Raw genomic sequence first — 48,093 nt, 5'->3', positions numbered from 1 at the left:
CTCATTAGGAGTTAATATCACATCTTGGAAGATAATATTTCCCAGTTGATCTTTTACTTGGAAAGTAACTTGATCGTCGATGTCTTCAAGAAAACGAACTTCAATAGAGTTTTCGTCTTGGGTAGCTTCTATTGGGATAGAATTTGGTGTTTTTTGGCATTTATGCCATCTTATAATTTTAGTTCTTTGTGTTGATAGATTATTGGCTTCTATTATCATGAATGGAATGCCAATTAATAATAGTAAAATGCTTAGTTTTCTCATATCTTTGATTGTTTTTTGCAAATTTATGGAGATATGAGGGGGAATGCAAATAAAAGAAGTTTTTCAGCGTGGACAAACAGTGCTTGATAATCAGTCGCTTATGATGTTTTGCGTGGACATCCTTTTATGTTGCTGATTATTTCTTCCTGAGAAGAGGTATTAGTGCATGTTTTCAATTAAATACTCATACAATGTAGCATTATTATCTGGTAATATTATATTCAGTTTTTGTCTAAGTCTGAGTCTTTTTTTTCTTACTGAGTCGACTGTAATGTTTAGTAACTTTGCTTCTGTGTTAGTGTCAAACCCTGATATATATAAACAGCAATACCAAAAGTCTTGCTCTGGTAAATCTGGGCATCGACTATATATGTATTTACGTAAATTCGGATAAATATATGTTATTTCATCTGCAATGAGTTTCCATTGCTTGTCTGTTATTAATGGCTTGTTATTTCTGGGCTTATTTTGGTTGGCTAGGTGTATTAGTTCTTTATGTAAAGGTGAATTCTCTAGAATTTTATTTTGCAATTGTTTATAGTTGGTGGTTAGGAGACTTATTTCTTCCTGCATTTCCTCATAGCTCTCATTTTTCTCCTTAAATGTATCTAACAATCTTTTTTTCTTTTCCAGTTCTAAAGAAACATAAAGCAAATCTGTCTTTATTCGGTTCAACTCTTCTTGTTGTCTTTGGATTTTCTCTTTTGCTTTCTTTCGATATAGTAGATATCCTATTATTATTAACAATAGTATTCCAATGCATATAACTAAAACTATAATGTAGCTTTGCTGTTTAATTTTTAATCTATCTACTTCTTTGCTGATCTTTAAATGATTATATTTAGACTCTATGTTCAATATCTTAGATTGGTTATCAGCATATATGATTGAATCAGTTATTTCGACGTATTCTTTCAGATTAGTAAGAGCTTCTTTATAATTCTTTTCTTCATTATAGATTTGGTAGTATAAATATTTAATGCTGTATGTATACTTTGGATTATCTTGTAGTATTTTGGATAGTAGCTCTTGTGCTTTGTTAATAGCCCCCGATGCAATATATAAGTCTATCAGTGCCATATAATCGGGCATTGTTTCTCTTCCTACCAATGCTTTGAGAAAGTATTCTTCAGCTTTATCATATTTATTTTGCATTGCATAAATATTCCCTAAGGCATTGTCTATTGATGCAGTGACTTCGATATTTTTAGTATTACGTGCTACAGAATCAGCTATAGTTAGAATTTTTAAAGCGCGTGATAACGAGTCTATGCATGCATATTCGCGTCCTACATCTCTTAATGCGCAAGCATAGCTATCTGTATTATTTTCTTTTTTGAAGCATTCGGCAGCAGCCTTATATCTTTTGATAGCTTCTGTCCGCATGAATTTCTCTCCATATAAATCGCCTATATAGCTATATGTATATCCGGTGAGGTTATTAAGCTTATTCTTTTCTGCAATGTCCAGTGCATTGGTATAAATAGACATTGCTTTATCATAATCTCCATCAGCAAAATAGGATCGACCTAAATAAATCAAGATTTGCACTTGTTCGTCAGGGCTACCATGTGAGGAATACCAGTCATAGGCTCTTTCTAATTGGTAAGTTGGTAGGATGCTATTAAAAATTTCGTCTGTAATCTTTCCTGATAACATACACCAGCGTGCAAAGGTTTTGTTGTCTAGTTTTTCAGGAGATGATATACCTTTTAGTAGGTTGGATGCACTGTCAGGATTTATGGCAATGGCTTTTTCTACTTCATTTAGCAGTCTGTCAGATACGGATTGTTGTTTGTTGCATCCTGATAGCACTAATATAGATGTTATAATTATAGCAATACTCTTTCTCATTTGTCTGTCGTGGTTTAGTTTCGTTGTAAAAGTAATCTTTATTTTCTATATTATGCTCTTTTATAGGGAGATTATTTTAGTTCGGGGGAAATAATAATTAGTACTGTCTATATCATACATTAAATTAATTTCAAATCTGCTTTTACTTTATTAAGTTCATGTGATCTAATTTGATTATTTCCCAGCTATTAATAGACTCTTTCTTATTTATAGTGAGAAAAGTTCCTTTCTATTAATACCTAAATTACTTTACTATAATTCTAAACTTGTTTTTCATTAATCGCAATCTATAATTGCAAGTTGCAATTATATAAATGAAGCTTTTGATTTTATAAATGAAAGCTTTGTTTATAAAAACAAAAGCTTCATTTAGAGATTGCCTTTAATGTTAGTAATCTTTTCTATTAGTGAAAAGGAAGTTTGGCATCAATAGAGAATAAGTTTATATCTAATAGATTGGAATCAGTCTATTAATCAAAATTCGGCAGAAAGGTATAGTGAATCGGGTGAAACCTATGTGAAAGGCAGACCTTCACCCGAAATCCCTTTATTCATCGATGTTTCAGAGTGGTGAAGGAGGTGAATGTCATGTTTAAAGAAAAGTTGCAGATGTGTGTAAGATAAAACATCTTGCACGCATCTGCAACGGTATCTTGCACAGGTTTATACTGCTATTAATCAAATAGATAAACTCTGGTTAGTGTAAGGTGCAAGATAAAATCGAACACTAAAAGGTTCTGTGGAAGTTCCGGAAGTTATCCCAAAAGCTCTTTTACTTTTGCGGAAATGGCACGTCCTTCTGCAAGTCCTGCCAGCTTCTTGGAGGCAACTCCCATGACCTTACCCATGTCTTTACCGCTCGTAGCACCTGTCTCTGCGATAATTTCCTTCAAAGCAGCTTCCAGTTCTTCGGCACTCATCTGTTTCGGCAGGTATTTTTCCATAACGGCTACCTGACCCAATTCTACGTCAGCCAAGTCCTGACGACCCTGTCCGATATAGATTTCAGCAGAATCTTTTCCTTGTTTTACAAGTTTCTGGATAATCTTCAGAGCTGCGTCATCTGTCAATATATCGTTAGCTCCCGGAGCTGTCTTAGCTTCGAGGAAGAACTTCTTTATATTTCTCAAAGTTTCGAGGGCTACTTTATCTTTCGCCTTCATTGCGTTTTTAATGTCTTCGCTGACTTGTTCGAATAAATCCATACTATTATAATTAAAAATTAAAGATTGAAAATTAGATCTGAAGCTTGATGCTGTGGGACTATAATTTTCGTTCTTAAGCTCTTTCTTTAGAATGTAATTACGCCGTTATCATCCGTAGCTTCTTCTGTTGCCACTTCTTCTTCCAATGCAGCTTTTGTCCGGATTTTAGTAAGAGTCGTCTTATCACGCATGTACGTGGGAGAATCTTCTACCATGGCGATGATATCGTCGTTGTCCAAATCTTCCGTGTTGAAAAGATAGATGTGACGGCGTTTGCGGAGGCTCTTGCTTCCGATATTGCTGGCACTTTCTCCGTATGCCTTGCGGATACGTTCTTTGTTCTTCTCTTTCTCTTCTTCCAGTTGCAGTTGGCGTTCTTCCTCTTCCTGGCTGCGTGCAGCATGCAGGCTGTCCATTCCGGGGACGTCTTCTACACCGAATCCGGTTGCCAATACGGTGATCTTTACTTTGGTATCCAGTGAGTTGTCGATGGCAACACCCCAGATCACTTCCACTCCTTCGCGGAACTTGCTCATGAACTCGTGTATCTCGTTCATCTCCTCCATCATTAGCTCGGATGACGGGCAGAAAGAAACGTTCAACATAACCTTTTTGGCATTGAAAATATCGTTGTTGTTGAGCAACGGAGAATGCAGGGCATCGTCGATTGCTTTCGTCACACGATTTTCTCCTTCGCCGAATCCGGTACTCATGATCGCTACTCCGCCATCTTTCAGGATGGTTTTCACATCGGCAAAGTCGAGGTTGACCGTACCACGCATGGTGATAATCTCGGCAATACTCTTGGCAGCGATGGAAAGAGTGTCATCGGCTTTGCCGAAGGCATTCATAAAGGTAAGGTCGGCGTATATTTCGCGCAGGCGTTCGTTGTTGATAACCAATAGGGCATCAACATGCTGGGCGATACGTTCGACGCCGTCCAGTGCCTGGATGATTTTCTTTTCTCCTTCGAAGATAAAGGGGATGGTGACGATACCGACAGTCAGAATATCCATTTCCTTCGCAATGCGGGCGATGACCGGGGCAGCTCCTGTTCCGGTTCCTCCTCCCATTCCGGCGGTGATGAATACCATCTTGGTGCCGTCGTTCAGTTGTGCCTTGATATCTTCTATACTTTCTTCAGCGGCGTCGCGTGCCCGTTCGGGACGGTTGCCGGCTCCAAGCCCTTGCGTGATGCTACGGCCCAGTTGCAGTTTCACCGGGACAGGTGATTCGGCCAATGCCTGGTTGTCCGTGTTGCAAAGAACGAACGTTACATCATGGATGCCTTCCCGGTACATGTGGTTTACAGCGTTACCACCACCACCACCTACACCAATCACTTTGATGATCTTCGGTGAATCTGTCGGGAAATCGAATTGTACTATCTCGTCCATAATAATATGATTTCTGATTTATGATTTCTGGTTTCTGAACTCTGATTTTTGAATCTTGATTTATAAGTTATGATTTATGATATAGCGCGCAGCCAACTCATAAATCATAATTCATAAATCATAACTCACTTCATATCGTCGTCGGAGAAGATTTCTTTCGTCAACGAGTCGATCTTGCGCTGAATCCAGCTCGGACCGGCTTCTCTTTTCCGTCTTTCTTTCTCTTCCTTTTCCTTTTGCTTGCGAAGTTTTTCCGCTTCTTTAGCAGCTAACTTGGCTTCACGCTCTTCTTCCTCTTTCTTGAGGCGGGCGAGGCGGGCCTGTTCCTTCAGCTCCTGGTCGTCTTCAAATATGTCTGCGGTCCTATGCACTTCCGGCTCCGGTTTGGAGACTGGCGGTACAGGAGCAGCAGCTTGCGGGGCGGTTTCAGTCAGGCAACAGTTTTGGTTCCCTTCAAACAGTAGACCGAACAATGTGTTCTGTGAACCGTCTTTTTTTAGTATATTGTTGGGGGCATGGACCGTATTGCGTGGAAGTTTCGCCATCCGTATCTTTTCTATCTTGCTGCGTTTGCGCAAGGTTTCGTCCAAGTTCTTCAGGTTGGCGGCTCCTCCTGTTAGGATAAGTCCTGCCAGCAGTTTGTCTTCGTAGCCGGATAGCTGAATCTGGTTCCATACGTTGGCAACGATTTCTTCGGCACGGGCTTCGATGATATTATTAAGGTCTGCCACTTTGATGATACGGTTGTCATCCTCCAGTTTGCAGGTAGCTTCTTCCTCTTGTTCGGGGTCTTCTTCGTAGAGGGCGTCACCGTAGGCTTTTTTCAGGCGTTCGGCTTCTTCCTCCTCCATTTGCAGGGTGGTGATGTCACGCGTGATGCTGTTGCCTCCCAAAGGTAATACGGTGAGGAAGCGAAGGATGTTATTCTTATATACAGAGATGGTAGTCGTATCTGCTCCGAAGTCGATCAATGCACAACCCGAACGGCGTTCGCTTTCTGTCAGTACGGCATTGGCTGTTACTAGCGGGGCGATCAGTTGGTCGGCAATGTCGATTTTTGCCTGCTGGAAGCAATGCTCCAGATTCTTGCGTACGGAAGCACGGGCAACGATGTTGAGGAAACGTCCTTCGATGTGGCTTCCTACCAGACCTACCGGGTTGGCTTGCAGATTATTGCCCACCTTGTATTCTTGCGGAGCTACGTCCAGTATATCCATATCAACCACCGGGATGGCAATGTTCTCATCACCGATAGCGCTTACAAGTTCTTCGGATATGATGGCTTCTTCTTCCAGGTCGCGGCTTACTACATTGCGGACTGTGCGGAGTGATTGTCCGCCGATGCCTACATATACCTTGGCAATTGAGTTTTTCAACTCACCTTCCAGTCTGTTGATGATCGAGGTCAGGCTTTGCGCTGTTTTGTCCAGATTGAAAATAACTCCTTTACGAATAAACGTAGAAGAGTCTTCCTGGGCATACGCTAATACCTGCATACTTCCGTCACTGTTCTTTCTTCCGGCCACACCGGTTATCTTCGATGAACCAAGTTCAATAGCGGCGATAAATTCTGTTGTTGCCATATATATTTATTTACGATTTTACGATTTACAATTTACGATTGAAAAAAGATTGTTCACTCCTCATCTGTCAACTATCAATTATCAACTATCATTTATCATCTATTCTCGTTTGGTGCAGATAATCTGGTTGTTGAATTCGAGGTTGATACGCGAATATTTGTTCCAGCCTACCCGGTTGAGTCCTTTCTTGTAGAACTCCTTCAAACGTGCCAGTTTATCTTCAAAGTTTTCCAGTTTTCCGAGATAGACGAGATGGTCTCCCACACGCGGCACCAATTCGATGTTCTGGTCGGGCAACACATGGATCTGCTCTATCTGGGCGTCCCAGAATTTATTATTATGCAAAAATACACCAAACTTATATAAATCCTTCATTGCAAACGACTTTTCTACGTTTCCGGTGACAATTACCCGGTGAGCGACGCATTTTGCATCCGGTGGCATGACGGTTCCTTTGTTGTCAAGGTAGTAATTTTGACCGTTGGAGCTCATCACCCGAAGAATAGGGATACGTTGTGTCACTTCCACGCATACTTTGCCGCTGGGTGTTTTGTAACACTCGGCTTCGTCAATCAACGGATGTTTGCTTAGTTCCCGTTCCAGTGACTTGGTAGAGATGCGCTCCATCTTCTTCCCGATGGGGTAGATTCCTTTGTGCTGAAGGATACCTTTCAGCTCTTCTTTGGTGATGAAGCCGGCGTATGCGGTATCCTTGATAACCAATTCCATGTCACGGCAGGTCTGGTCGGCAGGCTTGCGGTTGAATGCGGTGATAGCTACGGCGAGGTAGGCTATAAGCACCAGCATGACGATGGATAGAAGGATTCTCTTTACCATAGTTTTTTTATTAATGAAGAATTAAGAATGAAGAATGAAGAATTGCTGCGCATCAATACGCTGGATAGAGATTCTTCATTCTTCATTATTCATTCTTAATTTTTTTGTTTCTAATAGTTCCTTTATTTCAGGGACATAGTTGTCGATGTCTCCAGCCCCCAAAGTGATTAATACTTCAATGTTTTTATCTTTCAGAATGTTCAGTATATCTTCCTTTTTGCACATACTTTTTTCAATGCCCGGACGGAGATTGTCATAAATCAGTTTGCTGGTGACGCCCGGAATCGGTGCTTCACGTGCCGGATAGATGTCTACCAGAATCACTTCGTCGAGTAGCGACAGGCTATCGGCAAAATCTTGATAGAAGTCGCGGGTGCGGGTGTAGAGATGCGGCTGGAAGATGGCTGTGATCTTCTTGTCCTTGTAAAGTTCGCGCATAGACAACACGCTCTGTTTGATTTCAGAGGGGTGGTGGGCGTAGTCACTCAAAAAGACGATACGGTCGTTCTTGATCTTGAAGTCGAACCGGCGGTCTACTCCGCGGAAACTTGCCATGCCTCTTTTTATTTCTTCATCGGTCACCCCGTTAAGGTGTGCCAATGCCATGGCGGCTACGCCGTTTTCTATGTTGATGCTAACTGGAATTCCCAGTTGAATATCGTTGATACGGGTGTCCGGGGCAACAAAGTCGATGAATATTTCTCCGTTTCCGATGCGGATATTTTCTGCATGGAAGTCGCCTTCGTCACGTGAGTAAGTATAGACACGAACACCCGGCTGCACTTTGGGTTGCAGGGAGATGCCTTTGCGGATAATCAGTGCGCCACCCGGTTGGATAAGCGTGGTATAATGCTCGAAACTTTCCAGGTAGGCTTGTTCTGTGCCGTAGATGTCCAAATGATCGGGGTCGGTAGATGTAATTACGGTCATATAGGGCGACAGCCAGTGGAAAGAACGGTCGAACTCATCTGCTTCAATCACCGTGTAAGGGCTTGTTTGAGAGAGTAGCAGGTTGGTGCCGTAGTTCTTCGAGATTCCTCCGAGAAAAGCGGTACATTCCACGTGCGATTGATGGAGCAAATGGGCTGTCATTGTCGATGTGGTTGTTTTTCCGTGAGTACCTGCCACGCACAGACCTTTGCTCGAATGGGTAATTGTTCCCAATACTTGGGCGCGTTTCTGTATTTCGAATCCGTTGTTGCGGAAATAAACGATTTCTTCATGTTCCTGCGGAACGGCGGGCGTGTATATGACTAACGTGCTTTCCTTGTCTTTGCAGGCTTCGGGAATCAGGTCGACGTTTTCTTCATAATGTATTTGTGCACCTTCAGCGATCAGGGTTTCAGTCAATGGAGTAGGGGTACGGTCGTATCCGGCCACTATCTTTCCTTTGAAGAGAAAGTAGCGTACAAGTGCACTCATACCGATGCCACCGGCACCTACGAAATAGACTGATTTTATCGTTTCTATATTCATTTCTTCTGTTTTTTATTTTAGTACGGATTACGTCGTTTGATCCCGGAGTTATACCGCTACTTCAACCTGTATGCAATCCGATAATCTATTTATCTGTTTTTTCTTCTGTTTATCAGCTCTTTGCTTCCGCCAGTTTGATAACCTCCTGTGCGATGATTCTCGCAGAATCGGGCAAAGCCAGCTTGGCGATATTCTCTGTCAGTCCTTTCAGTTTCTGTTCGTCATTGACGGTGGATAATGCTACATCCATCAAGGTTGTTTCCGCTTCACTGTCTTTGACGTAGATCGCTGCCTGTTTATTCACCAATGCTAAGGCATTCTTAGTCTGATGGTCTTCCGCTACATTGGGCGAAGGCACTAAGATAACAGGTTTATGTAACAGGCAGAACTCTGAAATAGAACCTGCCCCTGCACGGGAAATCACAAGATCGGCTGCTGCGTATGCGGCTGCCATGTCTTTGATGAAATCCGTTACATATAAGTTCGGAAGTGTACCTGCAGCTTTTACGGCTTCTTTCACTTGCGGGTAATAGTATTTGCCCGTTTGCCAGATGAATTGCACGTCCGTGTTTTCTTTGATGGTTGCCAGTCCGGCTGTCAGCGTATTGTTGATGGTACGTGCACCCAGACTGCCGCCTACAATCAGAATCGTTTTTTTGCCGGGCTGTAAGTTGAAGGAGCGCAATGCTTCTTCTTTAGACGGCATATCCTTTGTCAGGTTTTGGCGGACAGGATTCCCCGTCATAATAATTTTGTCGGCAGGGAAGAACTTTTCCATTCCGTCATAAGCTACACAAATCACTTTTGCTTTCTGTGCCAGGAGCTTATTGGTCACTCCGGCATAAGAGTTTTGTTCCTGGATTAATGTCGGTACTCCCATCATTCCGGCAGTCTTTAGTGTCGGGCCGCTTGCATATCCGCCTACACCTACCGCCACTTGTGGGCGGAAGTCCTTGATAACTTTGCGTGCTTTCCACTGGCTGCGCATCAGTTTAATCAATACAGATACATTTTTCCATAAACGTTTGCGGTCGAATCCGGCAATCGGAAGCCCGATAATACGGTAGCCTGCATCAGGAACCCGTTGCATTTCCATACGTCCTTCAGCACCTACAAAGAGAATTTCTGCGTCGGGGCGTAGCTCTATTATAGCGTTTGCGATAGAGACGGCAGGAAAGATATGTCCTCCTGTTCCTCCACCACTGATAATAATTCTAAGTTCTTTTTCCATCCTAATTCTTTTTCTATCCGTTGTTCAACGTTTTTCGTTCACCACTCACCGTTCATCACTTACCGTTTATCAATATCATGCTCATCTTCAAACTTGGCATCGCTGTTCAGAATCTGTGCTGTCGGTTCGGCGGCAGTCTGTGCCTCGGAATTTGCAGCTGCATCTGCCTCTAATTGCAGTTGGATCTGTGCATCGTGCGCTTTTTGTTCTTCCAGATGGGCGGTATATCGGCTTACACTTAATATCATACCGATATAAGCGCAGTTGATTAACGTACTTGTACCTCCTTTGCTGACCAAAGGCAGGGGCTGGCCGGTGACGGGGAATAATCCGACGGCAACCATCATATTCAGTATTGCTTGCGACACCAGTAGCAACGCAATGCCCATAACGAGAAAGGCGGGGAAGGTTCGCTCGCATTTCTGGGCGATTCGTCCGGCTCGCATCAGCAGCCATAGATAGAGGAACACCACAAATATTCCTCCGATCAATCCCATTTCTTCAATCACAATCGCAAAGATAAAATCGGAGAATGCCTGACTAAGGAAGTCACGTTGTATCGAGTTTCCCGGACCTTTGCCGACTACATGGCTGGTAGCAATGGCGATGCGTGCATGCGCCACCTGTGCATCTTTATCAATATCAAATTTGGCAGCCGGCACTTCCTCCTTCTCAAAGAAGCCGGAAACACGATTCTGCCACGTTTCGAAACGGTGAAGTCCCGGAGTGTTATGCAGCGTTTTAGCGGGAATAGCCATCAGTATACCTACGGCAACACCGCCCACAAGTGCCAATATTCCCAACATTCCGAATAGCTTTTTTGCTGACACCCGGCCGATAAACATCATCATGCATACTACTCCGAAAAGCAGCATTGCTGTCGAAAGGTTTTCCGGTGCGATAAGCAGGAATACCAGTCCGGTGAGGATCATGATATATTTGAAGGCGTTCGGGTTGGCTCCGTATTCGTCCTGCCTTTTGGACAGGATGAATGAGACGGCAATGATAACTGCCATCTTTGCCAATTCCGAAGGCTGGAACTGTAATCCCATAAAGGTCATCCAACGGGCTGCCCCGTTGACACGGTCCCCTGTGATGATACCCATCAGCGTGACAAATGCCAATAGAACCAGGGAAATCGGATACAGAAAGACCGGAAATACCTGGAACCATTTGTAGGGAACATTATGCAGAAACACTACTACCACAGCACCTACCATCAGGATGATGGAGTGTTGTGTAATCGGTCCCCAATGGTCGCCACTTTTGTAAGTCAGTGTCGACGCTGCCGAGAACACCTCGATAATAGAGATGAGGCAGAGACAGAGGAAGATAATCCAGATTACCTTGTCACCTTTGAATATGTTCTTTAATAAATCCAATCTTATAGCAATTAAAAATTAATAATTAGAAATTATAGGGCGCGGACACATTCCTTAAACTGGTCGCCACGGTCTTCATAGCTCTTGAAGAGGTCGAAAGAGGCGCAGCAAGGGCTCAATAATACTGTTTCACCTTTCTTTGCCAGTTTGTAGGCAGCTTCTACGGCATCCTTCATTCCGGTTTGTACGTCTGCTACGGGCAGGCCGAAACGATCGAAGAATTCGTGAAGTTTTTCGTTATGAAGTCCCAGGTATACCAGTGCCGAACACTTTTCGCGTACCAGGTCTTCAATTTCAGTATAGTCGTTGCCTTTATCTTTACCACCGAGGATCAATACCGTTTTGGTAGTCATGCTTTGCAGGGCATACCAGCAGGAGTTGACATTCGTTGCTTTAGAGTCGTTGATAAAATCAATTCCGCGGACACGTGCCACCTTTTCCAACCGATGCTCTACTCCCTTGAAGTCGGAGAGGGCTTTACGGATGTTTTCTTTGGCGATGCCGGCAAGGTTTGCCGAGATACCGGCAGCTAAAGAGTTATATAGGTTATGTTGCCCTGTCAGAGCCAGTTCTTCCTGCTCCATGTTGAAGGCAATCGGTTCGGTGATTTTCACTTCGTGGTCTTCTACGTATGCGATCGCTCCGTCTTCTTTTACAGCGGCAAAAGGATACAGGTGAGCTTTCAGACCGTGTTTCGCCAGTTCTTGTCTGATGATCGGGTCGTCATTCCAGAAGATGAAAGCATCGTCCGGGGTTTGGTTTTGGGTAATGCGGAATTTAGCGTCGATGTAATTCTGCATACAGTGGTCGTAGCGATCAAGATGGTCCGGAGTGATGTTCATCAATACGGCGATGTTCGCACGAAAGTTATACATATTATCCAGCTGGAAAGAGCTAAGTTCGATAATATAATAGTCATGGTAATCTTCGGCTACCTGCAAAGCAAGACTTTTGCCGATGTTGCCTGCCAAACCTACGTTCAGACCTGCGCTTTTGAAAATGTGGTAGATCAGGGAAGTCGTTGTAGTCTTTCCGTTAGAACCTGTAATACAGATCATTTTGGCATCAGTATAGCGTCCGGCAAACTCAATCTCGGAGATCACCGGTGTGCCTTGAGCTTTTAGTTTCAGGATGATTGGGGCATCATTCGGGATACCGGGGCTTTTGATAACCTCGTCGGCATTCAGAATGAGCTCTTCGGTATGGTGTCCTTCTTCCCAGGCAATCTGATGGCTGTCGAGAAGTTCCTTATATTTGTCCTTGATGGCGGACATGTCCGAAACAAACGTCTCAAATCCTTTTACTTTTGCGAGTACGGCTGCACCTGCGCCGCTTTCGCCAGCTCCTAAAATTACAATTCTTTTCATCTACAATAATGTGCTCCTGTTTCCAAATATGCTGAATTGCTTATTAGTTGCGCACATCCTTTAAAAGTTAATAATCGGGTTGATACTCTCTATAAAACTTGGCTTCCGAATGGAAACCCGGCTCCGGCACCTTGCCGGTTATCTTATTTTTAATGTTATAATTGTTATTGCCGCCAATACAATCGTTACAATCCAGAAACGGACGGTAATCTTTGATTCGTGGAACAGCTGGTCGGGCTTGGTGAATTTCACCGTACATCCCGGCTCAATCAGGCTCATCGAAGTACGGAAATGATCGTGAATCGGTGTGCGCTTGAACAAACGTTGCTTTACACCTTTCCGCTTTCCTGCCTTATAATAAGCCCGTTGCAGGATTACCGACAGATTTTCTACCAGGAATACACCGCAAAGAATCGGTATCAGCAACTCTTTGTGGATAATGATGGCGAACACTGCGATGATACCGCCAATGGTGAGGCTGCCTGTGTCTCCCATAAATACTTGTGCCGGATAAGCGTTGTACCATAAGAAACCGATAAGCGCACCGATGAAAGCACAGATATAGATTACCAGTTCTTCCGAACCCGGAATATACATGATATTCAGATAGCCTGCGAACTCGATATGTGACGATACATACGCCAATATCCCCAGCGTTGCGCCGATAATGGCCGAGTTTCCGGCCGCCATTCCGTCCATACCGTCATTCAGGTTGGCACCGTTTGATACGGCGGTAACCACGATGATTGTAACGATGACGAACAAAATCCATCCGGCTGTTTGCGCATGCTCGCCCATGAAAGAAACCAAATCGGCATAATCAAGGTTATTGCTCTTGAAAAAAGGAATCGTTGTCTGGGTCGATTTCAAATCATTGGTTCCGTGTATCACTTCCATCTCCTGTCCCGGATTATGAACTTCGATATTCTCACGGATCACTACGTCCGGGCTTAGATACAAAGTCATTCCGACAATTAAACCTAAACCGACCTGACCGATAATCTTGAACTTACCATGCAAACCTTCTTTGTCTTTTTTAAAGATCTTGATATAGTCGTCTGCGAAGCCGAGCGATCCCAACCATACGGTGGTTATCAGCATCAGTATCATATATATATTATGCAGTTTACCCAACAACAGACAAGGAATCAGGATGGCTACAATGATGATAACACCTCCCATGCTCGGCACGCCTACTTTGTTGACGCCGAACGGGTCCGTTTTAGCATCACGCTGCGTTTCTGTGATTTGTTTCCTTTTGAGTAGGTTGATGAACTTATCTCCCCAGATACTTGAAATAAGTAACGCGAGGATCACCGCCATCAAAGCACGGAATGAAGTATATCCGAACATTCCCGCTCCTGGAAAATTGAGCTTTTGCAGCCATTCAAATAGATAATATAACATAAATAATTTGCCAATTTATTGATGTGTTGCTATGTCGCTTCTGCCGGATGAATACCAGAGCCAGTCGGCATATTAGCACAATCTATTCATTATTTAAAAATTTCTTTGAGTACTTCTTTATCGTCAAAATGATGTTTTACTCCTTTTATCTCCTGGTAATTCTCGTGTCCTTTTCCGGCAACGAGGATTACATCTCCTTTTTCTGCTAGCATGCAAGCTGTGCGAATCGCTTCTTTACGGTCGGCAATGCTGATCGTTTTCTTCATATCCTCCGCATCCAGTCCGGCAAGCATATCGTTGATGATGTCTTGCGGCTCTTCGAAGCGCGGATTATCTGAAGTGATGATGACGCGGTCACTGGCTTTGGCAGCTTCCTTTGCCATGATGGGACGTTTGCCCTTATCACGGTTGCCACCGGCACCCACTACTGTAATCACTTTTCCTTTTCCTTCAAGTACTCCATGTATGGCATTCAATACATTAATAAGTGCATCCGGAGTATGCGCATAATCTACAATCGCTGTAACTCCCAGTGGAGAACGGACCGCATCGAAACGTCCGGCTACCGGATGAAGCGTGCTAAGGGCCACAAGCACCTCTTCTTCTTTCTTACCCAACAGAACGGCGGCCCCGAATACTGCCAGCAAATTGGAAGCATTGAACTTGCCGATAAACTGAACTGCCAACTCGTGGTTGTTGAAGTCGAGCAACATTCCTTCAAAATGAGACTCCAATACCCGTCCTTTAAAGTCACAAAGGCTTCTCAATGAATAAGTATAGACCTTAGAACGTGTGTTCTGTGTCATCACCAGTCCGTTCTTATCGTCCAGATTGGTCAGGCTGAATGCGCTTTTCGGCAGATCGTCAAAGAACTTCTTCTTTGCTTTCAGATAATTCTCTACTGTTTTATGATAGTCGAGATGGTCGCGGGTCAGATTGGTAAAGATCCCTCCTGCATACTTTAATCCGCTGATACGTTTCTGTGCAATGGAGTGTGAACTGACTTCCATGAAAACATATTTGCATCCTTCATCCGCCATTCGTCCCAATAGACGGTTCAACGTGATGGGGTCGGGTGTGGTATGCTCTGTTGGGATCGGCTCATCGTCGATATAATTGCAAACGGTAGAAATCAACCCTACCTTATATCCGAAATAACGGAATGTATTATATAATAAGGTGGCGATTGTTGTTTTTCCGTTCGTTCCGGTAACGCCAACCAGTTCCATCTTGGAAGTGGGGTCGCCGTAGAAAGTAGTAGCAATCTTTCCTACCGCATCTTCACTGTCTTTGACTTGTATATAGGTGATCCCCGCAACAGGTTCTTCCGGCATATCCTCGCAGAGGATAGCAGTCGCTCCTTTCGCTATGGCAGCAGGTATGTAGGCGTGGCCGTCGGCTTGTGTGCCGCGCATTGCCATGAACAGTTGGCCGGCTTCCACTAGACGGGAGTCAATATTGACTCCGGTGATTTCTATGTCTGAATCTCCGGCTACCTCTACCGGTTGGATCGCTTTCAGTAACTCCTTTAATAACATCACTCTATTTAATTTTTAATCTTTAATTTTTACTTTAGCGTCAGCGTCACCGTTTGTCCCTTCTTTACGATGGTTCCATTGGCTATCGACTGGCTTTTCACTTTGCCTACCCCGACCAGATTGACTTTCAATCCTTTGCTTTCCAACAAGTATACGGCGTCTTTCGCTCCCATACCTATCACGCTCGGCACAAAGTTCTGCATATTGCTCCGGCTTTCAAGAACCACAGCTTGCGGAGCAACGTGCGTATTCCCCCACACTTCTTTTCCTGAATCGGCTACTTTACCTTGTATATTAATCTCCAGCTCTTCCAATACCCGTTGCGCTTCGCGCATCTCTCCGGCTTTTACATTCGGAATGACTACGGAATTGGTGTCAATTGCATTGGTAAGCGGCAACCGCAGGTCTTTGGCATACACTCTTTCCGCAATCTTGCTGAATACACTACCTGCCATCAAACCTCCCGAAGCCGGCAAGCCCGGTTTCTGGATAGAGACAATCATACTATATTTAGGTGCCTCTGACGGAAAATATCCGCAGAAACTAACCAGGTAATTCGTTCTTCCCGTTTTGTATCCGGCTGCCCCCTGTGAAATCTGCGCCGTTCCCGTTTTGCCTGAAACGTGGAACTGCTTACTCCCTGCAGGCTTGGCAAGTCCCTCACCGACCACTTTCCGCAGTATTTCACGAATCTGTGCCAAAGTCTTATCCGAACAAATCTTAGGATTGATAACCTCTGTCGGATATTCTTTCACGACTTCCCCGTCTTTCACGGCAGCTTTGACAAATTTCGGACGTACACTGACTCCATTATTGGCTATTCCATTGTAGAACGTCAGAATATTGATTGGAGGAACCTGTGTCTCGTATCCGATACTCATCCACGGCAAAGTGGTCTTTGCAAAATAACGTTCTTTCGGACCACGGATATTCGGCTTCCCTTCTCCTGAAATCTGTAGGTGGAGCGGTTGGTCGATACTCATCCGTTTTAACCCGTCTACGAATTTCTGTGGATTGCTACCATAGAAATGATCTATAATATAAGAGGTACCGACGTTGGACGAAACTCCCAGAATTTCTGTAACAGTCAGCTTCCCATATCCTCCACGGTGCCAGTTGTGGTCTTTCATGACACGTCCGTACATCGGCATCTGTCCGTTGCCGGTGTCTACCACATAGTCCGGAGTAATCTTGCCGTCTTCGAGAGCTACCATAATAGAAGCCGTCTTGAAAGTGGACCCCGGCTCAAGCATATCACTGATGGCATTGTTACGCATTTCGTAATACTCGCCGTCCTTGCCTTGCATCATGTTGACGATTGCTTTCACTTCTCCGGTAGCTACTTCCATCAATACCACCACGCCTACGCTGGCATTCAGTTCTTTCAGCTTGTCTACCAATGCTTTCTCGCAGATATCCTGCATGCCTACGTCGATGGTACTAATCAAATCGCAACCGTCAACCGGCGGCACATCGACAATGTTCAGGTATTTGTTCATCACTTTTTGGCGGTGCGTCAGTCCGTCCCGTCCTTTCAGGATAGTGTCGAAAGCAAGTTCGATACCATTTCTGGCTCCTTTGGCTGTATCTGCATACACATCTCCCAGCGTACGGGCAGCCAGTGAACCGAAAGGTTTCTTGCGCTGATTGTATGCTAATTCTTTAAATCCGCCTTTATACCGGTTCAAACAGAAGACGGGCAGTCTCTTTACCTCTTTATATTGTATATAGGAAATACGTTTCGGATAAATCAGATAATTACGGCTTTTTGCCTGGCGTCCTTTCTTGAGGTGTGCTTTGAATTGGGCTGCACTCCTGTCCGGGAATATTTTGTGAAGTCCGATACAGATGGAATCCATATTGGCATTGAGGATGGAGTCCCGGCGTGCCTGATCTTTCCGTCTGCGTTTTTCGTCCTTCTCACCAGACATAAAGTCCATATAGATTCTGTACTCGGGTAGCGAACTGGCCATCAGTTTACCGTCAGAAGAAATGATGTTTCCACGATTAGGTTTCACCGTCACATTCTCTTTTACGAAACGATCAGCCACATCCTGCCAGTATTGTCGTTCGGCAAACATGGTGATGCCTGCTTTTACAACAATAGCTATTCCTATCAACGCCATCAACAGGATGACGAAGAAGTAACGGGTCATTATGTTCTTTTTATTAACTGCCACAGTATTTGTCTTTTAAAAACTCTCAATTCTCAACTCTCCACTCTCCACTTATTTAATAAGGTAAGGAGGATGGGTTGATGTTTGCAAATCGCTTTCCTTATTTGATATATAATCTTCAATGCGTGACTGGCGGCTCTTCTCCATCAGTTCCGAGCTGCGCGTCAGTGCGTCGTATTTAATGTCTATCAATTCCTTTTTCAGCCGGTCTATCTCGATCTGTTGCTGTTGACTGGCATAACGATTGTGAATGTAGAAGATGATGAATACCATGATAAGTACCAGCAACTTCGTTTGACGGCGGAAAAAATCGGTAGCCAGAATGTCTCCACCCAGAATACTCTTCAGCGAGGTGCGGTTTTTCTTTTTGCCCTCTTCTGTTTTCTTATTTACTACTTCTTCTTCCATATCTTTCTATTTCTTTTCTGCAATTCGTAATTTGGCACTTCTCGACCGTGGGTTCCGTTCTATTTCTGCCTCGTCGGGGACGATTACCTTATTATTGACAAGGCGGAAAGGCGTTTGTAGATTTCCGAAGAAGTCGGATTCTGCTTTTCCTTCTACGTTGCCCGTCTTCATGATGTTTTTCACCATGCGGTCTTCCAATGAATGATAAGTGATTACCACCAGTCTGCCGCCCGGCTTTAGTGCTTCCGTAGCTGCCAGCAACATCTCTTTCAGCGCTTCCATCTCTTGATTTACTTCGATCCGCAGTGCCTGGAACACTTTTGCCAGCTCTTTCTTTTCGCGTTCACGACCGAAAAGCGGTTTGATGATTTCCAGAAACTCACCGATAGTCCGGATGTACTGCCCGCTTCTGGCTTTAACGATGACCGAAGCCAGTTTGCGGCTATTCTTCAGCTCTCCGTACAGGTAGAGGAGGTTTGCAAGACGTTCTTCCTCGTAAGTATTCACGATGTCTGCTGCCGTAATTCCGGCACGCTTGTTCATACGCATATCCAGCGCTCCGTCGAAACGGAAAGAAAAGCCGCGTTCGCTATCATCGAAATGATGGGACGATACGCCGAGGTCGGCCAGGATTGCATCTACCTGCTCGATGTCGTGATAGCGCAGGAAATTTTGCAGGTAACGGAAGTTGCTGCGCACGAAGATGAAGTGAGGATCGTTGACAATGTTCCGTTCGGCGTCCTCGTCCTGGTCGAATCCCAATAAACGTCCGCCTTCTCCGAGCCGTGAAAGTATTTCGCGCGAATGTCCCGCTCCTCCGAATGTAACGTCTACATACGTTCCGTCCGGTTGGATATTCATCCCGTCAACGCTTTCTTTCAGCAATACAGGTACATGGTATGTCAATTCATCTTTCTCCATCTTGTCTATTATCATCGTTCATAATTTCTTCTAATGCTGCACCGAACTCTTCAGGCGACATGAAAGGCTGTTCTGCCCGCTCTTTCGCCCAGATCTCTATCTTATTGTCGATGCCGATAAAACGTATATCTCCATGAATGCTGCAAATCTGCAAATATCGTTTGGGGATTAATATACGTCCGTTGCTGTCAGGTGTCACCACTTCAACGTCGCTCACAAACTGTCTGAAAATGAGTTGGTGTTTGCTGTTCCATTTGTTCAGCCTGCTGCGAAGCTCGTTCAACTCCTCGTTCCACACGCTCTCGGGGTACAGGGTCAAACAGTCCTGAAATACGTCTTTACGCATAATAAGCCTCTCTTCGGAAGCTGCTTGTAGTTGCTTCCTGAAGGTAGCGGGTATGAACACCCTTCCTTTGGCGTCCGCCCTGGCTTCAATATTTCCTAAAAAACGTATCATTACCTTATTATAATAAGCGACCGTAAAAGTATGAAATTCCCCACAATTCCCCACAACTTTCCATAAAAAACTTTCAGAGAAGTTTTCAACAGAATGTTAAATGTCTATTTGCTTGAAAATGATGCGGCTTTGAGAGTAGTCTGCTGGTGGGGGAGTTATGGCAGTAAAACGGGAAAAAATGTCTGTATAGGTGAATTTTAAATAATAGGGTAGTGAAGACTTCTTTTGATGCAATAGGAATTTGTACGACACCCGGGTCTCATCATACCTGACACCCGGGTGTCAGACCCATTGAGACCCGGGTGTTGTAGGTGTTGAGACCCGGGTGTCGTGCAACTAATCTTAGTAATAAAAGAAAAGGCGGAATATACCGGAGTATTTCTGCCTTTTAATCATTATCAAAACTAAAATCTGTATTAAAGAAGTATGTGATCCGAGATCACCAATTTATATAGTTAAGGTCTAGCGGAAGTCTTTCAATTCTTCCTGTAATTTCTGGCGCGTGAAGAAAATACGGCTCTTTACTGTGCCTAGCGGGAGGTTCAGTTTTTCCGCAATCTCACGGTATTTGAATCCTGAAACGTGCATGGCGAACGGAACTCTGTATTCTTTGGGGAGTTTGTTGACTACACGGTGCATCTCTTTCAGGTCGTATGCTCTTTCTGTACTTTCTGAACTTCCGTCCTGTGGTAAATTCAGATGATAAAGATTGTCCGTCTGATCGACGAATGTCTGGTCGCGGACTACCTTGCGGTAGTTGTTGATGAATATGTTGCGCATGATGGTATACATCCATCCTTTGAAATTTGTATCAGGGGTATATTTATCTTCATTATCTAATGCTTTTAATGATGTCTCCTGCAACAAATCGTTTGCTTCTTCACGGTCAGTTGTCAGTTTATAAGCGAAGCGTAGTAATTCATCTTGTACTCCTACTAAATCTTTTCTGAAGCTTAAACTTTTCATATGTGTTGCTTTTTAAAGGTGAATATTCGTTTGTTATTTTCGATGTTGCAAGTTTACGTGAATTTCTGAAACCCGATAGGGGGAAATCCGACGTTTTTATGCCCGAAAACTATCCGCGGATAGTTTTTAGGTTGTTTTTGATAGTTTTTGGGTGGTATTTTTTTATCTTCTGAACTTAAATCCTGCATTTTCTACCAAATTATTGCGATTAATAAAAAAGAACCGTTAATTTTGTGCCATCATTTTTATTTGAAAAGAATGACTGATGACTCTTTATTTTTGATTGATGTCGATAAGATACTTCGGACAAAGGCTCCGAAGCATTATAAGTACATCCCTAAATTCGTGGTTTCTTATCTGAAGAAAATTGTTCATCAGGATGAAATTAATGTATTCCTGAATGAGTCGAAGGATAGATTGGGTGTGGACTTTCTGGAGGCATGTATGGGCTTTTTGGATGCGAAAGTGGACGTAAAAGGCATTGAGAATTTGCCTAAGGATGGATTGTATACTTTTGTGTCCAATCATCCGTTAGGCGGACAGGACGGTGTTGCGCTTGGTTATGTGTTAGGAAAGCACTATGACGGGAAAGTGAAATACCTGGTGAATGATTTGTTGATGAATCTACGCGGATTGGCTCCCCTTTGCATACCTATTAATAAAACCGGCAAACAGGCAAAAGACTTCCCGAAAATGGTGGAAGCCGGATTTCAGTCGGATGACCAGCTGATAATGTTCCCTGCCGGACTGTGTTCGCGTCGTCAGAATGGAGTCATTCGTGATCTGGAATGGAAAAAGACATTTGTAGTAAAGAGCATACAAGCAAAACGTGATGTAATACCCGTGCATTTCGGCGGTAGGAATTCTGATTTCTTCTACAACTTGGCAAATATTTGCAAGGCATTGGGTATCAAGTTTAACATCGCTATGTTGTATCTTGCGGATGAAATGTTTAAGAATCGCCACAAAACTTTTACTGTCACTTTTGGCAAACCTATACCCTGGCAGACTTTTGATAAATCGAAAACCCCTGCGCAGTGGGCTGAATACGTAAAGGATATTGTTTATAAACTGTAACTGATAGAACAACTATAACAAGGAATATGGAAGAGATTATTAAACCGGTAAGCAAAGAACTGCTGAAGGCAGAATTGACGGAAGACAAACGCTTACGAATGACGAATAAGAGTAATAATCAGATTTATATTATTACTCATCAGAATGCTCCTAATGTAATGAGAGAGATTGGTCGTTTGCGTGAAATAGCTTTCCGTGCTGCTGGTGGAGGAACAGGTCTGTCAATGGATATTGATGAATACGACACGATGGAACACCCCTACAAGCAGTTGATCGTATGGAATCCGGAAGCGGAAGAAATTCTGGGTGGTTACCGGTATCTGCTTGGTACGGACGTGCGTTTTGATGAAAAAGGCGCGCCAATTCTGGCTACTTCCCACATGTTTCATTTTTCTGATGCTTTTATTAAAGAATACCTGCCGCAGACAATTGAGCTGGGGCGTTCGTTTGTTACGCTTGAATATCAGTCTACCCGTGCCGGAAGCAAAGGATTGTTTGCTTTGGATAACCTGTGGGACGGGTTGGGAGCGTTGACCGTGGTTATGCCGAATGTGAAGTATTTCTTTGGCAAGGTGACCATGTATCCTAGCTACCATCGTCGTGGCCGTGATATGATTCTTCATTTCCTCAAGAAACATTTTTATGATAAAGAGAAACTTGTTACTCCGATTGAGCCTCTGCAACTTGAGACTTCCGAAGAAGAGTTGAACGCATTGTTCTGCAAGAGTACTTTTAAAGAGGACTATAAGATATTGAATTGTGAAATCCGTAAATTGGGCTATAATATTCCTCCGTTGGTAAATGCGTATATGAGCTTAAGCCCTACGATGCGTATGTTCGGAACAGCTGTCAATTACGAGTTCGGTGATGTGGAAGAAACCGGTATCCTGATTGCTGTAGACGAAATTCTTGAAGATAAACGAATTCGACACATCCAGACGTTTATTGAAAGCCATCCGGATGCGTTGAGATTGTCTTCTTGTGAAGGGGAAGAGGTTTTTACTCCTAAAGTGGTTACACCGCAGGCAGACTGTTCCCGTTAATTTTACGATAAAGATCAAGAGCAAAGACGTCGGTCATTCCCGATATATAGTCAAGTACCGCCTGTATTCTTTCATAGAGTACGGGCGAATTTATATTGTATTGGCTGGATACCCGGTCGATCAGGAGTTTGGAATAAGCCTTCTCGGGTGAGGTTACGGCGTCTATCATCAATTCTAGTAAGGTACTGATGATGCGGAATCCCGCTAGCTCGATATCCAGTACGTCCCGTGAACGGTAGATTTTATTGATAGATACTTCGACGCTGTGTTTGTAGGCTGCTGCCGGACGTTCGGCTATGCGCTTGATTAGTGATCCTTCGAACGTGCCGGACAGTATTTCTTGTTCATGATCTAAAAAGACACGGGTACACTCCCGGATCAATAAACCGATGACGGAAGAACGCAGGTAGGCGATTTGCTCGTTGACATCATTGACAATCAGGAATGTTTTCCGGAGATGTTCCTGCCGCTCTTCGCTGAAATAGGTCATTAATAGTTCTTTGGTTTCTTCAGTAGTGAGAATCTTCAGCTTATATGCATCCTCAATATCCATCATCTGATAGCAAATATCGTCTGCCGCTTCCACTAAATAGACTAGTGGGTGGCGTGCATACTTCAAAGGATGCTCGTTGAGCAAGGTCAGCCCTAATTCAGTTGCTATTTTTTGGAAACTTTCTTCTTCGCTGACAAAGAATCCAAACTTTGATTTGGTTCCTGCAAGGCTCGATGAAAAGGGATATTTCACGATAGAAGCCAGAGTGGTATATGTCAGGACGAATCCGCCTTTGCGACGTCCTTCAAACTGATGTGTCAGTATTCGGAACGCATTTGCATTTCCTTCAAAATGTGTCAAATCTTCCCATTCCATCGGAGAAAGTTGCTCGCCGTTCGGCTGCTTTTCTTTCAGGCGAACTCCTTTTCCTTCAGAGAAAAAAGTAGAAATAGCCTTTTCACCTGAATGACCGAAAGGCGGATTCCCCAAATCGTGTGCCAGGCAAGCGGCCGAGACGATAGAACCGATCTCCGGCAGGAAAGAATCTTGAAGTTCCGGATGACGTTCCAGAAGTGCTTTGGCAACATCGTCCCCGAGTGAACGCCCAACGCTGGCTACTTCGAGACTGTGCGTAAGTCGGTTGTGTACAAAAACGCTGCCCGGAAGAGGGAATACTTGCGTCTTGTTCTGTAATCTGCGGAAAGGAGCCGAAAAAATAAGACGGTCATAGTCCCGTTGGAATTCGGATCGGTTTTCCTGTCGTTCTTCATGGAATTCTTCCATCCCGAAACGTTTCGCTGATATTAGTTGTTTCCAATTCATCATTTTATTTACGATTTAATGATTTGCGATTTGATGATTGATGAATGTGTCAATTGACAGTTGGTATATTAGTACCTTGCCTTATTAGCACATTATTTATTATTTAACTGCAAACTTAACTATTTTTCAGTTCAAAATGTGTATTTTCGCTTGTTAAATCTGCTGTCCGAGATATTTGTCGTTAAAGATAAAATAAGTTCGGGGTTTTGACTGGATCGGCGGTAGACTTGATCTGGATTAATCTTTTTACTTCTTATTTATATGAAAAAACAGGTTACAGCCTTTATCTGTATAATCGTTTTCAATTTTGAAGCCATATTCGCTTCTACTGATTTCTCTTTTAAAAGGTATCAGGTGGAAGACGGACTTTCGCACAATACGACTTGGTGTTCGATTCAAGATAGCTATGGCTTTTTGTGGATTGGCACAAGTGATGGACTGAATTGTTATGATGGTTGTGGCAACAGGGTGTATCGGAATGCTTTGAATAATAAATATTCTTTGGGTAATAATTTCGTCAGTTCCCTTTTGGAAGAAGGGGAAAATATCTGGGTAGGAACAAATTCGGGACTTTATATCTATGACCGTTCTACTGACCGCTTTTCTTATTTTAATGAAACAACACGGTATGGCGTATTTGTCAGTAGTGAGGTGAAGAAAATCATAAAAACTCAAAGCGGTTTGATTTGGATTGCTACGTTGGGGCAAGGTGTGTTTATTTATGAACCAGTGACAGGTGTGCTGACACAGAATAGTATTCATACTTCTTTTGTTTGGGATATCTGTCAGAGTGCAGATTCCCGTATTTATGTTTCTTCAATGCAGGAAGGACTATTTTGTTTTGATGAGAAGGGAACCTTTCTGCAAAATTATCCGGTTCTGTCAGATTCAAACATAGGCAGTCAGAGAATCAATTGTCTCTATAGTATTAAGAATGAAATATGGTTTGGCGTGGGTACTAATTTATTAGGTTGTTATCAGGAAGGAAGCCCGGATTTGAAAATTTATGATGCGTCTGCACAGAATTTCGGTGCTATTCTCTGTTTGATGGATTATAACGAAAAAGAATTGTTAGTTGGTACGGATAATGGACTGTATCTGTTCAATCGCGACCTTAAAACATTTCGTAGAGGCGATTCTCCCTTTGGCTTGCGGGCATTGGGCGATCCAACTGTTAATGCAATGATGTGGGATGCCGAAGGTACACTTTGGGTGATGACTAACTCCGGCGGAGTGAGTTACATGACTAAGCAATTGAAGCGTTTTGATTACTATTCCCTTATCTCATTATCAGGTACATTAGAGCTTGGCAGGGAGATCGGCCCTCTTTGTGAAGACCAGAATGGAAATATCTGGGTGGGAACCCGGAACGGGTTATGTTTTTTCAATACACAAATTCATTCACTTTCGGAGTATACTTTAAAGAATGTGGATGCGAGATATGACATTCGTAGCTTGCTGCTAGATGGCGACCGCCTTTGGATAGGAACCTATGCGGAAGGGTTGCATGTGCTAAACCTGAAAACTGGAGCAGTAAAGAGTTATGTCCATTCTCGCGATATTCCCTATACAATTTGTAGTAATGATGTCTTGAGTCTCTTTAAAGACCGAAAAGGAGATGTTTTTGTTGGAACAAGTTGGGGGTTATGTCGTTACAATTCGCAATTGGATAATTTTGTGACAATCATTCATGTCGGCTCTATGGCTTCTGTAACTGATATTTATGAGGATATGTACAATAGTCTTTGGGTTGCGACCTCAAATAGTGGTGTCTTTCGTTATAATACAGTGAACGATCGTTGGGAACATTTTGAACATATACGTGAAGATACAACAACTATTACCAGTAATTCTGTGATTACATTGTTTGAAGATATGAAAGGAACAATGTGGTTTGGAACCAATGGAGGAGGATTATGCTCATTCTCCAAAGATACGGAGACTTTCATTGACTTCGACCCGGAAAATACATTGTTGCCTAATAAGGTAATTTTCTCTATAGAACAGGATCGGACCGGTGATTTTTGGATTTCCTGTAATGCCGGATTATGCCGCATTAATCCCGTGTCTCAAAAGAACTTTCACTTATTTACCGTAAATGATGGTTTGCAAGGTAATCAGTTTACTGCACAGTCTTCATTGAGATCGTCCACAGGGAAGTTCTATTTTGGAGGAATCAATGGTTTCAATGTATTTGAACCGGGGCAGTTTACGGATAATACCTATCTTCCCCCTGTTTATGTTACTGATATTAGTTTCCCTTATTTGACAGATGAACAAGAAGTGAAACGGCTGCTTCGTTTAGATAAGCCCTTCTATAAAGCAGATAAGATCCAATTACCCTATACAAATAATAGTTTTACAGTACGTTTTGTAGCACTTAGTTATGAAGATCCACACAGAAATCGTTATACTTATATGTTGAAAGGTATTGATAAGGAGTGGATACATTCATCTAATAATACGGCCTCATACACCAATCTTCCAGCTGGGGAATATGAGTTTTTAGTTTGTGGCTCTAACAATGACCATCACTGGAATGAGAAAGCGGCTTCCTTATGGATTGTGATAACTCCGCCCTGGTGGCGGACTAGTGTCGCTTATTTTATGTATATACTATTATTTCTGTGTACAGCTTGCTATATTGGTTGGCGTTGGAATCTCTATGTCAAGCGTAAATATAAACGTCGTATGGAGGATTATCAGGTTGCCAAGGAAAAAGAGATGTATAAATCGAAAATCAATTTTTTTATCAATCTGGTACATGAAATACGTACTCCTCTTAGTCTGATTCGGCTCCCTCTGGAAAAGTTGAGGGAAGAGGAAAAAGAAGAAAGAAAAGAAAAATACCTTTCGGTGATGGATAAGAATGTAAATTATCTGTTGGGAATAACGAATCAGTTACTTGATTTTCAGAAGATGGAGAGTGGAGCATTGCAACTTAGCATGAAGGAGTGTAGTATTAATGCGTTGATGAGTGATATATTCAATCAGTTCAATGGTTCTGTAGATTTGCAAGGGTTAACAATCTGTCTTAGTTTACCTCCTGAAGAAATTAGTGTGATGATTGATTCGGAGAAAGTTAGTAAAATTTTGGTAAACTTGGTAGGAAATGCTATTAAATATGCAAAATCTCAAGTCGAGATGCGGCTAATATTATTGGGCGATAGGGTAAATATAATAGTGAGTGATGATGGCCCCGGAGTCCCTGAAGGTCAGCAAAATAAGATATTTCAGGCTTTCTATCAATTGCCGGATGATCCGGTGGCAACGTCTACAGGTACAGGGATTGGTTTGGCATTTGCCAAATCTTTGGCAGAAGCTCATCATGGAACTTTATCATTAGAAAATAGGATGGAAGGTGGTTCCTCATTTATATTGTCTTTGCCGTTGGAAACAGTAGTAACGGAAAGTATTCCGAATGAATTTGCTGAAATGCAGATGATAGATGTGGAAGGAAAAAAAATGCCGGATTCGGAGTTTGGAAATAAGAGATTCATTGTTTTGTTGGTGGAAGATAATGTCGAGTTATTAAATTTGACCAGAGAATCTCTAAGTGATTGGTTTAAAGTTTTTTCTGCCTGCAATGGAAAAGAAGCACTGGAAATACTTTCACGTGAGAGTATTGATGTCATTGTAAGTGATATTATGATGCCCGAAATGAATGGTCTTGAACTATGCAACTATATAAAATCAGATCTAGTTTACTCTCATATTCCCGTTATCTTGTTGACAGCGAAGACAACGTTAGACTCAAAAGCGGAAGGTTTTGAAAATGGTGCTGATGCATATATTGAGAAACCATTCTCTATTAAGCAGCTCCATAAACAAATCGAAAACTTATTAAAACTGCGACTGGCCTTCCATAAGTTGATGATTAATCTTTCTGGAAGTCCGGCTTCTTCATTGGCGGATTTTGCTCTTTCACAAAAAGATGTAGAATTTATAGAGAGGGTAAATACGATTTTGTCGGAACTGCTTGCTGATGAGAGTTGCTCGATAGATTTGTTAGCAGAGCAGATGAATATGAGTCGTTCTAATTTTTCCCGGAAGATAAAGGCTCTGTCTGGTATGCCGCCTCATGATTATATAAAGAACTTTCGGTTGAATAAGTCGACTGAACTAATCATGAGTGGTATACGAATAGCTGAAGTTGCCGAACAGTTAGGGTTTACTACTTCTTCGTATTTTGCAAAGTGTTTTAAAGAAAAGTTTGGGGTATTACCGAAAGATTATAAAGGATAACAGCTAGTTCCTATCACTCGTGGGGGTGCCAGACGGCTTTTGAAGCAGGGTGCTTTCCTTTTGGGGGATTCCTAAAATGGGAATTCCATTTTCATCCCATTCTATCTTTTGTATGCGTGTTGTCCGACCGTCCAAAACGAACATGTCACGAAGGGCGTTTCGAGCGTGGTAAAGTATATACCATTCTTTCTTGTCGGGTGAAGGTATGAAACACAGGCTACCGGGGCCATACACATGATTCTCTGGTGCTTGTTTGAATACAGGTTCCAGAGATTTCTTCCATGAATTCGGGTTGAGAAGATCGCTGTTAGCATCAGCTGTTAATAACCCTACACAATAATAAGGTGTCCAGTTACCGCTTGCAGAGTAATATATTAATAATTTGTCTTTGTTTTTGGAACGGAAAAATTGTGGAGCTTCATTCACATGGATAGGATAACCGGTTTTATTGCCATCTACACTGATCCATTGACATTCCCATTCGTATTCAGGTTTGGATATTAATATACGGTCTGAGGCTAGTGTCCATGGATTTTTCATTTCAGCGATATAGATACATTGGGTTTCTTGATAAATTCTTCTGGTTTCCCATCCGCACCAGATTAGATAACGTTTGCCATTATGCTCGAAAGGATTAGCATGAATAGCCAAGTTATTATTTTTATCGGTCGATATTCTTCCTTTCATGACAAACTCTCCTTTCATAGGATCGGGAGATTCATTTTCTAGCACATATATCTGACGATTGTCTATATTACCATCATCAGCAGCGCAATAGATATACCATTTATTGTCCATATAGTGTATCTCTGGTCCCCAAAGATGAGATATACCAGGGGCATTTTGGGGCGAATATACGTTTTTTTTGGCTGCTTCTGCCAGTTGTGTTATATCGTCAGTTTCCCATAATATGATACAGTCTGCTAAACTTTGAGTATAGTAATATTTTCCTTCATGAAAGATGGCCCATGGTTCGGATCCTCCACCTATGACAGGATTTGTGTAGAAAAGTGTAGAGTCAATGCCTGTTTGTTTATCAGTCTTTTTACTTTGGCATGATAGACAAACGATAAGCAATATTAAAAATAAGCAATTTTGAAATTTCATAGTGCTTTCTTTGCTAAAATACTTGCAAAGAAAGCACAAATTATTTAATTCTAGAGCTGTTTGATTAGTTTTTATTGTTTGTTAGTTAGGAATTAGCCTATAATTAATGCCCTCCTTTCTATATTTGTAATTAATAAACCTTTGGGCCCATTGACTATTAAATCTTATTATTAACTAAATTTATTATTATGATGAACAGGACAGGAAAAAGAATGAATGTTGTTAAGGCATTTTGTTTACTTGCTTTGCTTGGTTGTTTCATCGGTTGTAAAGACGATGAAAAGAGAAAGGAGCAAGCTTTTGATAACAGTTTGCCTATTGAAATTGTGGGCTTCGAGCCCAGGGAAGTCACTCCAAGAACACAGTTACTTATTTATGGAAAAAACTTCGGTAATGATCCTTCCTTGATTAACTTGAAGTTGGGAGGCGTGGAGACTAGAGTCGTAAACTGTAACAATGAGTGCATATATTGTATGGTACCTCGCAATGCCGATAAAGGGACTATAGAAATTTCTATTGGTGATCAAGCTGCTATAGCTCCTGACAGATTTACTTATATAGCCAATACGCAGGTTACTACGTTATGTGGCTATGTGGATGAGACTGGGCGATATGAAGTGAAGGATGGCCCATTCAGTGATTGTGGTTTGAATTCGCCTACATGGCTGAGCATTGATCCTAAGAACCCGAATCATATTTATATGATTGAGGATAAAAGTAGTATTCGTTTGATCGACATGGAGGTACAAGAACTGACTACAGTGGCAACGGTGGGGCAGTTGAATATTCAAGATCCGCGTTCTTTATGCTGGAGTCTGACTGGTGATACTCTATTTGTGAGTAATTATTCCAATGGTGATTCTCCGATTGTTGTCACTATGCTTTTGCGTAGCGAAGGATTTAAGAAAGCTCATTCGCTTTTTTCCGGTTATAAATGGGTTATTTCGGCAACTATTCATCCACAGACGGGTGACATCTATTTTGCTCAGGAATCGGATGCCACTATCAAACGCTATAATATGGCAACAAAAGAAGTGGAAACAATGTTTTCTGTGGGTGGAAACTGGATATGGATGTATGTTTACTTTCATCCTTCCGGTGACTTTGCCTATCTCATGCGTCCGCGTGAAGGAACTATCTTCAAATGCCAGTTTAACAAGACGACAAACTGGCTGGAACTGCCGAGTATCTATGTTGGAAATTGGAATCAGGGATACAATGAAGGTGTAGGAACGAATGTCCGTATGGGGGTGATGTGGCAGGGCACTTTTGTGAAAAATGAGAAATACATAGAGCAGCATAAAGACGATATCTATGACTTTTATGTGGCAGATGGAGAATTGTATGATAACCACCCTGGAGATCTGATATGGAAGGTCACTCCTAATGCCGAGGCCATCCGATACGCAGGGCGTGGAAGCGTGGCAATGGATAATAGCCATTTCGGATACGTTGACGGCGATTTGCTTCAGGAAGCCCGTTTCAACGGACCGCACAGTATTGCCTTTGATGAAGTGAATAAGATATTTTATATTGGTGATCAGCATAATCACCGTATCCGTCAGATTATTGTGGAATAAAAAATAGTATGAAAAACATGAAACAACAATTCTTAGTTATAATAGCCGCTCTATGTTGTTTTGCGGCAGGAATTTCGGCTCAGCAGTCCACCCATAGGCAGATTGTTGTGACTGGAGTGGTTACGGATGAAAATCAAGAACCGCTCATCGGGGCTAATGTGTCCGTTAAAGACGTACCGGGGTTGGGTTCTATCACGAACATAAATGGTAAATTTAGCATTAAAATGCAACCATATAATCGTTTAATTTTCTCTTACATTGGTTATGAGACACAAGAGATCCTTGTGAGAGAAGAGCGCACAGTGAACGTAGTAATGAAAGAAAAAACCGAAACGACATTGGATGAAGTAGTGATTACTGCTACAGGTGCACAGAAGAAACTAACGGTGACCGGAGCCGTGTCTACTATCAATGTAGAACAATTAAGAACCTCTCCTACAGGTAGTATTTCCAACTCTTTGGCAGGGAATGTTGCAGGTATAATAGCACGTCAGACTAGCGGGCAGCCGGGAAAAAATGTTTCTGAATTTTGGATTCGTGGTATCTCTACGTTTGGAGCGGGGTCAAGTGCATTAGTGCTGGTCGATGGTTTTGAACGTGATATGAATGAATTGAATTATGAAGATATCGAATCCTTCACCGTATTGAAAGATGCTTCGGAAACGGCTATTTATGGATCGCGTGGTGCTAATGGTGTAGTCTTGATTACTACCCGTCGTGGTAAGATCAATAAAATAACTGTTGATGCGAAAGTGGAGACAATTTACAATACACGTACATTTACTCCTGATTTTGTAGACGGTATTACTTATGCTAATCTGGCTAATGAGGCGCGCAGAACCCGTAATCTCGAACCTATTTATAGTGGAAATGAACTAAAAATTCTCACACAAGGACTAGACCCCGATTTATTACCGAATGTGGACTGGATGGACACCTTGTTAAAAAATGGAGCTATGAGTTATCGGGCAACATTGAATTTGAGTGGCGGTGGACAGAATGCACGTTATTTCGTTTCGGGCAGTTATCTTGACGAAGGTGGTATGTATAAAGTAGACAAATCACTGAATGAGGACTATAACACCAATAGTAACAATAAGCGTTGGAACTACCGTATGAATGCGGATATTGATGTAACACGTACTACTTTGTTGCAAGTGGGTATCGGTGGTTCGCTAAAAAAAATGAATGAATCGGGTATGACTTCACATGAGATCTGGAATAGCATTTTAAATCAAACTCCTACTAGCATGCCCATTATGTACTCCAATGGATATACTCCTACCAATTCGGACGGCGATATTAACCCATGGGTAGCTTCCACTCAATGTGGGTATAATGAACAGTGGTGGAATAATATTCAGACTAATATTACTTTGAATCAAAAATTAGATTTCATTACGAAAGGATTGAATTTTATAGGGCGTTTTGGTTTTGACACAGATAACTATAATTTTATCAAGCGTTATAAATGTCCGGCTTTATGGAGTGCGGATCGCTTTAGAAAAGATGATGGTACTATCAATTTTACGCGAAAGCGGGCAGAACAAGAAATGACCCAGACTTCCGGCAATACGGGTGAACGAAAAGAGTACTTTGAAGCCGAACTCCAGTATAACCGGAATTTTAAATCCCATATTCTTAGCGGGACATTGAAATATACACAGGATTCAAAGGTGAAAACCCAGGAGATTGGTAATGATATCAAGAATTCGCTCCCTATGCGCCATCAAGGGTTGGCTGGAAGAATTGCCTATAATTGGAATTATCGCTATTTTCTGAATTTCAATTTCGGATATACCGGTTCTGAGAATTTTGCTGCGGGTCATCAATTTGGTTTCTTCCCGGCCTATTCTGTGGCATGGAATATAGCAGAAGAACCCTTTGTCAAGAAGAACCTGAAGTGGGTAAATATGTTTAAAGTACGTTATTCTTGGGGTAAGGTCGGTAACGATAAAATGTATGAAGCTAATGGTACTACACTGATACGTTTTCCTTATTTATATACAATCGGTTATGGGGGTGCTCCCAATCCCAATATTTGGGGAGACAATGCCGGTTATTATTCTGCCTTCGGAGGATATAACTGGGCGGATTATGGTTATGAAAAGTATGGAACCACTCTTTTTCAGGGATTACGTTATACGTCTTATGCTAATGACGGTGTGACATGGGAAATCGCCACCAAGCATGACATCGGATTAGATATGAGTTTGTTTGACGATAAATTCACCTTGACAATAGACTACTTCCATGAAGACCGTAAGGGCATCTTCATGTACCGTAGATATCTTCCTGCCACAGCAGGTGTAGAAAATGGGATGACACTTCCGCAAGCTAATGTGGGGAAAGTTCTCTCAAAAGGAGTGGATGGAAACTTTGCATATAAGCAGCAGGTTGGGAGTGTCCAACTCACCATGCGGGGAAACATGACTCTATCGAAAAATGAAGTGAAAGATAAAGATGAACAGAACAATGTTTATCCTTATTTAATGGAACAGGAATACCGTGTGAATCAGGCGAAAGGTCTTATAGCGTTGGGATTGTTCAAGGATTATACAGACATTCGTAATAGTCCGCAGCAAACTTTCGGTGCCTACCAACCGGGTGACATCAAGTATAAGGATGTCAATGGTGATGGAATTATTTCTGATATGGATAGGGTAGCCATTGGAGCGACTACCGTCCCCAATTTGATTTATGGTATGGGTATTTCCGCTCAGTGGAAAGGGCTAGATGTTAATCTGCATTTTCAAGGAGCAGGTAAGTCTTCTTTCTTTATCAATGGAAGCGGTGTCCGTCCTTTCGTCAACGGTAGCAAAGGCAATATATTAAAAGACGTCGTAGCCGGCCGTTGGATTTCAAGAGATGAATCGGGCACTGAATCCACAGAAAATGTGCGGGCAGAATATCCCCGGTTAAGTTATGGCGGAAGTAACAACAACTATCAAGAATCCTCTTTCTGGTTGCGTGATGGCTCTTATGTGCGTTTGAAGACTTTGGAAATAGGCTATACCTTGCCTAAGCCTCTCGTCAACAAGATGCATTTCAATAATGTACGCATTTATTTAATTGGTACCAATTTGCTTACTTGGTCAAAGTTCAAGATGTGGGATCCGGAGATGAACAGTTCGAATGGAGCAGCTTATCCGTTATCTAAATCTATCACAGTGGGATTAAATGTAAACTTATAAAAAATGAAAAGTATGAAATGGTTATATAATACTGGTGCTATACTATTTATGGTCTGCTATCTGGCATCGTGTAGCGATTATTTGGAGGTGGAACATAATTTCAAGGACCGCCTGACGATTGAGAAAGTGTTTACGAACAGGGATTATACGGATTCGTGGCTTTCCAACACTTATTCATATCTCAGAGACCAAAATCAGGATATTGGTGGAAAAGAGAGTGTGCCGACTAATTTTGCCGATGATATTTATTGGGCAGATTGGAATAATTGGGGGAATAAGAATATAGCAGGTGGTTATTATTCTTATTTCCGAAATGTGGAGTATAATGAGGATTGGATGCAAGAGACTTATACTAATTGCTATTTGGGTATCAATAAAGCATGTGTTTTTTTGAAGTATATCCACATGAATACGCAGCTGACAGAGGAAGAAAGGCTTGATTATGCAGCACAGGCACGCTTTGTGCGAGCTTACTATTACTGGTTGCTTTTGCGTAAGTATGGTCCCATTCCTTTGATTCCGGATGCCGGAGAAGATTATACACAGGATTATGATGCATTAGCCCGTCCGCGTAATACGTATGACGAATGCGTGGAATATATCACATCCGAGATGGTGTTGGCAGCCAAGGATCTTCCTTTGGAGCGAGGAGCCAACAATATAGCGCGTCCTACCCGTGGAGCTGCTTTAGCCACCCGTGCCAAAGTCCTTTTATATGCCGCCAGCCCGTTGATGAATGGCAATACCGATTCTTATGCACAACAAATGGTAGATGACGAAGGAAATCGTTTGCTTTCTGCCGAATACGATGAATCGAAATGGGCAAGGGCAGCTGCTGCTGCAAGAGATGTGATGGAGTTACCGGGAAATAATAATGGTCATCGCTATCAATTGTATGTCAAGAATCGTATAAGAGGTGGCGGTACGGACGATTATCCGGAGACCATCGAGCCGTTTGATGATAATAACTTCTCCAAAAAAAGTTGGCCGGACGGATATGCCGACATTGATCCTTTTGAGTCATATCGTTCTGTTTTTAATGGCGAACTCTCTGCTTATGCAAATCCGGAACTTATTTTTTCACGTGTGGATAACATAACGGTCGATCATAGTGGAGAAGGAACTAACTCACCGGATGGCATTGCAAACATGGTATTGCATCAGTTGCCGACGGTGGCCGGAGGATGGAGTATGCATGGAATGACACAGAAACAATGTGACTCCTACTACATGGCCGACGGTACTGATTGTCCGGGTAAAGATAAAGAGATAGGGCGGGGAGATGGAAGTGCCCGATTAAGCGGTTATGTGACCAGTGAAGATGTAGATGCCGGTCGCTACAAACCTTTGCGCGCCGGAGTTTCTTTACAATATGCCAATCGTGAACCCCGTTTCTATGCATCAGTCGCTTTCAATGGCAGTGTGTGGAATATGTCTTCATTGAATGGAAAAGATGGAGCTGCCAGTCCTAACCAGCAAGTCTGGTATTATCGTGGGACTTCCGAAGGATACAATGGCGGCAATCGTATATTTACAGGTATCGGTATCAAAAAATATGTGAACCCTTATGATGCTAAATACCAAAACAGTTTTTATTACAGGCAAAAAACAGAGACTGCTATTCGCTATGCGGAAATCCTATTGATTTATGCCGAAGCATTAAATGAACTGGATGGAAGTTATGACATCCCATCCTGGGATGGCTCGGCAATGTACACATTAAGACGTGATGTGAATGAACTGAAAAAAGGTATCCAGCCTGTTCGTATTCGTGCAGGTGTGCCTGATTATACCTCTTCCGAGTATCAGAATAAAGAAATGTTCCGGAAGAAACTCAAGCGCGAACGTCAGATAGAGTTTATGGGCGAGAACCACCGCTATTACGATTTAAGACGTTGGAAAGATGCTCCTCAGGAGGAAGAAACATTGATTTACGGATGCAATATGCTGATGGATGAAGCTCGCCGCGATTTGTTTCATACGCCGGTGGCAATTATGTCGTTGCCTGTCCGCTTTGTAGAAAAAAGCTATTTCTGGCCCTTTAGTCACGGACAGTTACAGCGCAATAAGCGGCTGACTCAAAACCCCGGTTGGACTTACTATGATTAACCTTTATAATAAAATGAATATGAAAGAAAGAATATATTATCCGTTACTTGCTGTTTTGATGGTATTGTTTTGCGCAGCTTGTAATGAAGAATGGACTGACGAACAATATGAACACTATGTTTCATTTAAGGCGCCGATGAATTATGCAAAAGGAGTGACTGATATTTATGTAAAATACAAGCCGAATGGCATGGTAACCTATCAGTTACCTCTCATTATGAGTGGCTCTACAATGGCCGGAAGTGATACGGAGGTACAGGTGGCGATAGATTCAGACACCTTGAAAAGTATCAACTGGGAGTATTTTCATAATAGAAAGGATTTGTATTACAGAGAGCTTACCTCCGGTTATTATGAGTTGAATGATATGAAAGTAATGATTCCAGCAGGCGATTGCATGGGGATTTTGGACATCAATTTTAAACTGAGTGGAATTGATTTGGTCGACAAATGGGTATTGCCGCTCACAATTGCAGAAAGTCCGACCGGCAGTTATGAGCCTCATCCAAGGAAGAATTACAAGAAAGCATTATTGCGTGTGATTCCTTTCAATGATTACTCAGGTACCTATTCTACCACAACTATGCAAGTAGGCTTTAAGGATGCCGGTAATAAAATGACTACTAATGAACGTACTGCATTTGTGGTAGACGAGCATTCCATATTCTTCTATGCAGGCTTGATAAACGAAGAGGAACTGGAACGCAGAAAGTACAAGATTATTTTCACGCTCAATGCCGACGGGACAGTTACCCTTTCTGCCCCCGATCCGGACATTCATTTCAAACTGATAAAAAATCCGACATGGAAAGTGACGGAGAAGATGGACGCATCATTGCCATATCTCAAACATAAGACGATTACTATTGAGAATTTCAAATATGAGTTTGATGATGTCACTTCTGTCCCGGGCACTCCTATAAGTTATACGGTTGAAGGGACAGTCAATATGGAGCGTAAAATTAATATTCAGATTCCGGATGAAGATCAGGCAATCGAATGGTGATAATTTGTAAGTCGGAGTGATATGTATAAATGGATTATATTAATGTCGGGATTATTTGCGTCACTGATCGCTTGTGCCAAAGTTAAGTTATCTCCTTTATTTTCCGATAATATGGTACTTCAGCAAGAGGCTGAAGTACCTGTTTGGGGAAAAGCATCTCCAGAAATGCGAGTTATAGTGATTCCTTCATGGAGTGGGGAGAAATATGAGAATATAGCTGACAGGACGGGTAATTGGAAAGTAAACATCAAAACCCCAAAAGCCGGGGGACCTTATCATTTAGAAATAATAGATGGAGAAAAAGTAAGATTGGAGAATGTAATGATTGGTGAAGTATGGCTTTGTTCCGGTCAGTCGAATATGCAAATGCCAGTAGAAGGATGGGGCAAAGTAAAAAACTATCAACAAGAGGTGGCACAGGCCAATTACCCGAATATACGCTTGATGACTGTGAGTAATACTATTAGTCTAAGTCCGTCGCAGGAGTTTACTGCTGTCGGAGGAGGATGGCAAGTGTGTTCATCGGGTACTATCCGGGAGTTTTCAGCAGCAGCCTATTTTTTCGGTAGGGAAATAGCACGCACGCAGCAGGTACCGGTAGGACTTATCTGTGCCCATTGGGGCGGTACTAATATAGAGTCGTGGATAAGTGCTCAAGCATTGGGCGAAGTTCCCGATTTTGTTGAGCAATTGAAGCTTATCCGAAGATTGGGAAACAAGGATTGTGATTTACAGGCGGAGGAAGAACAAAGGCAGGCAAAGATTTTGTCGTTAGATAAAGGAATGAGAAATGGAAAGCCTTTTTGGAATACTCTTTCTTATAATGACGAAGGATGGATATCTCATTCTTTCCCCGGAAATATCGAAAAGACTTTTCCTGATTTTGATGGTATTGTTTGGGGGCGAAAGACGGTGGATATTCCAGAACAATGGGAGGGAAAACCGTTGAGTTTACACATGGGGTATGTGGATGACGAGGATATTACTTATTTTAACGGAATCGAGATAGGGAGCACGAAAGGATATACTCATTCCCGTACTTATGAAATACCGGGTAATTTAGTAAAAGCGGGCAAAGCTGTAATTACTGTTCGTATCGTGGATACTGGAGGAGGGTGTGGCATCGGAGGTGAAATGAAGTTAAGCAAAGATGTCGGAGACTGGATTCTTATATCTGGTGAATGGAAGTGTAAAGTTGCCGCTCAATCTCATATTGATCCGGTGTTTGAGATGAATCCGAATGTGCAAACAGTGCTTTATAATGGGATGATTCATCCATTAGCACCTTACAAATTTCGTGGGGTTATTTGGTATCAGGGAGAGAATAATGTAGGGCGTGCTACACAATATAGGATATTGCTTCCATTACTTATTCAGAGCTGGCGTGAGGAATGGGGGAATGATTTTCCTTTCTACCTTGTGCAATTGGCTAATTATTTAGAGAGAGCAGATGAACCGGGAGACTCACAGTGGGCTGAATTACGAGAAGCGCAGCGCCAGACAGCTTTGTATTATGACAATGTGGGTATGGCCGTTACCATAGACATCGGCGATATGAATGATATTCATCCCAAAAACAAACAGGAAGTAGGGCGTAGACTTGCCTTATTAGCACGTGCCGATACCTATGGTGAGCGGATTGTTTGTAGTGGTCCGGTTTATCAGACTTACCGTGTGAAAGGAGACAAGGTTATTCTCTCTTTTGAGTGTGCAGACGGAGGATTAAAAACGTCTGATGGGAAAAAATTGACAGGGTTTGCCATAGCAGGGATAGACGGAAAATATCATTGGGCGGAAGCTGAAATCTGTGGAAATGAAATCATTGTATCATCGGAAATGGTAAAACATCCTTTGGCTGTTCGCTATGGATGGGGAGATAATCCTACATGTAACTTAATTAACGGTGCAGGATTACCGGCCTCTTCATTTCAAACTTTACGTTAAACTTAAAAAAAACAAGAAAAATGAAGAAACTTAACTTTTTATTTTTAGGCTTATTATCTTTTATGCCAATTTGGGGATGTAACGATGATGATTCATTACCGGAGGCTGTTGTTGAAGTCAAGGAAGGGCATAATGAAGATATTGTATCAGTCATTGATTATGATATTAAGAATGATGGAACACTGATTGGTTCTCAACTTAATAATTTGGTCGGTCAGTCTTATGGGAAAACGCTTTATTTTCCTGCCGGAACTTATAACTTGACGGAGCCTATCGTTCTGCCATTGGAATATACCAAAAATGTAAATCTTATTTTTGATAAGAATGCAACGGTTAAAAGTGATGTCCATTTGGAAGCATTGATTAAAGTAGGTTATTCAGAAACCTATTTTACCGATGTTTCACACCGGCGATTCTCTTATATTGAAGGAGGAATTCTGGATTGTTATAATGCAGATAATGGAATTCTAGTAAACGGAAGGAAGCAGTTGGTGCAGATACGTACGATGAGTCTGGTGCGAGGACGTAATACACATATCCGCATACACGTTCCTGAAGGTATTGGAACTGGTGGAACGGGTAGCTCGGATACAAAGATAGATAATGTAACAATTCAAGGCATCTCTTCGAATGATAATGTATACGGTATCTATATAGATGAATCTTGTTGTGATTGTAAGATATCTGACACTTTTATTTATTGTACAAAAGAAGCTTTAGTTACGAAATCTGCCGGTCATATATTGAACAATGTACATATTCTTTCTTGGGATACTACCGGAGGGACCCATCTTGAGGATGGTAAGAATTACCGTTCAACAGTCGGAATACGTATAGCTAGTGGCGGATTTTTTGTTTTCAATCAAATCTATTATGATACGATTGATAGAGGAATCGTCGTGAATGAGGGTTATAGTCCGGATTTGATGCTGGACCAACAGATTTCTTTTTCATATTTGAATAATTTTGGAACCAGCTTTATTCAGGCAGAAGGGAATAACCCCAATTTGAAAGTGAAGTTGTCCAATTCTACTTTTACTGTATTAAATGATAATTTTAAGATTCTAGATTGTCCTGTTGATTTGGTGGGATGGGATATTGCGGATAAGTTTTCTTTCCTGAATTGTGTAGTTGCTAATTCGCAGCGCTTGTATCCTTACGAAACGACTTTGATGCAGAAGCTTAGAGGGGTAAGTTCTGACGGGATAATATGGACAACTTTAGCTAATTATGATACGAATTGGAATGTATTAGGGGCTGTCATTTCTTCTCCAATGCGGAATACCCTTGAGATAGATTTAGCCGATAATTTGACTGTAAAACTTAATTTTATGTTTAAAGGTGTTGAACCTCTCTTGCAAGGTTATGAAGTGCTGGGAGAGGGAGTAGAGGATATTGAATTTGGATATGCTGTTTCCGGTCAGTTCTGTGTGTTGCTGTTCAGGGCAAAAAGGAGTGCTTCTTTCAATCCGATCATTTACGATACATTAGGTTCTGGGCGGTTTATGCCGACTCCGTATAAAGGCAAAAAATATACGCTTGTTGATTATGGGTTAAGTGATTCGGATATTAAGATTTTATCTCGTTAATGTAAGTATCTAAATAATGAAGTGATTATATAATAAGTAATAAACATGAAATATCAATACTTGTTATTAGGCGTTCTATATGGGTTGTTATTGTCTTCCTGTTCATTGTCGGCTGAAGAAGGAGATAAAGAGATGGATCGATATATTGCCAATCTGATGGGAAAGATGACACTGCACGAGAAGTTGGGCCAATTGAATCTTCCTTCCGGGGGTGATTTGGTTACTGGTAATGTAAATAGTGCCGAACTTACGAAAATGGTTCGTAACCAGGAGATTGGAGGCTTTTTTAATGTGAAAGGAATAAGAAAGATTGTTGATTTGCAGCGTATAGCCATTGATTCTACCCGTTTGGGAATTCCTTTGCTGGTAGGAGCTGATGTTATCCACGGTTATGAAACCATTTTCCCGATTCCTTTAGCGCTTTCTTGTAGCTGGGACACACTAGCTGTTGAACGTATGGCACGCATTTCTGCTGTAGAAGCCAGTGCGGATGGTATTTGCTGGACATTCAGCCCGATGGTTGACATTTGTCGCGACAGTCGTTGGGGGCGTATTGCAGAAGGTAGTGGTGAAGACCCTTATTTGGGTTCCCTGTTAGCAAAAGCCTATGTACGCGGTTATCAGGGAAATAATATGCAGGGAAAAAACGAAATTCTTTCCTGTGTAAAACACTTTGCATTATATGGCGCATCCGAATCAGGGAAGGACTATAATGTGGTTGATATGAGTCGCCAACGTATGTATAATGAATATCTTGCCCCATACAAGGCAGCTGTTGAGGCAGGTGTGGGTAGTGTGATGAGTTCTTTCAATTTGGTGGACGGCATTCCGGCTACGGCTAATAAATGGTTACTGACCGATTTGCTCCGGAATGAATGGGGCTTTTGTGGGTTGTTAGTGACGGATTATAATTCTATCGCCGAAATCTCCTCACATGGGGTTGCTCCTTTGAAAGAGGCTTCTGTACGTGCTTTACAGGCGGGTACGGATATGGATATGGTTTCTTGCGGTTTTCTGAATACATTGGAAGAATCTCTGAAAGAAGGGAAAGTTACGGAAGAACAGATTAATGCCGCTTGTCGCCGTGTATTGGAAGCAAAATATAAATTGGGCTTGTTTTCTGACCCGTATAAATACTGTGATACCCTGCGTGTGGAAAAAGAACTTTATACGACTGCTCATCGCGCGGTGGCGCGTAAAATCGCAGCTGAAACATTTGTTCTGTTGAAGAATGAGGATCATCTGCTTCCGCTCGAACGGAAAGGTAAGATTGCTTTAATTGGTCCTATGGCTGATGCCCGTAATAATATGTGTGGGATGTGGAGTATGACGTGTACTCCTTCCCGTCACGGGACATTATTGGAGGGAATTCGTTCGGCAGCAGGTGATAAGGCTGAAATACTGTATGCGAGAGGTAGCAATATATATCATGATGCGGAACTTGAAAAAGGAGGAGCTGGTATCCGTCCGTTAGAACGCGGCAATGAACTGCAATTGTTGGATGAAGCTTTGCATACGGCTGCCCGTGCAGATGTGATTGTTGCGGCTTTGGGAGAATGTGCTGAAATGAGTGGTGAATCGGCTTCACGTACGGAACTAGGGATTCCTGATGCTCAACAGGATTTGTTGAAGGCGCTGGTGAAGACGGGTAAGCCCGTAGTGTTGCTTCTTTTTACAGGGCGTCCGTTAGTTCTGAACTGGGAGGATGCCAATGTTCATTCTATCTTGAATGTCTGGTTCGGTGGAAGTGAAACAGGCGATGCTATTGCTGATGTATTGTTCGGTAAAGTGACTCCGGGCGGCAAGCTGACTACGACTTTTCCCCGTTCAGTGGGACAGCTTCCTCTGTACTATAATCATTTGAATACAGGTCGTCCCGATCCTGACAGTCATTCTTTTAACCGTTACTCCAGTAACTATCTGGATATGAGTAACGAACCTCTTTATCCTTTTGGGTACGGTTTGAGTTATACAAATTTCTCTTATGGGAATTTGCAACTTAGTTCGGATGTACTGTCCAAAAATGGGGAGTTGACAGTGTCTGTGACTGTGACCAATGACGGAGATTTTGACGGATATGAGATCGTACAAATGTATCTGCATGATATTTACGCTGAAATATCTCGTCCAGTGAAAGAGCTGAAAGGCTTTGAACGTATCTTCTTGAAAAAAGGAGAGAGTCGTGAAGTTAAGTTTGTTATCACGGAAGACGATTTGAGATTTTATAATTCAGGATTACAATACGTTTATGAACCGGGAGAATTTGATGTCATGGTAGGAGCAAACTCTCGTGATGTGCAGACTGAACGTTTTAGGGCAGATTGATCGTATATAAACTTTCTTTTTCTAAGATGTAAATATTCTTTTGATTATAACTAAATTATGGTTGCCGCTTTGGACTACAAAACAGAAACTTTCGGTTGTTGCTAAAGGCGGCAACATTGTGATTGGAAGTTCCGTTTATCATTTGAACTTAAAGATGCTTGACTTATCTTTTTATTTAGGATTTAGTTGTTTACCATTCGCAATTTGGTTGCAGGTACATTATTTAACTGCAAACTTAACTATTTTTCAGTTCAAAATGTGTATTTTCGCCCGTTAAATAGTAAACATGCATTTATGAATATTCAAGTTATCAATAAATCGAAGCATCCGCTTCCGGCTTATGCCACCGAATTGTCCGCAGGAATGGATATCCGTGCTAATCTTTCTGAACCTATCACACTGGAACCGTTGCAACGTTGTCTGGTGCCGACAGGATTGTATATCGCTCTGCCGAAGGGATTTGAGGCGCAAGTTCGTCCACGTAGCGGGCTGGCGATAAAGAAAGGTATCACAGTACTTAATTCTCCGGGTACGATTGATGCGGATTATCGTGGAGAAGTTTGTGTCATTTTAGTCAATCTCTCGTCCGAGGCTTTTGTTATTGAAGATGGCGAACGTATCGCGCAGATGGTGATAGCAAAGCATGAACAGCCTGTATGGCAGGAAGTGGAGGTGCTGGATGAAACGGAACGCGGAGCCGGTGGCTTCGGACATACCGGAGTATGATGAATGCTTAATCGAAAAAATAGAATGAAGATAAAAATAGGATGGCTGTTCGTGACGGTGTTAGTGCTCACTTCGTGTGGGGGAACTCGTTCTATGCGTACAGCAAAAACAGCAGTGAAGGCAGATGCATCCTTTTCGGTAAAAGAATCATTGCTTCCTGCTGAACAACAGCGTAAATATGACTACTTCTTTTTGGAAGCCATGCGGATGAAAGAAAAGAATGAGTATGATGCGGCATTTGGTTTGTTACAGCATTGTCTGGATATCAATCCGAACGCTTCTTCGGCACTTTATGAAATATCGCAGTATTATATGTTCCTCCGCCAGGTGCCGCAAGGTCAGGCGGCTTTGGAGCAGGCGGTGGCTTTTGCTCCTGATAATTACTGGTACAGTCAGGGGCTGGTCAGCCTGTATCAGCAACAGAACGAGTTGGATAAGGCTGTAACGTTGCTTGAGAAAATGGTAACCCGTTTCCCGTCAAAGCAGGAACCTTTGTTCAGTCTCCTTGATATTTACAGTCGTCAGGAGAAATATAACGATGTCATTTCTACATTGAACCGTTTAGAGAAACGCTTAGGTAAAAATGAGCAGCTTTCTATGGAGAAATTCCGTATTTATCTTCAGATGAAAGATGATAAGAAGGCATTTCAGGAAATAGAAAGTCTGGTACAGGAATATCCGATGGATATGCGTTATCAGGTGATATTGGGAGATGTGTATCTTCAGAATGGAAAAAAACAGGAAGCATACGATGCATATCAGAAGGTCCTGGCGGTAGAGCCTGACAATCCGATGGCTCTTTTTTCAATGGCTTCTTATTATGAACAGACCGGTCAGAAAGAGTTGTATCAACAGCAGTTGGATACTTTATTGCTGAATAAGAAGGTGACTTCGGATACCAAAATCAGTGTTATGAGACAGGTGATTGTGGAAAACGAACAGTCGTCTGCCAAAGATAGCACTCAAGTGATTGCCTTGTTCGACCGGATGATGAAGCAGGATATAGATGATCCGCAGATTCCGATGCTTTATTCTCAATATTTGTTGTCGAAGAATATGGAACAAGAGGCTGTGCCGGTATTGGAGCAGGTGGTTGATCTGGACCCTACCAATAAGGCTGCCCGGTTGATGCTGGTTAGTGCGGCGGTGAAGAAGGAAGACTACAAGCAAATTATCAAAGTCTGTGAACCGGGTATTGAAGCCACTCCCGATGCGTTGGAACTTTATTATTATCTGGCTATTGCTTATCATCAGGCAGAACAGACGGATAGTGTATTGAGTGTTTGCAGCAGAGCATTGGAACATGTAACTGCCGATACTAGAAAAGAAGTCATTTCGGATTTCTATTCAATCATGGGAGACATTTATCATACCAAGAAACAGATGGCGGAGGCTTATGCTGCTTACGATTCGTCTTTGGTGTACAATCCTTCCAATATTGGCGCATTGAACAATTATGCTTATTATCTGTCTGTGGAACGTCGTGATTTGGACAAGGCGGAGGAGATGAGTTATAAAACGGTGAAAGCCGAACCTAATAATTCTACCTATCTCGATACTTATGCATGGATTCTTTTTGAAAAGGGAAACTATGCCGAAGCCCGTATTTATATTGACAATGCAATGAAGAACGATGGCGAGAAGAGTGATGTGATTGTGGAGCATTGCGGAGATATTTATTTTATGACTGGCGATGTGGAAGGTGCGTTGAAATATTGGAAGAAGGCACTGGAAATGGGTAGCGAGTCGAAAACGTTGAAACAGAAAATAGAGAAGAAGAAATATATTGCGGAATGAAAAGAATCATTTATCTACTGTTGTTGGTGGTAGTGGTGTTGGCCGGCTGTAAGAGTTCGAAGCACTTGGCAACCTCGGAAACTAAGACTTCGACAAAGGCTCCGACATCCAGTTACCTGGCTTCCAAGCTTCAGTTGACTATTCCCAGCAAGAAGGGAAGTATGTCTGTAGGGGGAACCATGAAGATGAAAACTCATGAGCGGGTACAAATCTCCTTATTGATGCCTATTCTGCGTACGGAAGTAGCACGTATAGAAGTTACTCCCGATGAAGTTTTATTGGTAGACAGGATGAATAAACGCTTTGTTCGTGCCACTAAAGCTGAATTGAAAAATGTATTGTCGAAGAATGTGGAGTTTTCCCGTTTGGAAAAGATATTGATGGATGCCTCTCTTCCTAGTGGAAAGACAGAACTGACAGGAAAAGATATAGGAATTCCTTCATTAGAAAAGGCTAAAGTCCAACTTTATGAGTTTTCCACACAAGAGTTTTCGATGACTCCGACGGAACTGACGTCCAAATATCGTCAAATTCCCTTGGAAGAATTAGTAAGAATGCTGGTAGCTTTATTATGATGAAACGTTTCTTTGTTATTCTAATCAGTTGCCTGTGGTTGGCAGTTCCTCTTTCCGCTCAATCGAACAAGTTGATTCGTGAGCTGGAAAGTAAACGCGGTGCGTTGCAAAAACAGATCGCTGAATCGGAATCTATATTGAAGGATACAAAGAAAGATGTGGGAAGCCAGTTGAATAGTCTGGCTGTATTGACCGGACAGATTGAAGAGCGGAAACGCTATATCATGGCTATCAACAATGATGTGGAGGCTATCCAGCGTGAACTGGCTTCATTGGAGCGTCAGTTGCACGGGCTGGAGAAGGATTTGAAAGATAAAAAGAAGAAATATGAAGCTTCTGTCCAGTACTTGTATAAGAATAAGTCGATAGAGGAGAAGCTTATGTTTATTTTTTCAGCAAAGAATTTGGGGCAGACTTATCGGCGTATGCGATATGTTCGTGAATATGCCACTTATCAACGTCTGCAAGGGGAAGAAATTTTAAAGAAACAAGAGCAGATACGCAAGAAGAAAGTGGAGCGTCAGCAAGTGAAAGCCGCCAAAGAGAACCTGCTGCGAGAACGTGAGAGCGAAAAGGTGAAGTTGGAAGAGCAGGAAAAAGAGAAACGTACGTTGGTGACTAATCTGCAAAAGAAGCAGAAAGGATTGCAGAATGAGATAAATAAAAAACGCAGGGAAGCCAATCGGCTGAATGCCCGCATCGATAAATTAATTGCGGAAGAAATAGAGCGTGCCCGTAAGCGTGCACAGGAAGAAGCTCGTCGTGAAGCGGCTGCCCGTAAGAAAGAGGAAAGCAAGGAGGGAAAATCTGCTACAACGGAAACAGCCGCCAAATCGAAACCTCTTGAGTCTTATACCATGAGTAAGGCGGATCGGGAATTATCAGGTAACTTTGCCGCGAATCGCGGGAAATTGCCAATGCCCATATCCGGCGCTTATATTATCACCAGCCGTTACGGGCAATATGCTGTAGAGGGTTTGCGTAACGTGAAACTGGATAACAAGGGTATTGATATTCAGGGAAAACCGGGTGCACAGGCGCGTGCCATTTTTGATGGAAAGGTGGCGGCTGTGTTCCAATTGAACGGATTATTTAATGTCCTCATTCGTCATGGCAATTATATTTCTGTTTATTGCAATCTTTCTTCTGCCTCCGTCAAAGCCGGTGATACGGTGAAGACAAAGCAATCCATCGGTCAGATCTTTTCTGACGGTACGGATAATGGACGGACGGTATTGCACTTCCAGCTGCGTAGGGAGAAAGAAAAGTTGAATCCTGAACCTTGGCTGAACCGATAATTGAATAAAAAACACGTAGAATGAAGTTAACTAAAATACTAATATGCTTGCTGATCTTCTGGAACGGAACATTATCCGCGTTTCCTTATTTTTCGTTCAAGAAATATTAGGTAGAAGATGGATTGTCTCATAATACCGTGTGGTGCGCCCTTCAAGATAGTTATGGTTTTATCTGGCTGGGTACCAGTGACGGATTGAACCGTTATGACGGACGGGGAAATAAAGTGTATCGGAATGTTCTCAACGAAAAGTTCTCATTAGAAAACAATTTTGTGGAAGCCCTGATAGAGGTGGACAAAAATATCTGGGTTGGAACAAACTCCGGACTTTATATTTAACGTGAATTCGTTGAACTCACGTTATCTAGTTTATTATCAGATGCGTATAGTTGATATGTCTTGTTTTTGTGTTGTAATTAGTCGCCCCTTAGAATGTGCTTTTACGCCTAATAATCAACATATTAATATATAAATTGCTTTGATATATCTGCAAGTTTTTGTATCTTTATGGTTGAAAACTTGCAGATTATTATGATAAACAAGACCACCCCTCAGCCCTCCTTGTTCAGCTCTTTGACAGACCAGCTGAATCCCAGGCATCCCTTATACCTGCTTGCCAATAAGATAGACTGGCGCCGTTTTGAAGAAGCTTTCTCCCCGCTATACTGTGCCGTCAACGGTCGTCCGGCCAAAC

General features: G+C 42.3%; 33 protein-coding genes and 1 pseudogene. 15 read left to right on the top strand and 19 right to left on the bottom strand.

All coding sequences use genetic code 11. From position 1 onward, the window contains the following. The 17 genes from BSAG_RS06545 to BSAG_RS06625 all read right to left on the bottom strand — a co-directional run. Window positions 1-264, bottom strand: a 264-nt coding sequence (locus BSAG_RS06545) for a hypothetical protein (RefSeq protein ID WP_032852346.1), incomplete at its 3' end; no start/stop codon positions are given. Between the two features lie 159 nt (window positions 265-423). Beyond that, window positions 424-2,118, bottom strand: coding sequence for a tetratricopeptide repeat protein (locus BSAG_RS06550; RefSeq protein WP_004309504.1), 1,695 nt, complete (start codon window positions 2,116-2,118; stop codon window positions 424-426). A 755-nt stretch (window positions 2,119-2,873) separates the two neighbouring features. Beyond that, window positions 2,874-3,323, bottom strand: a complete 450-nt coding sequence (locus BSAG_RS06555; RefSeq protein ID WP_004315398.1) for a GatB/YqeY domain-containing protein — start codon at window positions 3,321-3,323, stop codon at window positions 2,874-2,876. Window positions 3,324-3,409: 86 nt separating this feature from the next. Further along, complete coding sequence (gene ftsZ / locus BSAG_RS06560; RefSeq protein ID WP_004309506.1) at window positions 3,410-4,720, bottom strand: cell division protein FtsZ; 1,311 nt, start codon at window positions 4,718-4,720, stop codon at window positions 3,410-3,412. A 125-nt stretch (window positions 4,721-4,845) separates the two neighbouring features. Further along, window positions 4,846-6,303, bottom strand: a complete 1,458-nt coding sequence (ftsA, locus tag BSAG_RS06565; protein ID WP_004315397.1) for a cell division protein FtsA — start codon at window positions 6,301-6,303, stop codon at window positions 4,846-4,848. Window positions 6,304-6,402: 99 nt separating this feature from the next. Further along, window positions 6,403-7,140, bottom strand: coding sequence for a cell division protein FtsQ/DivIB (locus tag BSAG_RS06570; RefSeq protein ID WP_004315396.1), 738 nt, complete (start codon window positions 7,138-7,140; stop codon window positions 6,403-6,405). A 75-nt stretch (window positions 7,141-7,215) separates the two neighbouring features. Further along, on the bottom strand, window positions 7,216-8,616 hold the full coding sequence (gene murC / locus BSAG_RS06575) for a UDP-N-acetylmuramate--L-alanine ligase (protein WP_004315394.1): 1,401 nt from the start codon (window positions 8,614-8,616) through the stop codon (window positions 7,216-7,218). A gap of 112 nt (window positions 8,617-8,728) precedes the next feature. After that, window positions 8,729-9,847, bottom strand: coding sequence for an undecaprenyldiphospho-muramoylpentapeptide beta-N-acetylglucosaminyltransferase (murG, locus tag BSAG_RS06580; RefSeq protein ID WP_004315393.1), 1,119 nt, complete (start codon window positions 9,845-9,847; stop codon window positions 8,729-8,731). Between the two features lie 59 nt (window positions 9,848-9,906). Next, window positions 9,907-11,229, bottom strand: coding sequence for an FtsW/RodA/SpoVE family cell cycle protein (locus BSAG_RS06585; protein WP_004315392.1), 1,323 nt, complete (start codon window positions 11,227-11,229; stop codon window positions 9,907-9,909). A 32-nt stretch (window positions 11,230-11,261) separates the two neighbouring features. Continuing rightward, window positions 11,262-12,596: a UDP-N-acetylmuramoyl-L-alanine--D-glutamate ligase gene (gene murD, locus BSAG_RS06590; RefSeq protein ID WP_004298208.1), complete on the bottom strand. Its 1,335-nt coding sequence runs from the start codon at window positions 12,594-12,596 to the stop codon at window positions 11,262-11,264. A 138-nt stretch (window positions 12,597-12,734) separates the two neighbouring features. Further along, on the bottom strand, window positions 12,735-14,003 hold the full coding sequence (locus BSAG_RS06595) for a phospho-N-acetylmuramoyl-pentapeptide-transferase (protein ID WP_004315389.1): 1,269 nt from the start codon (window positions 14,001-14,003) through the stop codon (window positions 12,735-12,737). 89 nt (window positions 14,004-14,092) lie between these two features. Further along, a complete protein-coding gene (locus BSAG_RS06600) occupies window positions 14,093-15,541 on the bottom strand; it encodes a UDP-N-acetylmuramoyl-L-alanyl-D-glutamate--2,6-diaminopimelate ligase (RefSeq protein ID WP_004315387.1) in 1,449 nt (482 codons plus the stop codon). A gap of 29 nt (window positions 15,542-15,570) precedes the next feature. After that, window positions 15,571-17,697 (bottom strand): penicillin-binding protein, encoded by a 2,127-nt coding sequence (locus tag BSAG_RS06605; RefSeq protein ID WP_004315385.1) that lies wholly within the window; start codon window positions 17,695-17,697, stop codon window positions 15,571-15,573. Between the two features lie 72 nt (window positions 17,698-17,769). Further along, on the bottom strand, window positions 17,770-18,126 hold the full coding sequence (locus BSAG_RS06610; protein ID WP_004315383.1) for an FtsL-like putative cell division protein: 357 nt from the start codon (window positions 18,124-18,126) through the stop codon (window positions 17,770-17,772). Window positions 18,127-18,132: 6 nt separating this feature from the next. After that, window positions 18,133-19,047: a 16S rRNA (cytosine(1402)-N(4))-methyltransferase RsmH gene (gene rsmH / locus BSAG_RS06615; protein WP_008018849.1), complete on the bottom strand. Its 915-nt coding sequence runs from the start codon at window positions 19,045-19,047 to the stop codon at window positions 18,133-18,135. Then, window positions 19,034-19,504, bottom strand: a complete 471-nt coding sequence (gene mraZ, locus BSAG_RS06620) for a division/cell wall cluster transcriptional repressor MraZ (RefSeq protein WP_004315379.1) — start codon at window positions 19,502-19,504, stop codon at window positions 19,034-19,036. Before mraZ ends, rsmH begins: the two co-directional genes overlap by 14 nt. 462 nt (window positions 19,505-19,966) lie before the next feature. Then, window positions 19,967-20,470 (bottom strand): RNA polymerase sigma factor, encoded by a 504-nt coding sequence (locus BSAG_RS06625; protein WP_004315377.1) that lies wholly within the window; start codon window positions 20,468-20,470, stop codon window positions 19,967-19,969. A 258-nt stretch (window positions 20,471-20,728) separates the two neighbouring features. On the opposite strand from BSAG_RS06625, the gene BSAG_RS06630 reads away from it, so the two are divergent. Together BSAG_RS06630 and BSAG_RS06635 are read left to right on the top strand one after the other, a co-directional pair. Beyond that, window positions 20,729-21,547, top strand: coding sequence for a 1-acyl-sn-glycerol-3-phosphate acyltransferase (locus BSAG_RS06630; protein ID WP_008642784.1), 819 nt, complete (start codon window positions 20,729-20,731; stop codon window positions 21,545-21,547). A 26-nt stretch (window positions 21,548-21,573) separates the two neighbouring features. Next, window positions 21,574-22,590, top strand: a complete 1,017-nt coding sequence (locus BSAG_RS06635) for a GNAT family N-acetyltransferase (RefSeq protein WP_004315373.1) — start codon at window positions 21,574-21,576, stop codon at window positions 22,588-22,590. Here BSAG_RS06635 and BSAG_RS06640 read toward each other — a convergent pair. Then, window positions 22,562-23,908, bottom strand: a complete 1,347-nt coding sequence (locus BSAG_RS06640; protein ID WP_008642786.1) for a deoxyguanosinetriphosphate triphosphohydrolase — start codon at window positions 23,906-23,908, stop codon at window positions 22,562-22,564. The two genes, BSAG_RS06635 and BSAG_RS06640, sit on opposite strands and share 29 nt — an antisense overlap. A 258-nt stretch (window positions 23,909-24,166) precedes the next feature. On the opposite strand from BSAG_RS06640, the gene BSAG_RS06645 reads away from it, so the two are divergent. Continuing rightward, on the top strand, window positions 24,167-28,150 hold the full coding sequence (locus tag BSAG_RS06645) for a hybrid sensor histidine kinase/response regulator transcription factor (RefSeq protein WP_004315370.1): 3,984 nt from the start codon (window positions 24,167-24,169) through the stop codon (window positions 28,148-28,150). A gap of 3 nt (window positions 28,151-28,153) precedes the next feature. Here BSAG_RS06645 and BSAG_RS06650 read toward each other — a convergent pair whose 3' ends face one another. Continuing rightward, window positions 28,154-29,257: a family 43 glycosylhydrolase gene (locus tag BSAG_RS06650; protein WP_008018854.1), complete on the bottom strand. Its 1,104-nt coding sequence runs from the start codon at window positions 29,255-29,257 to the stop codon at window positions 28,154-28,156. Window positions 29,258-29,469: 212 nt separating this feature from the next. Here BSAG_RS06650 and BSAG_RS06655 point away from each other — a divergent pair, with 212 nt between their 5' ends. From BSAG_RS06655 to BSAG_RS25730, 12 genes and pseudogenes are all read left to right on the top strand, one after another. Further along, window positions 29,470-30,837, top strand: coding sequence for an IPT/TIG domain-containing protein (locus BSAG_RS06655; protein ID WP_229097035.1), 1,368 nt, complete (start codon window positions 29,470-29,472; stop codon window positions 30,835-30,837). Between the two features lie 8 nt (window positions 30,838-30,845). After that, window positions 30,846-34,031, top strand: coding sequence for a SusC/RagA family TonB-linked outer membrane protein (locus BSAG_RS06660; protein ID WP_004316858.1), 3,186 nt, complete (start codon window positions 30,846-30,848; stop codon window positions 34,029-34,031). 12 nt (window positions 34,032-34,043) lie between these two features. After that, a complete protein-coding gene (locus tag BSAG_RS06665; RefSeq protein ID WP_004316857.1) occupies window positions 34,044-36,140 on the top strand; it encodes a RagB/SusD family nutrient uptake outer membrane protein in 2,097 nt (698 codons plus the stop codon). Window positions 36,141-36,159: 19 nt separating this feature from the next. Then, the gene (locus tag BSAG_RS06670) at window positions 36,160-37,146 is read left to right on the top strand and encodes a DUF4973 domain-containing protein (RefSeq protein ID WP_004316856.1); all 987 of its coding nucleotides are present in this window, start codon (window positions 36,160-36,162) and stop codon (window positions 37,144-37,146) included. Window positions 37,147-37,188: 42 nt separating this feature from the next. Further along, window positions 37,189-39,090, top strand: a complete 1,902-nt coding sequence (locus BSAG_RS06675; protein WP_004316855.1) for a sialate O-acetylesterase — start codon at window positions 37,189-37,191, stop codon at window positions 39,088-39,090. A 20-nt stretch (window positions 39,091-39,110) separates the two neighbouring features. Further along, window positions 39,111-40,679, top strand: a complete 1,569-nt coding sequence (locus tag BSAG_RS06680) for a hypothetical protein (protein WP_004316854.1) — start codon at window positions 39,111-39,113, stop codon at window positions 40,677-40,679. A gap of 45 nt (window positions 40,680-40,724) precedes the next feature. Then, the gene (gene bglX / locus BSAG_RS06685) at window positions 40,725-43,004 is read left to right on the top strand and encodes a beta-glucosidase BglX (RefSeq protein WP_004316853.1); all 2,280 of its coding nucleotides are present in this window, start codon (window positions 40,725-40,727) and stop codon (window positions 43,002-43,004) included. A 294-nt stretch (window positions 43,005-43,298) separates the two neighbouring features. Then, window positions 43,299-43,730, top strand: a complete 432-nt coding sequence (dut, locus tag BSAG_RS06690) for a dUTP diphosphatase (RefSeq protein ID WP_004309527.1) — start codon at window positions 43,299-43,301, stop codon at window positions 43,728-43,730. Window positions 43,731-43,754: 24 nt separating this feature from the next. After that, window positions 43,755-45,527 carry a tetratricopeptide repeat protein gene (locus BSAG_RS06695; RefSeq protein WP_004316852.1) on the top strand — a complete coding sequence of 591 codons (1,773 nt, stop codon included), beginning with the start codon at window positions 43,755-43,757 and terminating at the stop codon, window positions 45,525-45,527. Then, window positions 45,524-46,102 (top strand): DUF4292 domain-containing protein, encoded by a 579-nt coding sequence (locus BSAG_RS06700; RefSeq protein WP_004316851.1) that lies wholly within the window; start codon window positions 45,524-45,526, stop codon window positions 46,100-46,102. The genes BSAG_RS06695 and BSAG_RS06700 overlap by 4 nt, the downstream gene beginning before the upstream one ends. Continuing rightward, entirely contained in the window at window positions 46,099-47,400 is a 1,302-nt protein-coding gene (locus BSAG_RS06705) for a murein hydrolase activator EnvC family protein (RefSeq protein WP_004316850.1), read from the top strand. Before BSAG_RS06700 ends, BSAG_RS06705 begins: the two co-directional genes overlap by 4 nt. Before the next feature lie 20 nt (window positions 47,401-47,420). Next, window positions 47,421-47,735: pseudogene (locus tag BSAG_RS25730) on the top strand (two-component regulator propeller domain-containing protein); the annotation flags it as partial. Window positions 47,736-48,093 lie beyond the last annotated feature (358 nt).

Origin of the sequence: Bacteroides sp. D1 (genome assembly GCF_000157095.2) — a bacterium.
GTDB classification, from domain to species: domain Bacteria; phylum Bacteroidota; class Bacteroidia; order Bacteroidales; family Bacteroidaceae; genus Bacteroides; species Bacteroides xylanisolvens.
This window is presented reverse-complemented; position numbering and strand designations above follow the sequence as displayed.

Coding starts and splice junctions, on each gene's coding strand:
- BSAG_RS06550 (WP_004309504.1), bottom strand. CDS start 2,118: ATGAGAAAGAGTATTGCTATAATTATAACATCTATATTAGTGCTATCA.
- BSAG_RS06555 (WP_004315398.1), bottom strand. CDS start 3,323: ATGGATTTATTCGAACAAGTCAGCGAAGACATTAAAAACGCAATGAAG.
- ftsZ (WP_004309506.1), bottom strand. CDS start 4,720: ATGGACGAGATAGTACAATTCGATTTCCCGACAGATTCACCGAAGATC.
- ftsA (WP_004315397.1), bottom strand. CDS start 6,303: ATGGCAACAACAGAATTTATCGCCGCTATTGAACTTGGTTCATCGAAG.
- BSAG_RS06570 (WP_004315396.1), bottom strand. CDS start 7,140: ATGGTAAAGAGAATCCTTCTATCCATCGTCATGCTGGTGCTTATAGCC.
- murC (WP_004315394.1), bottom strand. CDS start 8,616: ATGAATATAGAAACGATAAAATCAGTCTATTTCGTAGGTGCCGGTGGC.
- murG (WP_004315393.1), bottom strand. CDS start 9,847: ATGGAAAAAGAACTTAGAATTATTATCAGTGGTGGAGGAACAGGAGGA.
- murD (WP_004298208.1), bottom strand. CDS start 12,596: ATGAAAAGAATTGTAATTTTAGGAGCTGGCGAAAGCGGCGCAGGTGCA.
- BSAG_RS06595 (WP_004315389.1), bottom strand. CDS start 14,003: ATGTTATATTATCTATTTGAATGGCTGCAAAAGCTCAATTTTCCAGGA.
- BSAG_RS06600 (WP_004315387.1), bottom strand. CDS start 15,541: ATGTTATTAAAGGAGTTACTGAAAGCGATCCAACCGGTAGAGGTAGCC.
- BSAG_RS06605 (WP_004315385.1), bottom strand. CDS start 17,697: ATGACCCGTTACTTCTTCGTCATCCTGTTGATGGCGTTGATAGGAATA.
- BSAG_RS06610 (WP_004315383.1), bottom strand. CDS start 18,126: ATGGAAGAAGAAGTAGTAAATAAGAAAACAGAAGAGGGCAAAAAGAAA.
- rsmH (WP_008018849.1), bottom strand. CDS start 19,047: ATGGAGAAAGATGAATTGACATACCATGTACCTGTATTGCTGAAAGAA.
- mraZ (WP_004315379.1), bottom strand. CDS start 19,504: ATGATACGTTTTTTAGGAAATATTGAAGCCAGGGCGGACGCCAAAGGA.
- BSAG_RS06625 (WP_004315377.1), bottom strand. CDS start 20,470: ATGAAAAGTTTAAGCTTCAGAAAAGATTTAGTAGGAGTACAAGATGAA.
- BSAG_RS06630 (WP_008642784.1), top strand. CDS start 20,729: ATGACTGATGACTCTTTATTTTTGATTGATGTCGATAAGATACTTCGG.
- BSAG_RS06635 (WP_004315373.1), top strand. CDS start 21,574: ATGGAAGAGATTATTAAACCGGTAAGCAAAGAACTGCTGAAGGCAGAA.
- BSAG_RS06640 (WP_008642786.1), bottom strand. CDS start 23,908: ATGATGAATTGGAAACAACTAATATCAGCGAAACGTTTCGGGATGGAA.
- BSAG_RS06645 (WP_004315370.1), top strand. CDS start 24,167: ATGAAAAAACAGGTTACAGCCTTTATCTGTATAATCGTTTTCAATTTT.
- BSAG_RS06650 (WP_008018854.1), bottom strand. CDS start 29,257: ATGAAATTTCAAAATTGCTTATTTTTAATATTGCTTATCGTTTGTCTA.
- BSAG_RS06655 (WP_229097035.1), top strand. CDS start 29,470: ATGAATGTTGTTAAGGCATTTTGTTTACTTGCTTTGCTTGGTTGTTTC.
- BSAG_RS06660 (WP_004316858.1), top strand. CDS start 30,846: ATGAAAAACATGAAACAACAATTCTTAGTTATAATAGCCGCTCTATGT.
- BSAG_RS06665 (WP_004316857.1), top strand. CDS start 34,044: ATGAAATGGTTATATAATACTGGTGCTATACTATTTATGGTCTGCTAT.
- BSAG_RS06670 (WP_004316856.1), top strand. CDS start 36,160: ATGAAAGAAAGAATATATTATCCGTTACTTGCTGTTTTGATGGTATTG.
- BSAG_RS06675 (WP_004316855.1), top strand. CDS start 37,189: ATGTCGGGATTATTTGCGTCACTGATCGCTTGTGCCAAAGTTAAGTTA.
- BSAG_RS06680 (WP_004316854.1), top strand. CDS start 39,111: ATGAAGAAACTTAACTTTTTATTTTTAGGCTTATTATCTTTTATGCCA.
- bglX (WP_004316853.1), top strand. CDS start 40,725: ATGAAATATCAATACTTGTTATTAGGCGTTCTATATGGGTTGTTATTG.
- dut (WP_004309527.1), top strand. CDS start 43,299: ATGAATATTCAAGTTATCAATAAATCGAAGCATCCGCTTCCGGCTTAT.
- BSAG_RS06695 (WP_004316852.1), top strand. CDS start 43,755: ATGAAGATAAAAATAGGATGGCTGTTCGTGACGGTGTTAGTGCTCACT.
- BSAG_RS06700 (WP_004316851.1), top strand. CDS start 45,524: ATGAAAAGAATCATTTATCTACTGTTGTTGGTGGTAGTGGTGTTGGCC.
- BSAG_RS06705 (WP_004316850.1), top strand. CDS start 46,099: ATGATGAAACGTTTCTTTGTTATTCTAATCAGTTGCCTGTGGTTGGCA.